The organism is Streptomyces sp. NPDC013187, from assembly GCF_042899705.1.
In the GTDB taxonomy this organism is placed as follows: Bacteria; Actinomycetota; Actinomycetes; order Streptomycetales; family Streptomycetaceae; genus Streptomyces; species Streptomyces hawaiiensis_A.
Genome location: NZ_JBIBAF010000008.1, coordinates 1 through 56357, shown reverse-complemented (window position 1 = coordinate 56357; position 56357 = coordinate 1). Strand labels below are relative to the sequence as shown.

General features: G+C 69.5%; 59 protein-coding genes and 2 pseudogenes (1 of these 61 running past the window's edge). 29 read left to right on the top strand and 32 right to left on the bottom strand.

Annotated features, from left to right (window positions below; genetic code table 11):
• The 7 genes in view from ACFY5B_RS18065 to ACFY5B_RS18035 are tightly spaced (at most 13 nt apart) and all read right to left on the bottom strand, a layout consistent with a single transcriptional unit that may run on beyond the window.
• Positions 1-525, bottom strand: partial view of an NADH-quinone oxidoreductase subunit G gene (locus ACFY5B_RS18065; protein WP_389970030.1) — the beginning only. 1980 nt of this gene lie to the left of the window's left edge; 525 of the gene's 2505 nt are visible here — the first part of the coding sequence; the start codon lies at positions 523-525; its stop codon lies off the left edge, out of view.
• Complete coding sequence (gene nuoF, locus ACFY5B_RS18060) at positions 522-1868, bottom strand: NADH-quinone oxidoreductase subunit NuoF (RefSeq protein WP_033309056.1); 1347 nt, start codon at positions 1866-1868, stop codon at positions 522-524. Before nuoF ends, ACFY5B_RS18065 begins: the two co-directional genes overlap by 4 nt.
• Complete coding sequence (gene nuoE / locus ACFY5B_RS18055) at positions 1868-2728, bottom strand: NADH-quinone oxidoreductase subunit NuoE (protein ID WP_389970028.1); 861 nt, start codon at positions 2726-2728, stop codon at positions 1868-1870. The genes nuoF and nuoE overlap by 1 nt, the downstream gene beginning before the upstream one ends.
• Positions 2725-4047, bottom strand: coding sequence for an NADH-quinone oxidoreductase subunit D (locus ACFY5B_RS18050; RefSeq protein ID WP_388247599.1), 1323 nt, complete (start codon positions 4045-4047; stop codon positions 2725-2727). The genes nuoE and ACFY5B_RS18050 overlap by 4 nt, the downstream gene beginning before the upstream one ends.
• Positions 4044-4784, bottom strand: coding sequence for an NADH-quinone oxidoreductase subunit C (locus ACFY5B_RS18045; protein WP_389970026.1), 741 nt, complete (start codon positions 4782-4784; stop codon positions 4044-4046). The genes ACFY5B_RS18050 and ACFY5B_RS18045 overlap by 4 nt, the downstream gene beginning before the upstream one ends.
• On the bottom strand, positions 4781-5335 hold the full coding sequence (locus tag ACFY5B_RS18040; RefSeq protein ID WP_007383964.1) for an NADH-quinone oxidoreductase subunit B family protein: 555 nt from the start codon (positions 5333-5335) through the stop codon (positions 4781-4783). The genes ACFY5B_RS18045 and ACFY5B_RS18040 overlap by 4 nt, the downstream gene beginning before the upstream one ends.
• 13 nt (positions 5336-5348) lie before the next feature.
• Positions 5349-5708 carry an NADH-quinone oxidoreductase subunit A gene (locus ACFY5B_RS18035; RefSeq protein ID WP_003974383.1) on the bottom strand — a complete coding sequence of 120 codons (360 nt, stop codon included), beginning with the start codon at positions 5706-5708 and terminating at the stop codon, positions 5349-5351.
• Between the two features lie 724 nt (positions 5709-6432).
• Between ACFY5B_RS18035 and ACFY5B_RS18030 the strand changes: the two genes are divergently transcribed.
• Positions 6433-7266, top strand: coding sequence for a C40 family peptidase (locus ACFY5B_RS18030; protein ID WP_344467505.1), 834 nt, complete (start codon positions 6433-6435; stop codon positions 7264-7266).
• Between the two features lie 455 nt (positions 7267-7721).
• A complete protein-coding gene (def, locus tag ACFY5B_RS18025; protein ID WP_389970023.1) occupies positions 7722-8348 on the top strand; it encodes a peptide deformylase in 627 nt (208 codons plus the stop codon).
• Between the two features lie 69 nt (positions 8349-8417).
• Here def and ACFY5B_RS18020 read toward each other — a convergent pair whose 3' ends face one another.
• On the bottom strand, positions 8418-9710 hold the full coding sequence (locus ACFY5B_RS18020; protein ID WP_053669586.1) for a geranylgeranyl reductase family protein: 1293 nt from the start codon (positions 9708-9710) through the stop codon (positions 8418-8420).
• A 99-nt stretch (positions 9711-9809) separates the two neighbouring features.
• Between ACFY5B_RS18020 and ACFY5B_RS18015 the strand changes: the two genes are divergently transcribed.
• Together ACFY5B_RS18015 and ACFY5B_RS18010 are read left to right on the top strand one after the other, a co-directional pair.
• Entirely contained in the window at positions 9810-10334 is a 525-nt protein-coding gene (locus ACFY5B_RS18015) for a GNAT family N-acetyltransferase (RefSeq protein ID WP_389970021.1), read from the top strand.
• A 110-nt stretch (positions 10335-10444) separates the two neighbouring features.
• Positions 10445-10756, top strand: coding sequence for a PASTA domain-containing protein (locus tag ACFY5B_RS18010; protein ID WP_389970019.1), 312 nt, complete (start codon positions 10445-10447; stop codon positions 10754-10756).
• Here ACFY5B_RS18010 and ACFY5B_RS18005 read toward each other — a convergent pair.
• The 4 genes and pseudogenes from ACFY5B_RS18005 to ACFY5B_RS17990 all read right to left on the bottom strand — a co-directional run bounded on the left by ACFY5B_RS18005 (position 10743) and on the right by ACFY5B_RS17990 (position 15108).
• Positions 10743-11438 carry a demethylmenaquinone methyltransferase gene (locus ACFY5B_RS18005; protein ID WP_389970017.1) on the bottom strand — a complete coding sequence of 232 codons (696 nt, stop codon included), beginning with the start codon at positions 11436-11438 and terminating at the stop codon, positions 10743-10745. The genes ACFY5B_RS18010 and ACFY5B_RS18005 overlap by 14 nt on opposite strands.
• Positions 11435-12550, bottom strand: a complete 1116-nt coding sequence (locus tag ACFY5B_RS18000; RefSeq protein WP_389970016.1) for an acyltransferase — start codon at positions 12548-12550, stop codon at positions 11435-11437. The genes ACFY5B_RS18005 and ACFY5B_RS18000 overlap by 4 nt, the downstream gene beginning before the upstream one ends.
• Positions 12550-14785 (bottom strand): annotated as a pseudogene (locus ACFY5B_RS17995) (bifunctional polysaccharide deacetylase/glycosyltransferase family 2 protein). The gene ACFY5B_RS18000 and the pseudogene ACFY5B_RS17995 overlap by 1 nt, the downstream one beginning before the upstream one ends.
• Positions 14782-15108 (bottom strand): hypothetical protein, encoded by a 327-nt coding sequence (locus ACFY5B_RS17990; RefSeq protein ID WP_389970014.1) that lies wholly within the window; start codon positions 15106-15108, stop codon positions 14782-14784. The pseudogene ACFY5B_RS17995 and the gene ACFY5B_RS17990 overlap by 4 nt, the downstream one beginning before the upstream one ends.
• A gap of 291 nt (positions 15109-15399) precedes the next feature.
• On the opposite strand from ACFY5B_RS17990, the gene ACFY5B_RS17985 reads away from it, so the two are divergent.
• A complete protein-coding gene (locus tag ACFY5B_RS17985; protein WP_389970012.1) occupies positions 15400-16419 on the top strand; it encodes a chitinase in 1020 nt (339 codons plus the stop codon).
• 58 nt (positions 16420-16477) lie between these two features.
• Here ACFY5B_RS17985 and ACFY5B_RS17980 read toward each other — a convergent pair whose 3' ends face one another.
• From ACFY5B_RS17980 to ACFY5B_RS17960, 5 genes are all read right to left on the bottom strand, one after another.
• Positions 16478-17275, bottom strand: a complete 798-nt coding sequence (locus ACFY5B_RS17980; protein WP_389970010.1) for a hypothetical protein — start codon at positions 17273-17275, stop codon at positions 16478-16480.
• Positions 17276-17281: 6 nt separating this feature from the next.
• Positions 17282-18481: a cyclic dehypoxanthinyl futalosine synthase gene (gene mqnC, locus ACFY5B_RS17975; RefSeq protein WP_351625624.1), complete on the bottom strand. Its 1200-nt coding sequence runs from the start codon at positions 18479-18481 to the stop codon at positions 17282-17284.
• Between the two features lie 70 nt (positions 18482-18551).
• On the bottom strand, positions 18552-19541 hold the full coding sequence (locus ACFY5B_RS17970) for a CPBP family intramembrane glutamic endopeptidase (protein ID WP_389970008.1): 990 nt from the start codon (positions 19539-19541) through the stop codon (positions 18552-18554).
• Between the two features lie 244 nt (positions 19542-19785).
• Complete coding sequence (locus ACFY5B_RS17965) at positions 19786-20514, bottom strand: prepilin peptidase (RefSeq protein ID WP_389970006.1); 729 nt, start codon at positions 20512-20514, stop codon at positions 19786-19788.
• A complete protein-coding gene (locus ACFY5B_RS17960; protein WP_389970818.1) occupies positions 20511-23393 on the bottom strand; it encodes a BTAD domain-containing putative transcriptional regulator in 2883 nt (960 codons plus the stop codon). The genes ACFY5B_RS17965 and ACFY5B_RS17960 overlap by 4 nt, the downstream gene beginning before the upstream one ends.
• A 434-nt stretch (positions 23394-23827) precedes the next feature.
• Between ACFY5B_RS17960 and ACFY5B_RS17955 the strand changes: the two genes are divergently transcribed.
• The 10 genes from ACFY5B_RS17955 to ACFY5B_RS17910 all read left to right on the top strand — a co-directional run bounded on the left by ACFY5B_RS17955 (position 23828) and on the right by ACFY5B_RS17910 (position 32125).
• Positions 23828-24484, top strand: coding sequence for a hypothetical protein (locus tag ACFY5B_RS17955; RefSeq protein WP_389970005.1), 657 nt, complete (start codon positions 23828-23830; stop codon positions 24482-24484).
• The gene (locus ACFY5B_RS17950; RefSeq protein ID WP_389970003.1) at positions 24484-25560 is read left to right on the top strand and encodes a hypothetical protein; all 1077 of its coding nucleotides are present in this window, start codon (positions 24484-24486) and stop codon (positions 25558-25560) included. Before ACFY5B_RS17955 ends, ACFY5B_RS17950 begins: the two co-directional genes overlap by 1 nt.
• 426 nt (positions 25561-25986) lie before the next feature.
• A complete protein-coding gene (locus ACFY5B_RS17945) occupies positions 25987-26637 on the top strand; it encodes a hypothetical protein (RefSeq protein WP_389970001.1) in 651 nt (216 codons plus the stop codon).
• Entirely contained in the window at positions 26634-27722 is a 1089-nt protein-coding gene (locus tag ACFY5B_RS17940; protein ID WP_389969999.1) for a hypothetical protein, read from the top strand. Before ACFY5B_RS17945 ends, ACFY5B_RS17940 begins: the two co-directional genes overlap by 4 nt.
• 88 nt (positions 27723-27810) lie before the next feature.
• The gene (locus ACFY5B_RS17935) at positions 27811-28491 is read left to right on the top strand and encodes a hypothetical protein (RefSeq protein ID WP_389969997.1); all 681 of its coding nucleotides are present in this window, start codon (positions 27811-27813) and stop codon (positions 28489-28491) included.
• Entirely contained in the window at positions 28467-29159 is a 693-nt protein-coding gene (locus ACFY5B_RS17930; RefSeq protein WP_389969995.1) for a hypothetical protein, read from the top strand. The genes ACFY5B_RS17935 and ACFY5B_RS17930 overlap by 25 nt, the downstream gene beginning before the upstream one ends.
• Before the next feature lie 54 nt (positions 29160-29213).
• The gene (locus tag ACFY5B_RS17925) at positions 29214-29447 is read left to right on the top strand and encodes a hypothetical protein (protein WP_389969993.1); all 234 of its coding nucleotides are present in this window, start codon (positions 29214-29216) and stop codon (positions 29445-29447) included.
• 134 nt (positions 29448-29581) lie between these two features.
• The gene (locus ACFY5B_RS17920) at positions 29582-30292 is read left to right on the top strand and encodes a hypothetical protein (protein WP_389969991.1); all 711 of its coding nucleotides are present in this window, start codon (positions 29582-29584) and stop codon (positions 30290-30292) included.
• Positions 30293-30428: 136 nt separating this feature from the next.
• Positions 30429-31076 carry a hypothetical protein gene (locus tag ACFY5B_RS17915; protein WP_389969989.1) on the top strand — a complete coding sequence of 216 codons (648 nt, stop codon included), beginning with the start codon at positions 30429-30431 and terminating at the stop codon, positions 31074-31076.
• Positions 31073-32125: a hypothetical protein gene (locus ACFY5B_RS17910; RefSeq protein WP_389969987.1), complete on the top strand. Its 1053-nt coding sequence runs from the start codon at positions 31073-31075 to the stop codon at positions 32123-32125. Before ACFY5B_RS17915 ends, ACFY5B_RS17910 begins: the two co-directional genes overlap by 4 nt.
• A gap of 27 nt (positions 32126-32152) precedes the next feature.
• Here the strand turns inward: ACFY5B_RS17910 and ACFY5B_RS17905 are convergent, their stop codons facing one another.
• Positions 32153-32710, bottom strand: a complete 558-nt coding sequence (locus ACFY5B_RS17905) for a hypothetical protein (RefSeq protein ID WP_389969985.1) — start codon at positions 32708-32710, stop codon at positions 32153-32155.
• Positions 32711-32826: 116 nt separating this feature from the next.
• Between ACFY5B_RS17905 and ACFY5B_RS17900 the strand changes: the two genes are divergently transcribed.
• Entirely contained in the window at positions 32827-33189 is a 363-nt protein-coding gene (locus ACFY5B_RS17900) for a hypothetical protein (protein ID WP_389969983.1), read from the top strand.
• 65 nt (positions 33190-33254) lie between these two features.
• Here ACFY5B_RS17900 and ACFY5B_RS17895 read toward each other — a convergent pair whose 3' ends face one another.
• The 11 genes from ACFY5B_RS17895 to ACFY5B_RS17845 form a co-directional block, all read right to left on the bottom strand.
• On the bottom strand, positions 33255-33485 hold the full coding sequence (locus ACFY5B_RS17895; RefSeq protein WP_389969981.1) for a hypothetical protein: 231 nt from the start codon (positions 33483-33485) through the stop codon (positions 33255-33257).
• Positions 33486-33790: 305 nt separating this feature from the next.
• Complete coding sequence (locus tag ACFY5B_RS17890) at positions 33791-34261, bottom strand: pilus assembly protein TadG-related protein (RefSeq protein WP_389969980.1); 471 nt, start codon at positions 34259-34261, stop codon at positions 33791-33793.
• Entirely contained in the window at positions 34258-34686 is a 429-nt protein-coding gene (locus tag ACFY5B_RS17885; protein WP_389969978.1) for a TadE/TadG family type IV pilus assembly protein, read from the bottom strand. Before ACFY5B_RS17885 ends, ACFY5B_RS17890 begins: the two co-directional genes overlap by 4 nt.
• The gene (locus tag ACFY5B_RS17880) at positions 34687-35148 is read right to left on the bottom strand and encodes a TadE family protein (RefSeq protein ID WP_389969976.1); all 462 of its coding nucleotides are present in this window, start codon (positions 35146-35148) and stop codon (positions 34687-34689) included.
• Between the two features lie 47 nt (positions 35149-35195).
• A complete protein-coding gene (locus ACFY5B_RS17875) occupies positions 35196-35447 on the bottom strand; it encodes a hypothetical protein (RefSeq protein WP_031107180.1) in 252 nt (83 codons plus the stop codon).
• Positions 35448-35535: 88 nt separating this feature from the next.
• The gene (locus ACFY5B_RS17870) at positions 35536-36459 is read right to left on the bottom strand and encodes a type II secretion system F family protein (RefSeq protein ID WP_389969974.1); all 924 of its coding nucleotides are present in this window, start codon (positions 36457-36459) and stop codon (positions 35536-35538) included.
• Positions 36459-37409 carry a type II secretion system F family protein gene (locus tag ACFY5B_RS17865; protein ID WP_389970815.1) on the bottom strand — a complete coding sequence of 317 codons (951 nt, stop codon included), beginning with the start codon at positions 37407-37409 and terminating at the stop codon, positions 36459-36461. The genes ACFY5B_RS17870 and ACFY5B_RS17865 overlap by 1 nt, the downstream gene beginning before the upstream one ends.
• A gap of 46 nt (positions 37410-37455) precedes the next feature.
• On the bottom strand, positions 37456-38763 hold the full coding sequence (locus ACFY5B_RS17860) for a CpaF family protein (RefSeq protein WP_389969972.1): 1308 nt from the start codon (positions 38761-38763) through the stop codon (positions 37456-37458).
• Positions 38760-39641: a hypothetical protein gene (locus ACFY5B_RS17855; protein ID WP_389969970.1), complete on the bottom strand. Its 882-nt coding sequence runs from the start codon at positions 39639-39641 to the stop codon at positions 38760-38762. The genes ACFY5B_RS17860 and ACFY5B_RS17855 overlap by 4 nt, the downstream gene beginning before the upstream one ends.
• Before the next feature lie 17 nt (positions 39642-39658).
• Positions 39659-40381, bottom strand: a complete 723-nt coding sequence (locus ACFY5B_RS17850; RefSeq protein ID WP_389969968.1) for a hypothetical protein — start codon at positions 40379-40381, stop codon at positions 39659-39661.
• A gap of 467 nt (positions 40382-40848) precedes the next feature.
• A complete protein-coding gene (locus ACFY5B_RS17845) occupies positions 40849-41247 on the bottom strand; it encodes an SMI1/KNR4 family protein (protein WP_389969966.1) in 399 nt (132 codons plus the stop codon).
• A gap of 204 nt (positions 41248-41451) precedes the next feature.
• Between ACFY5B_RS17845 and ACFY5B_RS17840 the strand changes: the two genes are divergently transcribed.
• The 7 genes from ACFY5B_RS17840 (at position 41452) to ACFY5B_RS17810 (ending at position 48914) form a co-directional block, all read left to right on the top strand.
• Positions 41452-41787 (top strand): hypothetical protein, encoded by a 336-nt coding sequence (locus ACFY5B_RS17840; protein WP_389969964.1) that lies wholly within the window; start codon positions 41452-41454, stop codon positions 41785-41787.
• Positions 41788-41794: 7 nt separating this feature from the next.
• A complete protein-coding gene (locus ACFY5B_RS17835; protein ID WP_389969962.1) occupies positions 41795-42982 on the top strand; it encodes an enoyl-CoA hydratase/isomerase family protein in 1188 nt (395 codons plus the stop codon).
• The gene (locus ACFY5B_RS17830; protein ID WP_389969960.1) at positions 42979-43617 is read left to right on the top strand and encodes a hypothetical protein; all 639 of its coding nucleotides are present in this window, start codon (positions 42979-42981) and stop codon (positions 43615-43617) included. The genes ACFY5B_RS17835 and ACFY5B_RS17830 overlap by 4 nt, the downstream gene beginning before the upstream one ends.
• Entirely contained in the window at positions 43617-44507 is an 891-nt protein-coding gene (locus tag ACFY5B_RS17825; RefSeq protein WP_389969958.1) for a hypothetical protein, read from the top strand. The genes ACFY5B_RS17830 and ACFY5B_RS17825 overlap by 1 nt, the downstream gene beginning before the upstream one ends.
• A 236-nt stretch (positions 44508-44743) precedes the next feature.
• Positions 44744-46690 (top strand): hypothetical protein, encoded by a 1947-nt coding sequence (locus tag ACFY5B_RS17820; protein ID WP_389969956.1) that lies wholly within the window; start codon positions 44744-44746, stop codon positions 46688-46690.
• Between the two features lie 238 nt (positions 46691-46928).
• Entirely contained in the window at positions 46929-48080 is a 1152-nt protein-coding gene (locus tag ACFY5B_RS17815; protein ID WP_389970813.1) for a hypothetical protein, read from the top strand.
• A gap of 123 nt (positions 48081-48203) precedes the next feature.
• Positions 48204-48914, top strand: a complete 711-nt coding sequence (locus ACFY5B_RS17810; RefSeq protein ID WP_389969954.1) for a hypothetical protein — start codon at positions 48204-48206, stop codon at positions 48912-48914.
• 156 nt (positions 48915-49070) lie between these two features.
• Here the strand turns inward: ACFY5B_RS17810 and ACFY5B_RS17805 are convergent, their stop codons facing one another.
• A complete protein-coding gene (locus tag ACFY5B_RS17805) occupies positions 49071-49523 on the bottom strand; it encodes an LCP family protein (protein ID WP_389969952.1) in 453 nt (150 codons plus the stop codon).
• Here ACFY5B_RS17805 and ACFY5B_RS17800 point away from each other — a divergent pair.
• From ACFY5B_RS17800 to ACFY5B_RS17790, 3 genes are all read left to right on the top strand, one after another.
• Complete coding sequence (locus ACFY5B_RS17800; protein ID WP_389969950.1) at positions 49491-49997, top strand: hypothetical protein; 507 nt, start codon at positions 49491-49493, stop codon at positions 49995-49997. The genes ACFY5B_RS17805 and ACFY5B_RS17800 overlap by 33 nt on opposite strands.
• 44 nt (positions 49998-50041) lie before the next feature.
• A complete protein-coding gene (locus tag ACFY5B_RS17795) occupies positions 50042-50365 on the top strand; it encodes a hypothetical protein (protein WP_389969948.1) in 324 nt (107 codons plus the stop codon).
• Between the two features lie 135 nt (positions 50366-50500).
• The gene (locus tag ACFY5B_RS17790; RefSeq protein WP_389969947.1) at positions 50501-51172 is read left to right on the top strand and encodes a hypothetical protein; all 672 of its coding nucleotides are present in this window, start codon (positions 50501-50503) and stop codon (positions 51170-51172) included.
• A 278-nt stretch (positions 51173-51450) separates the two neighbouring features.
• Here the strand turns inward: ACFY5B_RS17790 and ACFY5B_RS17785 are convergent, their stop codons facing one another.
• Positions 51451-51945: a hypothetical protein gene (locus tag ACFY5B_RS17785; protein ID WP_389969945.1), complete on the bottom strand. Its 495-nt coding sequence runs from the start codon at positions 51943-51945 to the stop codon at positions 51451-51453.
• Positions 51946-52655: 710 nt separating this feature from the next.
• Between ACFY5B_RS17785 and ACFY5B_RS17780 the strand changes: the two genes are divergently transcribed.
• The 3 genes from ACFY5B_RS17780 to ACFY5B_RS17770 all read left to right on the top strand — a co-directional run bounded on the left by ACFY5B_RS17780 (position 52656) and on the right by ACFY5B_RS17770 (position 55193).
• Positions 52656-53291, top strand: a complete 636-nt coding sequence (locus ACFY5B_RS17780) for a hypothetical protein (RefSeq protein ID WP_389969943.1) — start codon at positions 52656-52658, stop codon at positions 53289-53291.
• Positions 53288-54322, top strand: a complete 1035-nt coding sequence (locus tag ACFY5B_RS17775; protein WP_389969942.1) for a hypothetical protein — start codon at positions 53288-53290, stop codon at positions 54320-54322. Before ACFY5B_RS17780 ends, ACFY5B_RS17775 begins: the two co-directional genes overlap by 4 nt.
• A 199-nt stretch (positions 54323-54521) precedes the next feature.
• Positions 54522-55193 carry a hypothetical protein gene (locus ACFY5B_RS17770; protein ID WP_389969940.1) on the top strand — a complete coding sequence of 224 codons (672 nt, stop codon included), beginning with the start codon at positions 54522-54524 and terminating at the stop codon, positions 55191-55193.
• Positions 55194-55423: 230 nt separating this feature from the next.
• On the opposite strand, the pseudogene ACFY5B_RS17765 reads toward ACFY5B_RS17770, so the two are convergent.
• Positions 55424-56172 (bottom strand): annotated as a pseudogene (locus ACFY5B_RS17765) (transposase family protein).
• Positions 56173-56357: the final 185 nt, after the last annotated feature.

Below are 56357 nucleotides of genomic sequence, written 5' to 3'. Positions count from 1 at the left end.
GCAGCGGGCGCACAGCACGCACCGCTCGCGGTCCAGCAGCACCTGCGTGGAGATCGGGACGGGCTTCTCGTAGGTCCGCTTGCGGCCCTCGAAGCGGGAGTCGGCGTCGCCGTGCGACATGGCCTGGTTCTGCAGCGGGCACTCGCCGCCCTTGTCGCAGACCGGGCAGTCCAGCGGGTGGTTGATGAGCAGGAGCTCCATCACACCCTTCTGGGCCTTCTCCGCGACCGGGGAGGTGAGGTGGGTCTTCACCACCATCCCGTCGGTGCAGGTGATGGTGCAGGACGCCATCGGCTTGCGCTGGCCCTCGACCTCGACGATGCACTGCCGGCAGGCACCGGCCGGGTCGAGCAGGGGGTGGTCGCAGAACCGGGGGATCTCGATGCCGAGCTGCTCGGCGGCCCGGATGACCAGGGTGCCCTTGGGCACGCTGATCTCGGCGCCGTCGATCGTCAGCGACACGAGGTCCTCCGGCGGGACCGCCGCCTCTCCCCCGCCGGAGGGAGAGCTGGTGGTCACGGTCATGCGTTCACCTCCGTGCGGTCGGCCCAGGCCGTCGACTTGGCCGGGTCGAAGGGACAGCCCCGGCCCGTGATGTGCTGCTCGTACTCCTCGCGGAAGTACTTCAGCGAGGAGAAGATCGGCGAGGCGGCGCCGTCGCCGAGGGCGCAGAACGACTTGCCGTTGATGTTGTCGGCGATGTCGTTCAGCTTGTCGAGGTCGGACATCTGTCCCTTGCCGGCCTCGATGTCGCGCAGCAACTGCACGAGCCAGTAGGTCCCTTCGCGGCAGGGCGTGCACTTGCCGCAGGACTCGTGGGCGTAGAACTCCGTCCAGCGGGTGACGGCACGGACCACGCAGGTCGTCTCGTCGAAGCACTGGAGGGCTTTGGTGCCGAGCATGGAACCCGCGGCGCCCACTCCTTCGTAATCAAGAGGGACGTCGAGGTGCTCGTCGGTGAACATCGGGGTCGAGGAGCCGCCCGGCGTCCAGAACTTGAGGCGGTGCCCGGGGCGCATGCCGCCGCTCATGTCGAGGAGCTGGCGGAGCGTGATCCCGAGCGGCGCCTCGTACTGGCCGGGGCTCGCGACATGGCCGGAGAGGGAGTAGAGCGTGAAGCCGGGCGACTTCTCACTCCCCATCGACCGGAACCATTCCTTGCCCCGCTGCAGGATCGCGGGAACCGACGCGATCGATTCGACGTTGTTCACCACAGTCGGGCACGCATAGAGGCCCGCGACGGCAGGGAAGGGGGGACGAAGCCGCGGCTGGCCCCGGCGGCCTTCGAGCGAGTCCAGCAGTGCGGTCTCCTCACCGCAGATGTACGCGCCCGCGCCCGCGTGCACGGTGATGTCGAGGTCGAGTCCGCTGTCCAGAATGTTCTCGCCGAGGAAGCCGGCCTCGTACGCCTCGCGCACGGCCGAGTGCAACCGCCGCAGCACGGGGACGACTTCACCACGCAGATAGATGAAGGCGTGCGACGACCTGATGGCGTAACACGCGATGATCATGCCCTCGATGAGGCTGTGCGGGTTCGCGAAGAGGAGCGGGATGTCCTTGCACGTCCCCGGCTCCGACTCGTCGGCGTTGACAACAAGATAGTGCGGCTTGCCGTCCCCCTGCGGAATGAACTGCCACTTCATCCCGGTGGGGAATCCCGCGCCGCCGCGTCCGCGCAGACCGGAGTCCTTGACGTACGCGATCAGGTCGTCCGGCGTCATGGCGAGCGCCTTGCGCAGCCCTTCGTAGCCGTCGTGCCGCCGGTAGACGTCCAGCGTCCAGGACTTGTCCTCGTCCCAGAAGGCCGACAGCACCGGTGCGAGCAGCTTCTCGGGGCTCGTGTCTTTCAGCTCGGGTGCCAAGGTCATCACTCCCCCTCCTCGGCGGTGGGCCCGGCCGGGTGGGCAGGGTCGGAGGCCGATGTGTCCTGCGGCGCGTCGTGCGAGCTCAAGTGCTCCGTCGGCGACGGCTCGTGCGGTGCCCCGGTGCGGGCCGCCTCACCGCGGGGGTGCACCACGCGCGCGCCGGAGGCCTCCCCCTTGGCGAGCTTCAGACCGACCAGGGAGGCGGGTCCCGCGCTTCCCCCCGACTCCACGGCACCCTCCCGCTCGTCGGGGAAGCCGGCCAGGACCCGGGCGGTCTCCTTGAAGGTGCACATGCGAGCACCGCGCGTGGGCGTCACCGGCCGACCCGCGCGCAGGTCGTCGACGAGGCTCTTGGCGCTGTCCGGGGTCTGGTTGTCGAAGAACTCCCAGTTGACCATCACGACCGGCGCGAAGTCGCAGGCCGCGTTGCACTCGATGTGCTCCAGGGTGACCTTGCCGTCGCCGGTGGTCTCGCCGTTGCCGACGCCGAGGTGCTCCTGGAGCTCCTCGAAGATCGCGTCCCCGCCCATGACGGCGCACAGGGTGTTGGTGCACACCCCGACCTGGTAGTCACCGCTCGGCTTGCGCCGGTACATGGTGTAGAAGGTGGCGACGGCGGTGACCTCGGCCGTGGTCAGGCCGAGTACGTCCGCGCAGAACCGCATGCCGGTGCGGGTCACGTGCCCTTCCTCCGCCTGCACGAGGTGCAGCAGCGGCAGGAGGGCGGACCGGGAGTCCGGGTAGCGGGCGATGACCTCGCGCGCGTCCGTCTCCAGACGGGCCCGGACGTCGTCCGGGTAGGCGGGTGCGGGCAGTTCGGGCATGCCCAGGCTGACGCCCCGCTCGGAAGACGATGTGGTCACCGGTCGACGCCTCCCATCACGGGGTCGATGGACGCGACGGCGACGATGACGTCGGCGACCTGGCCGCCCTCGCACATCGCCGCCATGGCCTGAAGGTTGGTGAAGGACGGGTCCCGGAAGTGGACCCGGTAGGGACGGGTGCCGCCGTCGGAGACGACATGCACCCCGAGTTCGCCCTTGGGCGACTCGACCGCCGCGTACGCCTGTCCCGGCGGGACGCGGAAGCCCTCGGTGACCAGCTTGAAGTGGTGGATCAGGGCCTCCATGGAGGTGCCCATGATCTTCTTGATGTGGTCGAGGGAGTTGCCGAGCCCGTCGGGGCCCAGGGCGAGCTGCGCGGGCCAGGCGATCTTCTTGTCGGCGACCATGACCGGGCCGGGCTGGAGCCGGTCCAGGCACTGCTCGACGATCCGCAGCGACTGGCGCATCTCCTCCAGCCGGATGAGGAAGCGGCCGTAGGAGTCGCAGGTGTCCGCGGTCGGGATCTCGAAGTCGTACGTCTCGTAACCGCAGTACGGCTGGGCCTTGCGCAGGTCGTGCGGCAGGCCGGTGGAGCGCAGGATCGGGCCCGTCGCGCCGAGGGCCATGCAGCCGGCCAGGTCGAGGTAGCCGACGTCCTGCATGCGGGCCTTGAAGATGGGGTTCCCGGTGGCGAGCTTGTCGTACTCCGGGAGGTTCTTCTTCATCTTCTTCACGAACTCGCGGATCTGGTCCACCGCGCCGGGCGGCAGGTCCTGGGCGAGTCCGCCGGGGCGGATGTACGCGTGGTTCATCCGCAGGCCGGTGATCAGCTCGTAGATATCGAGAATGAGTTCACGATCACGAAAGCCGTAGATCATGATCGTGGTAGCGCCCAGCTCCATGCCGCCGGTGGCGATGCACACCAGGTGGGAGGAGAGCCGGTTCAGCTCCATCAGGAGCACGCGGATGATCGAGGCGCGGTCCGGGATCTGGTCCTCGATGCCGAGGAGCTTCTCGACGCCGAGGCAGTACGCCGTCTCGTTGAAGAACGGCGTGAGGTAGTCCATGCGCGTCACGAACGTGGTGCCCTGCGTCCACGTCCGGTATTCGAGGTTCTTCTCGATGCCGGTGTGCAGATAACCGATTCCGCAGCGGGCTTCGGTGACGGTCTCGCCCTCGATCTCCAGGATCAGCCGGAGCACGCCGTGGGTGGACGGGTGCTGCGGGCCCATGTTGACGACGATGCGCTCGTCGTCGGCGCGGGCCGCGGTCTCGACGACCTCGTCCCAGTCGCCGCCGGTGACCGTGTAGACGGTGCCCTCGGTGGTCTCGCGAGGAGATGCGTGCGAGGTGCTCATGAGTACGACCTCCGCTGGTCCGGAGCCGGGATCTGGGCGCCCTTGTACTCGACGGGGATGCCGCCGAGGGGATAGTCCTTGCGCTGCGGAAAGCCCTGCCAGTCGTCCGGCATCATGATCCGCGTCAGTGCGGGGTGGCCGTCGAAGACGATTCCGAAGAAGTCGTACGTCTCGCGCTCGTGCCAGTCGTTCGTCGGATAGACCTCGAACAGCGACGGGATGTGCGGGTCGCTGTCGGGGGCGCTGACCTCCAGGCGGATCACCCGGTTGTGGGTGATCGAGCGCAGGTGGTAGACGGCGTGCAGCTCGCGGCCCTTGTCGTTCGGGTAGTGCACGCCGCTGACGCCGGTGCACAGCTCGAAGCGCAGGGCCGGGTCGTCGCGCAGGGTGCGGGCGACGAGGACGAGGTGCTCGCGCTCGATGTGGAAGGTCAGCTCGTCCCGGTCGACGACCGTCTTCTCGATGGCGTTGTCCGGGAGCAGGCCCTGCTCCTCCAGGGCGCCCTCCAGCTCGTCGGCGACCTCGTCGAACCACCCGCCGTAGGGGCGGGTCGCCGGTCCCGGGAGCCGGACCGAGCGGACCAGGCCCCCGTAGCCGGTGGTGTCGCCGCCGTTGGCGGCGCCGAACATGCCGCGCTGGACGCGGATCTCCTCGCCGCCCTGGCCGCGCTGACCGGGGAGGTTGGAGGCGCTGAGGTCCTTCTCGGGGTTGGCACCGTTGCCGTTCGCGTCGCTCACCGCAGCAGCCCCTTCATCTCGATGGTGGGCAGTGCCTTGAGCGCCGCTTCCTCCGCCTCACGGGCCGCTTCCTCGGCGTTCACGCCGAGCTTGGAGGACTGGATCTTCTGGTGGAGCTTGAGGATCGCGTCCATCAGCATCTCCGGCCGGGGCGGGCAGCCGGGGAGGTAGATGTCGACCGGCACGATGTGGTCGACGCCCTGGACGATGGCGTAGTTGTTGAACATGCCGCCCGAGGAGGCGCAGACCCCCATGGAGATCACCCACTTGGGGTTCGGCATCTGGTCGTAGACCTGCCGGAGCACCGGCGCCATCTTCTGGCTGACCCGGCCGGCGACGATCATCAGGTCCGCCTGGCGGGGCGAACCGCGGAAGACCTCCATGCCGAAGCGCGCCAGGTCGTAACGGCCGGCGCCGGTGGTCATCATCTCGATGGCGCAGCAGGCGAGGCCGAAGGTGGCGGGGAAGACCGAGGCCTTGCGCACCCATCCCGCGGCCTGCTCGACGGTGGTCAGCAGGAAGCCGCTCGGCAGCTTTTCTTCGAGTCCCATGACGTGTGGCCCCTCAGTCCCATTCCAGGCCGCCGCGCCGCCATACGTACGCGTACGCGACGAAGACGGTGAGCACGAAGAGCAGCATCTCCACGAGCCCGAAGATCCCCAGGGCGTCGAAGGTGACGGCCCAGGGGTAGAGGAAGACGATCTCGATATCGAAAATGATGAAGAGCATCGCCGTCAGGTAGTACTTGATCGGGAAGCGCCCGCCACCGGCCGGCGTGGGGGTCGGCTCGATGCCGCACTCGTAGGCCTCGAGCTTGGCCCGGTTGTACCGCTTGGGCCCGATCAACGTGGCCATGACCACGGAGAAGATCGCAAAGCCTGCCCCGAGGGCTCCCAGTACGAGGATGGGCGCATAGGCGTTCACCGCTCCTCGCTCCTCTCAGTCGGCACTGACTGCTGGCGGATGGCGTCGGACTCACGTCCACCCCACCTGTCCCTCGAACCCCGCCCGCCCCGGCGAAGATCGGGAACATGTGAAGCAGGTCACAAGCCCAACCGCGTGCATCTTATGCCCGACGCTCTGTGATCTGCGACACGGGGTATTACCCAACCTTTGTGATCTCCACCACCTGACGATCGATCATGAAGTCGGATGAGCGGTGATCTTCACACGCGAAGCGTCCGAGTGATCACGAGAGGTGACATTTTGGCTCGTCAATGCAGGCCGGAGGGGGCGTCTCCATATCAAGAGGGTTCTCTTGCATGCAAATTCGCGATGGACTTGATCTCTTGATAGAGGCCCGTTCACACGTCAGGGGGTGCGCGGGGCAAGGTGTGGACGTGTGCACGCGTTCACGATCTTCGCGAGGTCGTGACACGGCCGTGACCTCTGCGCCGGGACGCGATCGACAGGACGGCCGTTCCGTGACCTCCGTCACATTGATGAGAGGTCCATGAGAACGGGGCTTGGCCAATCAACCCAACCGATGGTAGGCGCGGGGCAATTCGGGCGTATTGATCAAACGCAGTGATCACAGGCTGGTCACGGGGCGTCCGCAATGTCCGTTACGGCGTCAATAAAGGGTCTCGTTCGGGGGTTTTGGCGGCCCGATTGAGTAACTGTGGCGCAGCCCACGTTTCTTGAAGATATGAAGGAGCCCCTGGTACCGGTTATTCCCATGTCCCACACCGCTCACATACGCAGCCACCGGAAACCCCGCCGCAGCGCGACCTCTTCGATCGCCCTGCGCGCCGGCGTTGCCGGTGGCGTTCTCAGCATGGCAGCGGCGGGTGCGTCGGCTTCGGCGAACGCCGCCGAGCCGGTGACGCAGACCATCGAACTGCCCACCCTGACGGCCGATATGTCCGCTCAGGTCGCCCAGTCCGCCGCCGCCACCCAGCAGGCCGCGGCGAACTACGAGCTGCGCGCCGAGCGTGACGCCGCCGCAGCCAAGGCCGCGACGGAGGCCAAGAAGGACCTCGCCGAGGCGAAGAAGAAGGCGGAGGCCAAGAAGAAGGCCGCCGAGGCCGCCCGCAAGGCCGCCGCCGAGCGCGCCAACCGCAGCACCGAGCGCGCCACCCTCTCCGCGTCCGCGTCCGCCTCCACGTCCGTGTCGGCGCCCGCCAGCGGCAGCGTCGCGACGGTCATCGCGTTCCTCAAGGCCCAGGTGGGCGACGCCTACGTCATGGGCGCCACCGGCCCCAACGCCTGGGACTGCTCTTCCCTCGTGCAGGCCGCGTACAAGCAGGTTGGTGTGGACCTGCCGCGCGTCTCGCAGGACCAGTCGATGGCCGGCACGGACGTCCCGCTCTCCAGCATCCAGGTCGGCGACATCCTGTACTGGGGCGGCAAGGGCTCCGCGTACCACGTGGGTGTCTACATCGGGAACGGCCAGTACCTGGACGCGGCCAACCCGTCCAAGGGCGTCGTCATCCAGGACCTGTCCGGCTACCCGGCGTCGGGAGCGGTGCGCGTCCTCTGACGCCGCACGCCGTCCGGAACCTCCGCGCATACGGGCTCGAGGGCCGTTGCCACTCCAAGGCGACGGCCCTCCCGGCCTGTCCGGGGCCCTCGGGCTCCCGGATCCCTCACCCCGCCTCCCGAGGCGCTCCAGGGGCCCTCAGGGCCCTTCTGGAGGCCACTCGGCACCACGGACCGCCCCTGCGCTTCCGTCACGCTGACATCGTGCGCCCGAATTGTCCCAGCCTGGCAGGGTGTTGACGGCCAGCCGTACGCTGCGGCGGCACCTTCGCTCCCCTGACGGGCCGAAAGTCCCGTACGCCCCGGAACGAACCGCCCCGATGGCCGCGTGTGGCCGGACTGCTCCTGGGACCGGCCCCGGGTGTTCTGCTGTCATGAGTCCCGCAGGGCGGGGGTGCTCCCGCCGCCGGAGCCCGCCCTCCCGCCACCACGGCACTCATCAGAGGGAGACAACAGATGCCGAGCGTCTTCGTACAGGGACGGCCCGTCGACTCCTACCCGCGGCTTGCGCCCGGGGCCCGGAAGGGGAAGGTCCGGCGCATCACCGAGGCCGGCGAGGAGGTTTTGCACAAGCCGTGCCGGGATGTCACCGAGTTCGGTCCCGACCTCGCCGCGCTCATCGACGACATGTTCCTGACCATGTACGTCGCGGACGGGGCCGGGCTCGCGGCGAACCAGGTCGGGGTCGATCTGCGGGTGTTCGTGTACGACTGCCCGGACGACGACGGGGCTCGGCACGTCGGGCACCTCGTCAACCCGGTCCTGGAGCCGCTCGACGCCTCACGCAGGAGGCTCCTCGACGAAGCGGAGGGCTGTCTCTCGGTACCGGGCGCCACGATGGAGGTGCCGCGTCCGGACCGGGCCGTGGTGCGCGGGTTCGACCGGGAAGGCGAGCCGCTCGTGATCGAGGGCACCGGCTACTTCGCCCGCTGCCTCGCGCACGAGACCGACCACTGCGACGGACGGCTCTACCTGGACCGGCTCTCCGCACGGGAACGGAAGGCCGCGCTGCGGCAGGCGGCGGCCCGGCGGGACGAGGTACTCGCACGCCGGGCCGCCGACATCGCGGCGTTGAACGCCTGACGGCAGACCGGGGCCCCGCGGCCACCCGTGCCCGCACACGCGGGCCGGGTGCGCGCGGTGTCCGTTCGTTCAGGCCTTCGGGGCAACCCTGCTCAGCCCGTTGATGATGCGGTCCATCGCGTCGCCGCCCGTGGGGTCGGTGAGGTTCGCGAGGAGCTTCAGCGTGAACTTCATCAGCATCGGGTGCGTCAGACCGCGCTGGGCCGCGATCTGCATGACCTTCGGGTTGCCGATGAGCTTCACGAAGGCGCGGCCGAGCGTGTAGTAGCCGCCGTAGGTGTCCTTCAGGACGCGCGGGTAGCGCTGGAGGGCCAGTTCGCGGCTCGCCGGCGTCGGCCGGGCGTGGGCCTGGACGATGACGTCGGCGGCGATCTGGCCGGACTCCATGGCGTAGGCGATGCCCTCGCCGTTGAAGGGGTTGACCAGGCCGCCGGCGTCACCGACGAGCAGCAGGCCCTTGGTGTAGTGCGGTTGGCGGTTGAAGGCCATCGGCAGGGCGGCGCCCCGGATCGGGCCGGTCATGTTGTCCGGCGTGTAGCCCCAGTCCTCCGGCATGGACGCGCACCAGGCCTTCAGGACCTCGCGCCAGTCCAGCTCCTTGAAGGAGTCGGAGGTGTTGAGCACGCCCAGGCCGACGTTCGAGGTGCCGTCGCCCATGCCGAAGATCCAGCCGTAGCCGGGCAGCAGGCGGTCCTCGGCGCCGCGGCGGTCCCACAGCTCCAGCCAGGACTCGAGGTAGTCGTCCTCGTGGCGCGGGCTGGTGAAGTACGTGCGCACCGCCACGCCCATCGGCCGGTCCTCACGGCGGTGCAGCCCCATCGCCAGGGACAGCCGGGTGGAGTTGCCGTCGGCGGCGACGACGAGAGGCGCGTGGAAGGTGACCTCGCGCTTCTCCTCACCGAGCTTGGCGTGCACCCCCGTGATGCGGCCCGTGCGGTCGTCGACGATCGGCGCGCCCACGTTGCACCGCTCGAAGAGCCGGGCTCCGGCCTTCTGGGCCTGCCGGGCGAGCTGCTCGTCGAAGTCGTCGCGCTTGCGGACGAGGCCGTAGTCGGGGAAGGAGGCGAGATCCGGCCAGTCGAGCTGGAGCCGCACCCCGCCGCCGATGATGCGCAGGCCCTTGTTGCGCAGCCAGCCGGCTTCCTCCGAGATGTCGATGCCCATGGCCACCAGCTGCTTGACGGCACGCGGGGTGAGGCCGTCGCCGCAGACCTTCTCGCGCGGGAAGGCGGTCTTCTCCAGCAGGAGGACGTCCAGCCCCGCCTTGGCGAGGTGGTAGGCGGTGGTGGAGCCCGCCGGCCCCGCGCCCACGACGATCACATCGGCGGTGTTCTCCGAGAGGGGCTCGGTCACGACACTCACGAGCGGGATCTCCCCAAGGTTCGGAATTGATGTGCCGACCGGCACGGGACATGGGCAGTCTATGCAGCGGCATTCATCACCCGGCTGAAGGGCTGCCCCGTGAACCGAGTTCTCCCCGCCGTGCGGCTGCGAGTCCCCACCCACGAGGACGCATTCGTCTGGCACCGGATCTTCGACGACCCGGACGTCATGGAGTTCCAGGGCGGCAGGACCTCGGAACTCTCGGTCTACGAGGAGCTCACCGCCCGCCAGCGCCGGCACGACGCCGAGCTCGGCTTCTGCCTGTGGACCGTGCTCGACGAGTCGGGGCGGGTCATCGGCTTCACCGGCGCCCAGCCGTGGGAGCGCGGCTGGGGCCCGGCCGGCGAGATCGAGATCGGCTGGCGGCTGGGCCGGGAGCACTGGGGCCGGGGCTATGTGACGGCGGCAGCGCGGCAGACTCTGGACCGGGTGCGGGCGGCCGGCGTGCCGGGCGTGGTCGCGATGGTCGACGCCCGCAACAGCCGCTCCATCGCCGTGACGCGGCGACTCGGGATGCGCCTCAGCGAGACGTTCACGACTCCGGCAGCGCGGCGGACGGGGCACTGCTACCGGCTCGACCTCCCCGCCGTTGACGCCGCGTAGTCGACTGTCACAGCAGGCCACCTGTCGCTTCCGGGCGGTACGGGGCGGGAGTTACCCTTCCGGTACCGCTGGGGGTGACATCTGTGCACATAACCCGCAAGGCGCCCGATGTGCGCGTACCGCGTCTGGTCGGCCTGATGGCCGTGGACGCGCGGGAGACGGCCCGGGCGCAGGGTCTCCTCCTCACCACGCCGGACCGGCCCGAGCCCCCGCTCCCCGTCGTCGACTACGTCGTACGCCAGTACCCGCGGCCCGGTGCCGAGGTGCCGCGGGAGTCGATGGTCTACGTGTGGTTCGACTTCGGCCCCGGTGAGGGCGGTGGGGGTGTGCACGAACCGCGCATCCCGCGTCCGCCCCGGGGCGGCCTCCAGCGCGAACTGGACGAGCCGGGCGATACCCACATGGCCCTCAGCCCGCCTTGAAGCCCCGGTGCAGGGCGACGATCCCGCCGCTCAGGTTGCGCCAGGCCACTCGCGACCAGCCGGCCTTGCCCAGCCGCTCGGCCAGCGTGGGCTGGTCGGGCCAGGCGCGGATGGACTCGGCGAGGTAGACGTAGGCGTCGGGGCTGGAGGACACGGCCCGGGCGACCGGCGGCAGGGCGCGCATCAGGTACTCGGTGTAGACCGTGCGGAACGGCGCCCACGTCGGGTGCGAGAACTCGCAGATCACGATCCGCCCGCCCGGCCGGGTCACCCGGAGCATCTCGCGCAGGCCCGCGTCCGTGTCCTGCACGTTGCGCAGCCCGAAGGAGATGGTGACGGCGTCGAAAGTGTCGTCCTTGAAGGGGAGCCGCGTCGCGTCGCCGGCGGTGTACGGCAGCCAGGGCCGGCGCTGCTTGCCGACCTGGAGCATGCCCTGGGAGAAGTCGCACGGCACGACGTAGGCACCGGTCTGCGCGAAGGGCAGCGAGGACGTTCCCGTGCCCGCGGCCAGGTCGAGGATCTTCTGCGCGGGGCGGGCGTCGACCGCCTTGGCGACCTCCTTGCGCCATCGCCGGTCCTGGCCGAGGGACAGCACGTCGTTGGTCAGGTCGTACCGTTCCGCCACGTCGTCGAACATCGAGGCGACTTCGTGCGGCTGCTTGTCCAGGGATGCGCGGGTCACGGGCCCATTCTTGCAGCACCCCCTCCGGGCAGGAGCCGCGGCCGCTTGCGTGCCGCCACGTCCTCCACCCAGCCGCACAGCAGCACGAACACCGCGATCAGCACCCAGCCCACGCCGAACAGGAACCACTGGCTGTCCAGCGGCAGGTACACCTCGAAGGCGGGCACGTCCCAGAACCGGTCGATCAGCGGTACGGCGAGGATCAGCGCGATCTCGTGCCAGAGGTAGATCGTCACCGCCCGCGCGTTGAAGACGGTCACGAGCCGGTCCAGCCGCCGCAACCGGACCAGGTGCGCGAAGTCGGTCCCGAAGCGGGCCTTGGCGTACATCAGCAGTGTCACGAAGCCCGCGGACCAGAAGGCCTGCGCGAGCGGGTTCTCGTCGAGGTCGTACGTGCCGTACTCGGCCTGGTGCGTGAAGGCGTACCAGCCGCCGGACGCGAGGGCGGCCAGCGCGAGCGGGAGCACCGCGGTGGGCTTGAGCCGCGCCAGGACGCCCTCCCGGTGCGCGAAGCCGAGGAGCCAGCAGCACAGGAACGTCGCCAGATCCGTGAGCGCGCTGCCGAGCCGGTCGTCCGGCGGCTGCCACACGAACCGGAAGGCCAGGGCCGGCACGAGGGACGCGAGCAGCACCGGGACGGGAGCGAGCCGGAAGACCCGCAGCAGGAGCGGGGAGAGCAGCACGAACCACAGGTAGGTGCGCAGGTACCAGAGGATCTCCCAGGCCTGCTCGCCCCAGGCGCTGCCCGGCGGGTCGCCGAGCGGCACGACCCAGTAGACGATCTGCCACCCGGGCATCCAGCCGCGCACCAGCATCGCGGTGACCACGAAGACGCCCCAGAACCAGAAGGGCGGCAGCAGCCGGCGCACCCGGCTCCTGATCACCGTGGGCGCGGGGCGCTGGAGGGAGCGCGCCATGAGCGTGCCGGCCAGGCCGAACATCACCCCCATGGAGGGGAAGACCAGTCCGGCCCAGGCCCACCCGAAGGTGTGGTACGCCACGACCCGCACGAGGGCGACGGCCCGCAGGGTGTCGAAGTAGCGGTCCCGGCCGGTGGGCGCCGGAGACACGGGGGCCGCCGCCAGGGCGGCCCCCTTGCTGTGCGCCCCCATCAGCTCGCCCCCGCCGGGGTGCCGACCTCGCCGGTCCGCTTCAGCTTCTGCCAGCGCAGCCGGCCGCCGGTGAGGGCGGTGACGCAGGAGTGGATGAGGACGAGGTACATCATCTGGCGGTAGGCCAGCTGCTGGAGCGGCATCATCAGCAGGTAGCGGTACTTCTCGCCATCGAGATGGAAGGCGTAGGCCGCGCAGACCAGTTGGACGCCGAGCACCGCGAGCCATGCCAGCAGCGCCGCCCCGAAGTCGATGAAGACCATGGAGTACGCGGTGAACACGTCGATGAGCGGGGCGAACACCGGGGTGACGATCTGGAAGAGCACCACCAGCGGCATGCCGACCCGTCCGAAACGCCCCGAAGGCCCTTGGTCCGTCAAGGACTTGCGGTGCTTCCACAACGCCTGCATGGTGCCGTACGACCAGCGGTAGCGCTGGGACCACAGCTGCTTGAGGGAGCCCGGCGCCTCGGTCCAGGCGCGGGCGTGCTCCTCGTAGACGACCCGCCACCCGGCCCTGTGCATGGCGATGGTGATGTCGGTGTCCTCCGCGAGGGTGTCCTCGCTCATGCCGCCCACCTGGAGCACCGCCTCGCGGCGGAACGCCCCGATCGCGCCGGGGATGGTGGGCATGCAGCGCAGCAGGTCGTACATGCGGCGGTCGAGGTTGAAGCCCATCACGTACTCGATGTGCTGCCAGGCGCCGATGACCGTGTCGCGGTTGCCGACCTTGGCGTTGCCCGCGACGGCGCCGACCTCGGGGTCGGCGAAGGGCTGGACGAGGTGCCGTACGGTGTCCGGCTCGAAGACGGTGTCGCCGTCCATCATCACGACGATGTCGTGCCGGGCGCTGCGGACCCCGTGGTTGAGGGCGGCCGGCTTGCCCGCGTTCTCCTGGCGGATGACCCGGACGTTGGTCATGCCGAGTGCGAGGGCGGCCTCGCGCGCGATCTCCGACGTGCCGTCGGTGGAACCGTCGTCCACGACGATGATCTCGATGGGATGGGTGCTGCGCGCGAGGGAGTCGAGGGTGTTGGCGATGCACTCCTTCTCGTTGTACGCGGGGACGATCACGGTCACCGGCCGGGTGACCTCCGGCCCCCAGCTGAACCGGCGCCGGTTGCGCAGGCGGTGGTGGCGGCGGGCGAGGAGGAGCATCATCCCGAAGCGGCCCATGACGGCGACGCCGACGACCACGAGGCCGACGGCGAGCGCCGGGACGGCCCACTCGGCGACGGCGACGGCCGCGACCAGGGCCTTGCCCTCGTAGAGGATCGCACCGGTGGCCTCGCGGTGGGCGGCCTGGAGACGGGACCCGCCGGCCCCCGGGGCCGCTCCCGCAGGCGCCTGCTGTTGCCGCCGCTTCTCCAGGGCGCCGCTGATGGTGGTGAAGGTGTACCCCTTCGCCCGCATCTTCTCGATGTACTCGGGCAGCGCCTTGATCGTCTGCGAGCGCTCGCCGCCCGCGTCGTGGAAGAGGACGGAGGCGCCCTTGTTCTTCTTCGGCGTGGCCCACTGGACGATCTTCTTCACGCCCGGCCGTTTCCAGTCGTCGCTGTCGGTGTCGACGAAGACGCTGGTGTAGCCGTCCTGGCCGAGCTTTTTGTAGACGGGCCAGCTGTAGTTGTCGATGGCGTCGGTCTCGGAGGAGTACGGCGCCCGGAACAGGGTGGTCGTGATGCCGGCCGCGCCCGCGAGCGCCAGCTGGGTCTGCTCCATCTCGCGCCGGACGCGGGCGTCGCTCTGGTACGACAGGTCGACGTGCGTGAAGGTGTGGATTCCGACCTCGTGGCCCTGCTCGACCATGTCCCGCACGACGCCCGGGTAGCGCGACACCATCGATCCCACCAGGAAGAACGTGGCGGGCACGTCGTACTTCTCCAGGATCGACAGGACCTGGGGCGTCCAGGTCGGGTTGGGGCCGTCGTCGAAGGTCAGCGCGATGGTCTTGTCGGGGACGGAGACGGTCGTGGCCTGTCCGCCGCGGAAGGTGACGATCGGCCCGCCTTCGAGGACGTCGTCGGGTACGTCGCCGGCACTGGCCCCGGTGCGCACCCGCTGGTCGCCGCCGACCTCGGCGCGCAGATAGCCGTCGAGGAGCATCACGCAGACCAGGGCGAGCAGGAGCAGCAGGGCGAGGACGACGCGCGGCCGATGCAGCGCGGCGGCCTTGCCGGCGGCCCGCTCCATCCGGGAGGGCGCGGCGCCGGCCGCGGGAGGGGGTGGTCGTGGTCATGGTGCGCCCCGTCGGTTGGCGCCGTTGGACGCGGACGGGGAGGGCGTCGAAGACGACGGGGTGCCGCTCACGGCTCCCCGGGCCGGAGCCGACGGGACGCCGCTGGGCCGGGCCCCCGGGTCACCGGGGCCCCCGAAACCGCCCTGTGGTCCGCCGCCGGGCTCCGCACCCGCGAACGGCAGCAACTGCGACGGTGTCAGGGACGTCCCCCAGCCCATGAAGGCCGCGCCGAGAACGGCCGCGTACCCGAGGCAGACGACCCCCGTCAGGAGGCCGATCCGGCGCAGCAGCCTGGCTCGGCGACCGGACGTGTCAACGAACACGGGACCTTCGGGAGACCCGTTGCCGCGTTTGCGGCGGCGACCGCGAGAGGCGCGCTTTTCGATGGCAGGCTCGGAATGCATTTCCCGGACAGTAGAGTGCCTTTATGTGCCCTAAACTCGGGTTTTCATGTGAGAGACCCATGAGAAACGGCCCAGGCTGTCTTTTCTCTGAGGGTTTTCGGGAACGCCCGCGGAACGCGTCATGAGCACCGACCATCGTGAGACGTTTGCGGCCGGGAAACGTATGAGTCCTTAACCCCTGGCATGTCACGAGAACGGGAGCGCACTGTCATGAGGAGATTTCGGAGGCCGGCCGCGGGGCTCGGATGTCTGATCACCCTGGCCGCCGCCGCGGGCTGTTCGGGCCAGGACGGCCCGGCCCGCTCGGCACCCTCCGTGACGGCTGCGCCCGGCACCTCGGCCCCTTCCGGGAGCGGCACCGCGTACGCCCCGTACGTCAGTGCCGGGGAAGCCGCCGCCACCGACTCGGCCGGTTCCCCCACGACGTACAACCTGGCGTTCGTCATAGCCGACGGCGACGACTGCGTCCCGCGGTGGGACGGCACGCACGCCGTCGGCGACGCGGGGGTCGCCTCCCGTATCGCGAAACTCAAGGAGGGCGGCGGCCGGGTCCGGGTCTCCTTCGGCGGCGCCTCCGGCAGGGAACTCGCGGCGACCTGTGACAGCGCGCCGGAACTGGCAGCGGCCTACGGCAAGGCGCTCGACGCGGCCGGTACGACCCTGGCCGACTTCGACATCGAGGGTGACGAGCTGGGCGACTCCGCCTCCACCGCCCTGCGTTCGAAGGCGATCGTGCGGTTGCAGAAGGAACGGCCCGGCCTGGAGGTCTCGTTCACCCTGCCGGTGATGCCCTCGGGTCTCGGCAAGGCCGGCCTGGCACTCCTGGCCTCCGCCAACGACCACGCTGTGCAGGTCTCCACCGTCAACCTCATGACGATGAACTACGGCTCGACGTACGACGGTGACATGGGCGGCTACGCCCTCACGGCCGCCGAGGCCGCGCACGCCCAGCTGCGGAAGATCTTCAAGACCTCGGACGCGACCGCCTGGCGGGGCATGGCGCTCACCTCGATGATCGGCGTCAACGATGTCGAGGGCGAGACGTTCACGCTCGCGGACGCAGCCGAGGTCCGCGCGTTCGCCGAGGAGAAGGGAATCGCCTGGGTGTCGATGTGGTCGACGGCCCGGGACCGGCAGTGTGCGGACGGCACGGAGTCGGCGAAGGCGGCGACCGACTGCAGCGGGGTGGCACAGAAACCGGGGGCGTTCGGGCGGGCGTTCGCGGGCTGACCCGGCCGGGCCGACCCGGCCCCGGGGTCAGCGGGCCCGGTACACCAGGCGGCCGGGGTCAGCGGGCCCGGTACACCAGGCGGCCGGCCAGCACGGTCGCCACGCAGGTCACCGCGCCGCGCTCGCGCAGGGCCGTCTCGTCGGGCACGTCGAACACGGCCAGGTCGGCCCGGCCACCGACGGACAGCGGGGCGTGGACCGTGCCGCGCAGGTCGTAGCCCTCCGCGAACGGGTCGAGGTCGGGGCGCTCACCGAGGAGCATGCCGGGAGCCCCCGTGGTCCCCACGACGGTCAGCCCGGACCGGGCGACGGCCGTGGCCACCAGCGGATCGCGGAAACGGGCCCCGGGCGAGGCGACGGCCGTCGTGCCGTACCGCAGCATCCGCTGCACCCCGCGCCGTACGCTGCCCGACCAGCGGGTCTCGGTGAGGTCGCCCAGGGCGGCCAACTTCTCGCCCCACAGGGGCTCTTCGCCCAGCTCGTCGGCTTCGCGCGGGTCGGGGTGGTAGCAGTGGCGCAGCAGCCACAGCGGGTGCCACTGGCGCAGACCGGGGGTGAGCACGCCCGGCCAGCGCCGCACCCGGGCTCCCGGTGCCTCTTCGGCGAGCTCCTCGTACGGCCCGACAGCCGTGATCCGGTCGCCGTCCACCAGGACGGCTCCGTCCGCGACGGATGCGTCCGTGCCGGGTGCGTCCGTGGCGGGTGCGTCCGTGCCGGATGCGTCCGTGCCGGATGCGTCCGTGCCGGGTGCGTCCGTGCCGGATGCGTCCGTGGCGGGTGCGTCCGTGCCCAGTGCATCCGTGCCGGGTGCCGCGCCCGCCGGGAGGACCAGCGGGGCGGCGTGGATCGTCAGCACGGTGGGTCAGTTGGGGGCCAGCAGCTTCAGCTCGGGGTGAGCCGTGCCGCCCGCGATGGCCGTGGAGGAGATGTGCGAGACCACGCGGTCGTCGACCGGGTCGTTCGCCGGGTCGTCGTGGACGACGAGGTGCTCGTAGGTCGTGGCACGCTGGGCGGGCACCCGGCCCGCCTTCCGGATCAGATCGATGATCTCCATCCGGTTGGACCGGTGCTTGGCACCGGCCGACGACACCACGTTCTCCTCCAGCATGATCGAGCCGAGGTCGTCGGCGCCGTAGTGCAGGGAGAGCTGGCCGACCTCCTTGCCGGTGGTCAGCCACGAGCCCTGGATGTGGGCGATGTTGTCCATGAACAGCCGCGCGATGGCGATCATCCGCAGGTACTCGAAGAGCGTCGCCTGCGTGCGGCCCTTCAGGTGGTTGTTCTCCGGCTGGTAGGTGTACGGGATGAAGGCGCGGAAGCCGCCCGTACGGTCCTGGACGTCCCGGATCATCCGCAGGTGCTCGATGCGCTCGGCGTTGGTCTCGCCGGTGCCCATCAGCATGGTGGAGGTGGATTCCACGCCCAGGTTGTGGGCGATCTCCATGATCTCCAGCCAGCGCTCGCCGGACTCCTTCAGCGGGGCGATGGCCTTGCGGGGCCGCTCGGGCAGCAGCTCGGCACCTGCACCGGCGAAGGAGTCGAGGCCGGCGGCGTGGATGCGCTGGATGGCCTCTTCGACGGACACCTTGGAGATCCGGGCCATGTGCTCGACCTCGGACGCCCCCAGGCTGTGGATGACCAGCTGCGGGAAAGCGTCCTTGATCGCCTTGAAGTGCTTCTCGTAGTACTCGACGCCGTAGTCCGGGTGGTGTCCGCCCTGGAACATGATCTGCGTGCCGCCCAGCTCGACGGTCTCCGCGCACCTGCGCAGGATGTCGTCCAGGTCCCGCGTCCAGCCCTTGGCGGTGTCCTTGGGGGCGGCGTAGAACGCGCAGAAGCGGCACGCCGTGACGCAGACGTTCGTGTAGTTGATGTTGCGCTCGATGATGTACGTCGCGATGTGCTCGGTCCCGGCGTACCGGCGGCGGCGTACGGCGTCGGCGGCGGCGCCCAGGGCGTGCAGCGGGGCGTCCCGGTACAGCACGAGCGCCTCGTCCGGGGTGATCCGCCCACCGGCGGCTGCACGGTCGAGGATGGGCTGAAGGTCGGCCTTCTCGGTCACCGGGCGTCCCTTTCGTAAGGGTTGTGGACGGACCAGCCCAGCGTACGCCAGCGCCTCGGTGGGCTGGACGTCAGGCCGTGCGGGCGGAGTGGGGGTAGGGGGCGGGCGGGGTGCTCGGTGCCGAGAGGCGCTGCGGCTCGCGCCGCCGGGCGAGCCACAGCACGAGCGCGGCGTAGAGCAGGTCGGTGACCATGGCGGTGAGGGCCAGCGGCCAGGGCGCGTCGGCCGCCGTCTCGTCCGACGACAGTCCGCCGACGACCGCGGCGGAGACGCCGAAGGCCAGCAGGTTGTTCAGCACGTGCAGGGCGATGGCCGCTTCGAGTCCGCCGGTGCGGATCGTGAGCAGTCCCGCCACGAGACCGTTCAGCAGCAGCCCGAGGAACCCCCACCGGGTGCCCCAGCCGTGGGCCGCGGCGAACAGCACGGCCTGCGGGATCACGGCGAGCCATGGGGAGCGCACGAACGCTCCGACCGCCTGCAGCAGCCAGCCGCGGAAGACGTATTCCTCGGCCGCGGCCTGCAGCGGGACGAGGAGGACCAGGACGGCCAGCGCCGCGAGGAAGGAGCGCCAGCCCACCCAGGTGTCGGACTCGTCCGAGCCGTCCGGCAGGAAGAAGGCGATCACTGTGAGCAGGAGGATGGGCGGCAGCCCGGCCAGCAGACACCACCCGAGCCAGCCGATCCGCAGCCGTCCGGTGACCGACGTGACGGTCCCGGCGGCCCGTCTCGCCGGCCACAGCGTGGCCAGCAGCACCAGGGGCAGGGCTATCGCGAGGGACACGAGATCCATCGCGGTGTTCCCGAGCGGCCCTAAGTCGGCACCTCCATCGGGTAGTTCGGGAGCACCGAGCGCCGTGCCGAGCCCGATGGAGACGGCCAGCAGCACGAGCAGAATCACGAAGTAGGCGAGGGCCAACAACACCGTGCCGACCAGCGGCCGCCACCAGCGGTGACGACCTGTCGTGCGGTCCAGGCGGTGGTACGGGTGAGGGGCGGGGTCCGGGAACGGGCCGACGGGGGGCGCGGTCGGGTAGGCGGGGTAGGGCGACGCGTTTGTCATGATCAGCATCATGACAGCGCCGGTTGCGTGGATCACACGCATTCGGTGAGGGTCACGCGCCGTGCACGGCATGCCGGAGACCGTGTCCGCGCCGGGCGCCGGTTCAGGCCGTGTACGCGTCGGGCGCCGGTTCAGGCCGTGTACGCGTCGGGCGCCGGTTCAGGCCGTGTTCGCGCCGGGCGTCGGTGTCAGGCCGTGTACGCGTCGGGCGCGGGTTCAGGCCGTGTTCGCGTCGGGCGCCGGTTCAGGCCGTGTACGCGCCCACCAAAAGGCCCAGGAACGCGCCCGTGATCAGGAACGGGCCGAAGGGGATGGCTGTCTTGCGGGTGGCTCGACGGGTGATCACCAGGGCGGCGCCGTACAGCGCGCCCAGGAGGAAACCGGCGAACGTGCCGAGCATGACCGTCGGCCAGCCGTACCAGCCGAGGGCCGCGCCGGTGCCGAGGGCGAGCTTGACGTCGCCGAAGCCCATGCCGGCGGGGTTGATGAGGAACAGGACGAAGTAGCCGCCGCCCAGGGCGAGGGAGCCGAGCAGGGCGGTCGTCCAGTGGCCCGCGTGTTCGGGGACGAGGGCGGTGAGGCCGAGCAGGGTCAGAGCGGCCGCGGCGAACGGGAGGGTGAGCGGGTCGGGCAGGCGCCGTACCCGGAAGTCGACGACCGTGAGCAGCACGCCGACCGGGGCGAGCAGCAGCCAGACCCCCAGCTCGGGGCGGGTGCCGGTCGCTGCGGCGAGGACCGCGCAGACCAGGGCGGTGGCGATCGTGAGGGGCGTCGTACGCGGTCCGTATCCGGACTCCGCACACTCCCGGCATACCGCCCGCCCCAGCCAGCCCTCGACGGCGTGCCCGCCGGGGCACTCCTCCCGCCACGACTCCCCCGACGGCGTCGAGAACCGGTAGGCCGCGCGCGGCAGCAACCCGCCCGCCGCCGCACCCCACAGCGCGGCGACGAGGACCAGCAGCCCGGTGCTCATCCCACCGCGGCGATCGCGTCACGCCACGTCGGCAGCAGCTCGTCGAGCAGCGCCTCGGTGCGCGGCGGCAGCCCACGGGCGCCGCTACGGCCGATGAGGTCGGTGGCGAGTCCGGTCAGCCGCTCCGTGTCACCGGTGGCGTGGGTGGCGCGCAGCAGCTCGTGCCACAGGCGCTCGTCGGCCGGAGCGGTGCGCAGGGCCGCGTTGAGCGCCTCGATGGCCTTCTCCGCGCGGTCCTTCTCCATGTGGAACTCGCACAGCGCGAGCCCCGTGTCCGCGACGAGCAGCGGCAACTGGGCGTCCACGATCTCGTGGGAGAGCCACTGGTAACGGCCCTCCGGCCGGTCGGCGAGCAGCGGCCCGCGCACCAGCACCAGCGCGTCGGTGAGCAGCCGCCCGCGCACGGCCCGGCTGTCGACGCCCCGGCCCTGCGTGGCCTCGTGGTACAGGGACCGCAGCACGTCCAGGTCGGAGACGACCGTCTTGGCGAGCGTGAGCCGGCCGGAGCCGTCGGTGGCGAGGCGGGGCGTGCCGTCGGGGTCGGTACCGAGCCAGTCGCGCAGCCGGTCGAGCAGCGCGCCGCGCACGTCGTCGGTGACACCGCGCGGCCACAGCGCCGAGGACAGAACGCGCGGGTGAACGCCCTCGCGGTGCAGGAGCAGCAGGGCGAGCGCCTCGTGCAGCAGCGCGCTGCGCTCCCCGTCCGGATTGTCCAGCCCGATGATCTCGTACGGCCCCACGAGCCGGGCGTACACGGCCGGACGCCCCTGCTCGCTGATGTCGACGAGGAACGGCGGGGCGGTCGCGGGCCCGTCGCTCTCGCGCTCCGGGTCGGCCTCGACGAACAGCTCGACGACGGCCCGTTGTTGGGCGACGGGCAGCAACTGGGCGTCGAGTTCGAGCCCGAGGAGGGGCGCGAGCAGCTTGCCCTGACCGGTGATCTCCATCTCCCAGGCGGCGCCCGGCAGATCGCCGGTCTCGGTGCCGACGAAGTAGCCGATGCCGAGACGGCCAGCGTCGGCGGCGAGTTCGGCGAGCTTGACGGCGTCCTCGGCGGACGGCTGGGCGGCGAGCAGGACCAGGTGCGGGGCCCAACGGGTGTGCTGGGCGGGCCCGGTGCGCCCGGTGAGGACGGAGTCGTGCCCGGCGGCGCCCAGCGCTCCGCGCCGCTGCCGCGTCTCGGCCTCCATGGTCTCGACGAGGGCCTCGACGTCCTCCAGGTGCCGGATCCGGTTCGGGGCGAGGGGCGTGAGGTCTTCGCCGAAGCCGACGAGCGTGATGGTCATGCGGTCCGACCAGCCGTTGGTCGCCAACTCGGCGGCCACGGACGCGAAGACGGCGGCCCGGTCGGCCTCCCGGCCGCTCAGCGAGACGATGCCGGGCACGGCCTCCAGGTTGAGCAGCAGCCGCGAGTCGTCCATGGTGCCGAGGCTGACGAGGCCGGGGTAGGGCGCGGCCGTGTCGACGTCCTCGTAACGCTCGGCGTCGGCGCGGGAGAGCATCCAGAACGTCTGGTCCTGCCCCTGCTGCCAGGGGGCCGGGGGCTTTCCGGCGGGCTGGGCGAGCTGGAGGTGCAGGTCGCCGTTGCTGAGCCAGGCCGCGTACACGACCGGCAGCGCGCGCGACTCCTCGGCGAGGGAGGCGGCGAGACCGCGCAGGCTCCGGTCGAGCAGCCGTACGCCCTCGGGGTCGGCGCCGACGAGCAGCGCGTCCTGGACGTCCTGTGCGTCGCCGCTCGGCGTGGGCGGCTCCATGCCGCGCCGTCCGCCGGTGGATCCGAACGCCGACTGCCACAGGGCCTGCCGGCGGCGCCGCCCCAGGGCGCCGAGGAGACCGGCGGCGAGGAGGGGCGCGGTGAGGAGGGCTTCGGGCAGGCCGAAGGAGCTGTCGGACTCGGCGCCGACGGAGGTGGCCTGCTGGTGCCCGGTGTCGTGGTGGGCGGGCCGCTGCTGGTCGGGGACGGACACCTGGGTGGCGCCGCCACCTGCGTGCTCGTGTCCGCCGCCCTGGGCACCTGCGCCTTGCGCATGGTCGCCCGTCCGGGCGTAGTCGCTGATCTGCTGCTGCACTTCGGGCGACACGTCGGGTGCCTCGTCGGGCATCTCGACGAGGTCGCCGCCGCGGGCGTCGCCCGGCATCTCCATGATCCAGCCGGGCCGGATGAGGCTGGCCTCGGAGAGCTTGGACCCGTCCGGCTGCACGCGGTCCTTGTTGAGCTCGAAGATCTCCTTGTAACGACGCCCATCACCGAGGTGCCGTTGGGCTATCTCCCAGAGGGAGTCGTGGTGACGGCCCTCGGGCGGCTGGATCCGGTAGAACTTCGTGTCGCCCTGCTTGGCGGTGCTGCCGCCGGCGTCGGCGTGGGCGGCGGCGTGCGAAGCCTGTTCGGCGAGGGCGGCCGCGGCGCCGGAGGCCTGCTCCTGCTGCTGGGCGAAGATGCCCGGGGTGGCCTGGGCGGCTGCGACGGTCGGCTTCTGGTTGGCGTCGTAGCTGTTCCCGAGCTGCGACAGCCCCGGCGTGAAGCTGGCGGCGGTGGCGCCGACGAGCAGCAGGGCGGCGACGAGCTGACGTGCGAGCAACTGACTCGGTCCGGCGCCGGGCACCCGCCCCGGCACGCCGACACCCGACAGCGCGGCCTTCATCTCCACGAGCACGCACGCCGTGAACTGCGCCCACGCCAGCCACACGATGACGGTGAGGATGTTCAGGAACGTGTGAACGGTGATCTCTTGCTGCAGCCAGTCGAGACTGGGCACCCCGTTCGGCAGCGGCCACCCGATCTGCGTGGCCAGCGCGCCCGGGACGCCGAGGAGCAGCACGGCCAGGGCGACGAAGGCGAAGAACGCCTTGACGATGTCCCCGAACGACCGCCGCCGCATCCTCACCGGCTGCGGGGTCCGGTTCCTGGGGGCGGCCGTGGCTCCCGTCGGTCCCGTCGTACTTCCGGACGTACTTCCCGTCGAGCTTGACGAGCTTGAGGTGCGGCGTCGCGGCATGGCGGGTGTCCTGGGGTCGTGTGTGGAGTGGGGTGGGGCTGGGGAGTGGGGTGAGGGTGTGCTGAGCCTACAGAGATCTTATGGACTCTTATTGAGGTCGTCGAAGGGCAGCCGTAAGGAACCTCACTGGCGTCCGATTTGCCCTTGTGGCCGCGGGCGTCGAACCCGCGGCCGAACTTGACGATCAACCTTCTTCGCGAGTGCCACTCGCACCCCTCACACTCTCCACACAATCGCCCATGGTGGGCGGAGGACCCAACACGCCCTCCTGATAGCTTCGTTCTCAGTTGCACACGTCGAACTTCGGGGGAGAAGCCGTGGCCCGCCGCGCTCTGACCACCACAGCCACCGCGTTCGCCGCGGCGGCGGCACTGCTGCTGACCGCGTGCGGCGGGAGCGGCGACGACAAGTCGTCGGACGACATCAAGGGGGCGAGTGACGGGTCGAGCCGCCCGTCGGCGTCCGCGTCCGGCCCCGCCGGGGACGACCGCCCGGACGTCAGCGTGCCGAAGGACCTGAAGCTGGTCTTCGACTTCGACAAGCCGTCCGACGCGAAGCAGGCAGCGGCACTGTCCGACGCCGAGAATTACGTCCGTGCGCTGAAGCACGGCATCGCGGCGCAGGATCCCGACGACCCGGCGTACCGGTTCTACTCGGGCGCGCAGGCAACGCAGTACGCCAAGTCGCAGATCGAGGCGTGGGTGAAGGGCGGGTGGACCGTCTACGGGACGGACAAGTACTACGACGAGGATGTCGCCGCCATGAGCGACGGCAAGGGCGTCGTCGTCTCGTTCTGCAGGAACCAGGCCAAGTCCTACAGCAAGGACATCAAGACCGGGAAGGTCCACTACACGGAGGAAAGCGCCGATAGCTACCAGAAGTTCAGGCTTCTGATGGTGCCCCCGTCCGCCGACTCCGCAGTCTGGAGGACCGTGACAATCGAGGTGCTCGGGAAGGCACAGGAATGCCGGTGATGGCGTCGCTGCGCCGAGCGATGTGCTTGGGTGCGGCTGTCGGCGTGGCGACGGCGCTGGCGACCACCGGGGTCGCCCAGGCGAACGACCTCCCCGGGAACACGACCGCTCCCGCACCGCCTCCTGCGACGGGCAACGCGAGCAACCAGGAACTCTCCGCTGCCGTATCCCGCATCAAGGTCACGCAGACGAGTGGCCCCACCGGCGGCAAGCGGGGCACTCTGTCCTCCACCGACGTCAACTGGGAGCCCCCGCCCTGTTGGTACGAACCCGCCATGACGCCGGAGCAGTTGAAGAAGTTCTCGGAGACGGGCCTGGCCCTGGGCCAGGTCAGCCCCCACGCGTCCTGGGGTGGTCAGAAGCTGTGGACGGATCACTACCGGGACGGCAAGGACGCCTACAACTACGAGGACGGGTCCCTCATCACCCGCAAGGGCTATGACAACTACAACCTCGGCGAGGACGGCTACTTCTGGCGCGGAGTGGCCACCGACCTCGAGGACCCGGACTCGTACGGCTGCGAACGCGTCATGTTCTGGCAGGACGCCGGCGAGATCCCCGACGTACCGAACGCCCCCACGGCCCGAACCCTCGCCGAATACGCATACAACAAGGTCAAGGTCCCCGACACCGAGATCGAGTTGAGGCCGACGACCAAGTCCACGGTCAACCTGCCCACCTGGGTCTGGCTCGACAAGGGCACCTTCAAGGACGTCAAGGTCCGCGCCGCTCTGCCGAACACGGGCCTGTGGGCGGAGACGACGGCCAAGCCGGTCGCCCTCCACCTGGACCCGGGCACCGAGGACGCCGAGGTCTTCCCCGCCTCCGGCGACTGCGCGATCCACGACGACGGCTCCATCGGCACGCCCTACACCAAGGCCAACGCCGACAAAACGCCCCCGTGCGGCATCCGCTACCTCCGCGCGACCGACGGCACGCCGTACCAACTCTCCGCCAGCGTCACCTGGCAGATCACCTGGCAAGGCTCCGACGGCACCGACGGCGACCTCCCCGACGGCACCTTCGAAACCACCCAGGACATGAACGTCCAGGAGATCCAGTCGATCAACCGCTGAGCGACTCCAGCGGAACCAGGCAGGAAGGCATGCTCGAAGAACCCGTGCGTTAAACCGGGTCGAGTTCGCGAGTGGTACAGCCGCCCCGTTGGCGAGGCGCCGTTCCTTCCGCGACGTCGAACGAAGGGACATCGACGTGGACTTGCCCGGCTGACCGGCACAACGGCCGTTCAAGGTCCAAGGGTTCCTCGGGCAGTCCCCGGAGGAGCGAGGAAAGGTGGAGGAGCGTGAGTACGCGGCCGACGACTTCCCCGTCATCTGGGCGGGCGTGCGCCGCCACCCGGTCGTGAGCTGCACCGTTCGCAACTGCCACGCCACACTCCTCACCTCCCCCACACAATCCACCACTGCCTCTCATGGAGCCATGACCGGCCCCTGATAGCTTCGTTCCCTAGCGTGTACACCGAAACAACGGGGAGATCAACAGTGGCCCGCCGCGCACTGACCACCACTGTCGCAGCGTTCGCCACGACGGCGGCGCTGCTTCTGACCGCCTGTGGCGGGGGCGACGACTCGGCGTCGGACGACATCAAGGGCGCGGGCACCGGAAAAGACGCCCCTTCGGCTTCCCCGTCTGCTGCCTCGGGCCGGCCTGACGTGAGTCTGCCGAATGACCTCGAGGTCGAGTTCGACGTCGCGAAGCCGTCCGACACGCGCCACGCGGCAGCTCTGGAGAGCGCGCAGAACTACATCCTGGCTCTCGACCACGGCATCACGACCCAGAACCCGGACGACCCGGCCTACCGGTTCTATTCACTGGGTAGTGCCACCAAGTACGCGAAGTCGCAGATCCAGGCATGGGTTGACGACGACTGGACCGCGACAGGATCCGACCGCTACTACCGGGGCAGGACCGACGACGTCGGCACGTCGAAGGGCGTCCTGGTCACGATGTGCCGAGATCAGAGCAAGTTCTACGGCAAGAACGTGAAGACGAAGAAGATCCGGTACACGAAGGAAAGCCTCAACGACTTCCAGCAGTTCCGCCTTCTGATGAAGTCGCCACAGGGATCCCAGAAGGTATGGAAGGTACTGCAGATTGAGGTGCAAGGGCGCGTGGAGGACTGCCGTCGATGAGTCACCTGCGACGCTCTCTGACCTGGTCCACCGCACTGACGGTGGCCGCCGTGCTGGGATGCGGAAGCACAGCGTACGCAGCGGGGCCGGAAGACAACACGAACGTGCCACCGGCCGACAAGAAGAGCGGCGGCGGTACCGACGGCAAGGGAGGCCTGTCGGCTTCCGTCTCCAACATCAAAATCACGTACCCGAGTGGTGGTGACGGCGGTGGCAAAGAAGGCAACCTCGGCACGGTCGACCCCAACTGGAAGCCGCCGGCCTGCTGGTACGAGCCCGCGTTCAGCCCGGAAGAGTTGAAGAGGTTCGTGGACACGGACGGCGGCGGCGACGTGGGCATCCACGAGTCGTGGATCGGCAAGGGCCTGTGGACCGACCACTACCGGGACGGCAAGCCTGCGGACAACTTCGATCTGCACGCGCCGACGAACAGCTCCGCCGAGGGCTACAAGGACTACAACCTCGGCAAGGACGGCTACTTCTGGCGAGGTGTCGCTCCCGACCCCGACGACCCGGACACCTGGGACTGCGGCCGCATCATGTTCTGGGTCGACGCCGGCGGAATCCCGGACGACCCGAACGCTCCCACCCCGAAGACCCTCGCCGAATACGCCTACAACAAGGTCAAGGTCCCCGACACCGAGATCGAGCTGAAGCCGGCGGCCAAATCCACGGTCAACCTGCCCACTTGGGTCTGGCTCGACAAGGGCACCTTCAAGGACGTCAAGGTCCGCGCCGCTCTGCCGAACACGGGCCTGTGGGCGGAGACCACCGCCAAGCCGGTCGCCCTCCACCTGGACCCGGGCACCGAGGACGCCGAAGTCTTCCCCGCCTCCGGCGACTGCGCGATCGACGACGACGGCTCCATCGGCACGCCCTACGCCAAGGGCAACGCCGACAAAACGCCCCCGTGCGGCATCCGCTACCTCCGCGCGACCGACGGCGCCCCCTACCAGCTCTCCGCCAGCGTCACCTGGAAGATCACCTGGGAAGGCTCCGACGGCACCGACGGCGACCTCCCCGACGGCACCTTCGAGACCACCCAGGACATGAACGTCCAGGAGATCCAGTCGGTCAACCGCTGACCCGGCAGCTGCCGGTCACGGACCGACGACCGCGTTCGCAACCGCCACGCCATACCTGACGACGATCGGACAATGGAGAGATGCGCCTGTGACTCGCCGCGCTCTGAAGACGACACCCGCCGTGCTCACTGTGGCAGCGGCCCTGCTGCTCACCGCCTGCGGCGGGGGTGGCGACGGCTCGTCGGACGGCATCGAGGGAGCGGGCAAGGTCGCAGGCAGCCCTTCCGGATCGCCCTCGGGCCCGGCCTCGACGGATACCGAGCGGCCTGATGTGAGTGTCCCGAAGGACCTGGATCTGGTCTTCGATTTCGAGAAGCCATCGGACCGGGACAGCGCTGCAGCCCTGGAGGACGCCGCCAACTACATCCGCGCACTGAACCACGGCATCACGAAGCAGGACGCGGCCGATCCGGCCTTCCAGTTCTACTCGTCGGGCCAGGCCGCCCGGTACGCGCACTCGCAGATCAAGGAGTACGTGGACGGCGGTTGGACACTTACGGGCACGGACCGGTACTACGACGCCGAAATCAGCGCTCACGACGAGACCGAGAAGATCAAGACGGTCAGCGTCACCTTCTGTGAGGACCAGTCCAAGGTCTTCGGCAGGGAAGTCACGAGCAAGAAGGTCCACCGTACGAAGGAAAGTCCGGCCAGCTACCAGAAGTTCACTCTTCTCATGGCCTCCGTGAAGGACAACCCGGTGTGGCGTGCCCAGCGGGTCACCGTCGAGGGGAAGGCAGCGGCATGCGTCCGATCGGCGGCGATGTGACACCGACGGGGGGATCGATCGTGGTCCGCGGCGCACTGACCACCACTGCCGCAGCGTTCGCCATGGCGTCGGCGTTGCTTCTGACCGCCTGTGGCGGGGGCGACGACTCGCCGTCGGACGACATCAACGGCTCGGGCAACAGCTCGCGTACACCGACGGCCGCGGAATCGTCCGCGACGCCCGGCGTGAAGCGCCCGGTCATCACACTCCCCAGCAGCTTCCAGCTGACCTTCGAGCAGTGGACGAGCAGCGACCCGGTGGAGCAGGCGGTACTCAACGACGGCAAGGAGGAACTCCGGGCCGGCTACGCGGCGATCACCGCGAACGATCCCGACAGCGGAGCCATCGCCTTCTACGACACCGAGGGCGTCCGCCGACAGACCAAGCAGTGGGTCAAGTCCTACACGGACAAGGACCTCACCGTCGTCGGCAAGCTGCCCGCCTTCGACCCCAAGATCGTCATGGCCGGCAACGGCAAGGGGGCGGCGCTCACCTACTGCACGGACGAGACCGACGCGAAGACCAGAAACCGCAAGACCGGCACGGTCGAGGGGAACCCGGCAGGCACCGACCCCTACGTCCGCTACTCGCTCTCTCTGGTGAAGAACGAGCAGGGCGTGTGGCAGAACTCGTCGGTGCGCGGTGAAAGAGGAAAGTGCTCCAGGTGAGGGCGCCGCACCGAGCATGACCCATACGCACGCCGAACCGGGGAGAAACAAACCGTGCCTCGCCCTCTGACCGCAACCGCCTCCGCGCTGACCATGGCGGTGGCGGTTCCGCTCACCACGTGCCGCGGGAGCGGCGACCCGTCGTCGGACTCCGTCAAGGGAGCGGGTGCGGAGCACATTCCGTCCGCGACCGACCCGCATGTGGCCTACGTCGTCACGCTGCAGAAGAGCGAGCAGGGCGTGTGGCGGACCGTGTCCACAGCATCCGACAGGGGCGGTTGCTCCTGATGACCCGGCATCGACGGATCCCGAGACCGGTCGTCCCTACGGCTTCGACGGCCGCTCTCTCCTCCTCGTCGGCTCACGCCATCGACGTAGGAAACGACATCAAGCCGGCCGACGAGACCAAGGAAACGTAGGGCATGAGTGAGGAACGCGAGCGCTATCGGGTCGAGTTCGCGAGTGGCACCGCCGCCTCCGTGGCCGAGCGGCGCTCCTATCGTGATCTCGAACGCAACGACATCGAGCGGGACTTGCCAGGATGGCCGACCCGACCGGCCTTCGGAGCCCGAGGGTTCTTCGGCAAGCTCGGCGTGCACGTGCTGTCCGCCACCACCGGGCTCTTGATGCTGCCGCTCTACATCCTTGCCGACGCCCTCGGCAGTCCGGCGGCGCCGGAGGAGCGGGGAAAGCTGGAGGACCGCGAGAACGAGGTCGACGACTTCCCCGTCATGTGGGCCGGGGTGGGCGGGACGGCACGCACGCTGCCCTGGCAGCTCGACCCCTCCCGGCGTTCGTGGCGCACCGTGACCGATATCGAACTGGCCGAGCCGGATGGGCTGATACGCATCCTGTCGTACGAGGACACCGCGCGGGGCAGCCGGTTCCTTTCCTGGGGCGGTGGCGAGAAGACGCCGGGATCCGAGGCCGTCCTCTGGTCGGTTCCTCGTGAGGAGATCGCCGACGCGGAGATCAGGCGGTTCAGCAAGGCCGAGTCCGACTTCACGGTCTTCTTCCGGGATGGTTCGTGGGCCCGGCTGACGAGTTCGCCGTCCGGTGCCCGGAGGATCGTCGCCCTGCTCAGCCGAAATCCCCTCGACGCAGACAGCGGCCTCACTGCTCCACAGGCGTGAAACACACTGTTCGCAACCGCTACGCCACACTCCTCACCTTCCCCACACAATCCCCCACTGCCTCTCATGGAGCCATGACCCGCCCCTGATAGCTTCGTTCCCTGTCGCGTACACCGAAACAACGGGGAGATCAACAGTGGCCCGCCGCGCACTGACCACGACTGCCGCAGCGTTCGCCATGGCGTCGGCGCTGCTTCTGACCGCCTGTGGCGGGGGTGACGACTCGGCGTCGGACGACATCAAGGGCGCGGGCAACGGCTCGCCCAGCCCGGCGGCCTCGCAGTCGTCCGCGACGCCCGGCGTGAAGCGCCCGGTCATCAAGCTCCCCAGCAGCTTCCAGCTGACCTTCGAGAACTGGACGAGCAGCGATCCGGTGGAGCAGGCGGTGCTCAACGACGGCAGGGAACAGCTGCGGGCAGGGTACGAGGCGATCATCGAGAACGATCCCGACAGCAAGGACCGTGCCTTCTACGACACGAAGAACGGCTTCCTGCAGAGCCGGCAGTGGATCAGGACCTACACGGACAAGAACCTCACCGTCATCGGCAAGTTGCCCGTCTTCGATCCCAAGGTCACCCTCTCCAAGGACAAGGCGGCGGCGTCCCTCTCCTACTGCACCGATGAGAGCAAGGCCTCCACGAGGAACCGCAAGACCGGTGAGGTCAAGGGCAACCCGGCGGGTACCGACCCCGAGGTCTTCTACATGATCTCCATGGGCAAGAACGCCCAGGGGGTGTGGCAGGCAGTGTCCGCCCGTTCGGAGAGGGGCGGCTGCGCACAGTGAGGTCTTCACACGCCTCCCGTCACCTCACGCTCCTCTCGCTCACCGTCGCCCTCCTGGCACCCGTGCCGGCCGTCGCCCTCGGCGGCGAGGACAGTTACGGCGGCGGGGCCAAGAACAACGAGATATCCGCTTCCGCCTCGCACTCCCGCATCAAGGTCACCCAGACCAGCGGCCCCACCGGCGGCAAGCAGGGCACCGTCTCATCGACGGACGTGAACTGGAAGCCCCCGCCGTGCTGGTACGAGCCTGTCTTCACCCCTGAGCAGCTGAAGAACTTCTCCGAGAACGACGGCAACGGTGACGCCGGTCTGCGCGACGGCTGGTACGGATCGAAGCTCTGGACCGACCACTTCCGGGACGAGAAGGACGCCACCACCATCTTCACGAAGCCGGCGACCGTGAAGGGGTACAAGAACTACAACCTCGGCAAGAAGGGCTACTTCTGGCGAGGAGTCGCGCCGAACGTGACCGGACTCGACGACACGTCCTTGTGCAGCCGGCTGATGTTCTGGCAGGACGCGGGCGAGATCCCCGACGTGCCGAAAGCCCCCACCCCGAAGATCCTCGCGGAGTACGCCTACGACAAGGTCAAGGTCCCCGAGACCGAGGTGGAGCTGAAACCGGCGGCCAGGTCGACGGTGAACCTCCCGACCTGGGCGTGGCTGGACAGGGGCACGTTCAAGGACGTCAAGGTCCGCGCGGAACTCCCCGGCACGGGCCTGTGGGCGGAGACCACCGCCAAGCCGGTCGCCCTCCACCTGGACCCGGGCACCGAGGACGCCGAGGTCTTCCCCGCCTCCGGCGACTGCGCGATCGACGACGACGGCTCCATCGGCACGCCCTACACCAAGGCCAACGCCGACAAAACGCCCCCGTGCGGCATCCGCTACCTCCGCGCGACCGACGGCGCCCCCTACCAACTCTCCGCCAGCGTCACCTGGAAGATCACCTGGCAAGGCTCCGACGGCACCGACGGCGACCTCCCCGACGGCACCTTCGAAGCCACCCAGGACATGAACGTCCAGGAGATCCAGTCGGTCAACCGCTGACGCCCCGACCTCTCGTGCCCGTGATCGTCAGGCGCTGGCCGTAAGGGCTTCGAGCGCCCGGTCGTAGGAGCGGAACGCCGCTTTGCCCCGCTCAGGCGTGGCCGCGTCGGGGCGGAGGATGCCGGGAAGGTGACCAACCCGCCACATCCTGAAGACCAGGGCCGGGGCACTCCGCTCCGTCGCGTCCGCGATGCCGGCCACGACCGTCAGCGCTTCGGCGATCCTGGCCGCTCCCTGGCGGACGTCCCCGCCGGCCACCACCGCAGCGGTGACGAGGGCCTGCAAGAAGGACGTCAGCTGCACGTCGGCTGCCATGTGGCACATGCGGCGCACGATGTCCGGCTGCTCGAGATCCTCGAGCCGCGCGGGAATCCCCTCGATCGCCCCCGACCACAGCAGCAGGGCTGCTGCCGTCACCTCGTGCTCGCGCACGTAGCCCAGTTCTTCTGCGATGCGCATGGTGGCCGGTGAGAAGCCGCCGATGTCACGGACGAGGTCGAGCAGTCGGTCGACCTCGCCGCGACGACCGCTCACCAGCTCACCGACGGAGGCGGCACCGACACTCCATGTGCCGGTCGCCGACACTCCGTCCGCTCCACCACCGTTCGGCCGTCCCCGTGCAAGGCACAACCGTGCGACGGGAAGATCCGACGGGGTACGGTTCCTCCGAGATCAGAGCGTCGGACGTTGGGGGCTGCCGCATGGGCAAGGGCAAGAGCGACCTCGCGCTTCCGCTGACCGAGTTGGAGAGCTACGGGCGTCGACTGCGGTCCATCAAGACCCGGCTGAATCACACCAAGAAGCTCTTCGAGTCGTACAAGGACGACATCGGCGACGGCAGCGTCAATGACGCGCTCGACGATTTCGAGTCCAACTGGGAAGACGGGCGCGAGGACATCACGCAGCAGCTGGACGCGCTGGCGAGCATGTCCGATGCCGTGGTGCGCGAGTTCAAGAAGCTGGACGACGAACTCGCCAAGAAGGTGAACGACGCCATGAAGACCGAGGACAAGCGGGGCGGTAAGGGCGGTAGAGCCGGTAAGGGCGACGAAGGCGGCGAGTGACGCCGTCGGAGAGACGCACGAAAAGGCCCCGGGTCCGAAGATCCGGGGCCTTTTCCATGCGTTCGTCAGTGAGCGACGGCCGCGTTGAGGTGCAGGTCCGCCGCGATGCCCTGCGGCGAGACGGAGAGGCCCACGCCACCGCCGACGCCGGTGGTGAGGCCCGCGGCCGTGGTCTCGACGTAGAGACCGGCAGCGGCGCCGGCACCCGCGGAGGCACCGCCCGCCTGGCCGCCGGCGATGGTGTCCAGCTCGGCGTCGGACATCTGGGCGGTCTCGATCTGCGGGGTGAAGGCCATGAGGGGCGGTTCCCTTCGTTTCATTCATTTCAATTGCTCGAGCGTGACCGATCAAAGCACGCCGAAGTAGGGGCAGCCAGTCGGTGGCCAGTCCGTGGGAGGGAAAGCGGACGGAAAGCAACCGGCGAATTCACGGGTGTGACCATACGGTCACCGGCAGCCTCGCGACCTTCACACCTTCTGCCGTTTCGCGATACAGGAATGCAGTCCGCGGCGCGGAAAACGGTCCGGGCCCGGCTGCTTCCCCGCCGCATCCCGACCTCACAGTGAACGGTGTGCAGATCCACGGGATGTTCGGGACCGGCTCAGCCGACCTCGTTCTCCGCGACCGCCTGCCCGTGGACCACCACGTCACCGCCGTAGAACATGCCCGTGAAAACCGGGGAGTACGTGAGCTGCACCTCGACCTCGACCTGCTCGGCGTTCGCCACCACGCAGTGGGTCGCGCCGATGTCCGCGCCCGTCATGTCCATCTCGCGGGCGAACGCCTTCACGCGGGCGTTGCAGTTCTCGAAGTTGATGGGGGCGGGGCCGCCCTCGTTCTCGTACAGTGCGTCGCGGTCGATGTCCTGGGCCGCGTAACGGGCGGCCTGTTCGGCGATGTCGGCGGCGCGTTCGCGCTTGGAGATGGACAGCCCGCCGTCGATGACGAACGCGGAGAGGGAGAGGAAGACGAGCGTGAAGATGATGACCGCTCCCGCGCCGGAGCCACGGTCGTCCAGACGTGCGCCACGGGCCGCCCACCAGGACGACCAGGAGGACCGAAGGTGTCTCACGCCGACCTCCGGAACGGGTCGAGGGGGGAGCTGAAGCTAGACGACAGGGTCGTCGGGACGTCGAGGCCGAGCATGGCGAGGCCCCGCACCTGGCAGCTCACCTCGACGGTGAAGATGGTGTCCGGTTCGAAGCCCTGGCTGGTCTGCGTGACGGACACCGGGCCCGAGCAGACGTCCGCGAGGTTCGCCTCCGCGGCCTTCTTGGCCTCGGCCATGGCCGTCGCGTGGTCCTTCTGGATCGAACCGGCGCGGGCCGCGTCCCTGGCGGCGCCGTCGAGTGCTCCGCGGCCGTCCACGAGCTGGCCGAAGGCCACCAGGACCAGGATGAACAGGATCATCACCGGGGCGAGCATCACGACCTCGACGGTGGACAGGCCGCTGTCGTCCGCTGTCCGGCGGCGCTTCGGGACAGGAGGGACGGACATTCAGTTCCCCTCTTCCTGGACGAAACGCTCCACCGGCCCCGCCGACTGGGCGTGCACCGTCAGGTCCAGCCCGGGAAACACCGTCGGGACCCGGGCCGCGATCTCCACGCCCACCGTGTTCTGCTCGGGCTGGAGCATCGTCACGTTCGGGGACAGCACCAACTGCGGGCCCAGCTGCTGGATGTAGCTGTCCACCACGTCCCGTGCCTCGCCCCGCCACGCGCCCGGCTGCTCGTCGGCCGTGGCGCGGGCCTTGCGGGCTCCGGCCTGAGCCGCCGCCTGGGCGACGTGGTCCGCGAAGAAGTACAGGGCGAACTGCACGGTCGCGAAGATCATGAAGAACAGGACCGGAGTGAGCAGCACGAACTCGATCGCGGTCATGCCTGAATCGCCGCGTGCGGCCGCACGTTCCCGTGCGGCCCGCACCCAGCGGCGTGCCCGTCTGCCCACATCTGCCGGCATCCCGTGAACCCCGTTGCTCCTGATGCTTTTGACGCTCCCGAGGGCGATCAGCAGGTCTTGCCCGCGTCCGCACCCTTGATGCAGTCGCCGACCTTGTTGGCGCCCTCGCTCAGCGCGGCGTTGATGATGGCGGCCACGACACCCACGATCGCCACGACCACCGCGGAGATGATGACCCACTCCACCGCGGAGGCACCGCGGTCCAGCTCGCCCGAGCGGGCCCGCTCGGTGCGCGCCTGGAGGAAGGTGACGAGGAAGTCCACAGCGGGGATGCCGGTGTGGAAGGTGCGTCCGTTCATGACGTCTTGTCCTTTCGAAATCAGGTCACGGAGTTCTGGAGTTGTGAAGGTCGCTCACTGCGAGCTCACCGCAAGGCTCATGCACGGCTCACTGCACCTGGAACACCCGCATCGCCGCCGGAAAGATCAGGAACACCAGGAACCCGGCGCACAGCAGCAGCTGGGCGACGAGCATCGACTGGGACTTCTCGCCCGCACTGCCCTCGATCTCGGCGAGTTCGCGGTGCCGCATGGTCTCGGCGCGGGAGGCGAGGGACTCGCGGACCTTGGCGCCGTCGTCCGCGACCAGGGCCAGGGAGGCGGAGAGGTCCTTCAGCTCCTCCACGCCGATCTCCTCGCCGAGCGCGCCGAGCGCCTGCCACTGGCTGACGCCGGTGATGCGGGCGTCGGACAGGGCGTTGCGGATGCGCTGGTTGGCCCAGCCGTCGGACACCTCGGCAGCGGCCATCAGGGCCTCGGGCAGACCGCGACCGCCGGCGAGGCTCATCGACACCAGGTCGAGGTAGGCGCCGATCACGCGCCGCAGGTCGCGCCGCTTCTCGGCCGCGTCCCGGCGTACCTCCAGGTCGGGCAGGAAGAAGAAGACGACCGCGAAGAGCAGGGCCAGCCAGACCGGGATGATCGGGCTGCGGCCGAAGCCCAGCGTGTAGACGATGGCGAACAGGAACGGGCCGAAGAACAGACCGGCCACACCCAGCAGCACCTTCGTCGCCAGGAACTTCTCCCAGCTGCGGTCCAGCACCGCGAGGTCCGCGCGCAGCGAGCGCTGCTCCCAGCCCTGCTGGAGGTAGAACTCCGAGACGCGCAGGCCGACTTCGGCCCGCAGCGCGCCCAGGCGGCCCTTCTCCCGCTCCACGCGGGCCGACTCGTAGGCCGAGCCGCGGGCGCGCATCGCGTCGATCCGCGCGACCTGCGAGATCGCGCTGCGCTTGCTGGGCATGAGGGCGCGCACGAGGGCGTAGATGCCCAGGCCGAGGACGGCGCCGACGACGAGCGGCATCGTGAGGTCCATCAGCGCGCCCCCTCTTCCTGCGGCAGCCGCTGCTGGGACTGCGCCCCCGACGGCGTCCTCGGGCGGACGAACTGGACGGAGGCCTCGTCGCGGACGAGGAAGCGCTCGGGCGTCTCGATCGTGGACAGCTTGCGCAGCCACCAGAAGCCGAGCGCGAACAGGCCGCAGACACAGGCAAGGACGAGCTGGCCGACGGCCGTTCCGTACGGCTCCACGAAGTCGCGGTTGAAGATCGACAGGCCGAGGACGAAGGCGATGGAGACCGCGACGACGATCTGCACCGACCTGCGGGTCGAGGCGCGCTGGGCCATGACCCGCTGGCGCATGTCGACCTCCTCGCGGGCCGACTTGGCCAGGGCGCCCAGCACTTGGCGCAGACCCGGGCCGCGCAGGCGGGCGTTGAGGATGAGGGCCGCGACGATGATGTCGGCGGAGCCGTCGTCGATCTCGTCGGCGAGCTGCTGGAGCGCCTCGGGCAGCGGGGTGCGGGCGCGCAGCCGGTCGACGAGGGCGTCGAGGTGGGGGCGCAGGACGGGGGCCGCGGCGCGGGCGGAGGCCGGGATGGCCTGCTCCAGGCCCACGGCGCCGGCGATGGTGTCGCGCAGGGACTCCGTCCAGGAGGCCAGGGCCTCCACGCGGCGCATGGCGGCCCGTTCCTCACCGGCTCCGCCGAACAGGCGGTCCCAGAAGAAGACGAGGACGCCGGCCGCGATGCCCGCGACGGCCCAGCGGGTGAGGACGAGGACGACCAGGCCGACGATGGCGGCGAGCGAGCCGCGCTGCCCGGCGAAGCGGATCAGTTCGCTCGCCCGCTCGGCGGCCTTCTGCTTCTCGTGGTCGGGCTTGACGGGCAGTCCGCGGATGGCGATGAGGAGCAGGGCGAGCCCGCCGCCGACGGCGACGCCGCTCCCGATCGAGTACAGGACGGTGGTGGAGAACAGGCCGCCCATGGAGCCGAGCGAGCCGATTGCCGCGAGGTTCGTGGTCATTCCCGGCTCACCCCCAGGTCCCGGACGGCCGGTAGCCGTGTGCCATCAGTTCCTCCAGGCAGGCTATGGGGGCGTGCGGCACGATCCGGCCGTCGGGGGCCTCCGCGAACACCTCGCTGGACAGCACGCGTCCGTCGACGCCGTTGACCTCGCGGACGGAGGTGACCATGCGCTGGAGGCGGCCGCCGTTGCCGTAGTTGTTGCGCCGCTGGATGAAGACGACGAAGTTGACCGCGCCCGCGATCAGCATCTGGCTGGCCTCGATGGGCAGCCGTTCCGTGGCCTGCAGCGCGTAGGTGGAGATACGGTTGAAGACCTCGTGCGAGCTGTTGGCGTGGATCGTGGACAGGGAGCCGTCGTTGCCCTGCGACATCGCGTTGAGCATGGTGACGATCTCGTCGCCGAGGACCTCACCGACGATGACGCGGGAGGGGTTCATACGCAGCGAGCGCCGTACCAGCTCCGCCATCGAAATGGTGCCCTGGCCCTCGGAGTTGGGCAAGCGCTCCTCGAAGGCGACGACGTTGGGGTGCAGGTCGGGGAAGGTGTCGAGGCCGAGCTCCAGGGCCCGTTCGACGGTGATGAGGCGCTCGTGCGGCGGGATCTCGTTGGCGAGGGCGCGCAGGAGCGTGGTCTTGCCGGCGTTGGTGGCCCCGGCGATCATGATGTTCTTGCGGGCACGGACCGCGCAGGCCATGAAGTGGGCGACCTCGGGCGACAGGGTGCCGTTGCCGACGAGGTCGGAAATGAAGACCTTGCCCATGCGCGCGCGGCGGATGGACAGGGCGGGGCGCCGGGTGACGTCCATGACGGCCGACAGACGCGACCCGTCGGGCAGGCGCAGGTCGAGCTGCGGGTTGGCGGAGTCGAAAGGGCGGGAGGACAGACCCGAGTAGGCGCCCAGTACCTGGATGAGCTCGATGAGCTCCTCGTCGGTCTCGGCGACGGGGTCGCCCTGCACCTCACGGCCGTCGGCGTAGCCGATGAACACCTGGTCGCAGCCGTTGATGTCGATGTTCTCGACCTCGGGATTGTCCAGCAGCGGCTGGAGCCGGCCGACGCCGAACAGCGCGGCGTGCACGGCGGCCGCGTACTGCTCCTCGGTCTCGGCGTCCAGCGGCGTACGGCCCGCGTTGATCTCGGCGCGGGCGTACTCCTCCAGGATCTGGGCTATGACGGCGCGGGCGTACTGCCGCTCGTCCTCCGTGGACATCGGGGTGACGCCCGCGGCCTGGTCCTGCCGGCGCTGCTCGGCGATGCGGTCGCCGGCGTCCTGGCGGAACCGCTTGACCAACTGGTGGTCGACAGCGGTCATGCGCCGGCCCCCGCGTGGCCCTGCATCTGGCCCGGGGCGTGCGGGGCGTGGTGGGCCTGGTCGGCCTGGGCGGAGGCGGCCCAGGCGGCGCCGTACTGCTGGTAGAGGTCGGCGGCGACCTTGCGGGCCGAGCGGATCAGCAGCGACTTGTCGAGGCGGCCGCGCTTGCGGCCGGCCAGCATGTCGGCGCCGGCCGGGTCGTCGGCGATGGTGCCGACCACGCGGGCGCCCGTCTGGGCGTGCACGAGCATGTCGTTGACCTGCGAGGCGAGCTTGCCGGCCGTGCCGGTGTCGGCGATCAGGACGACACCGATCATCGGGATGCCGAGGCTCGCGGCGCCACGCGATCCACCGTGCAGCTTGGTCGCGAGGGCGGCGGCGCGGTCACGGACACGGGCGATGGCCTCCGGCTCGGTGCGCGAGACGAGCAGCACGAGCGCGGCGTGCGGGAACAGTTCGACGGCCGGGGTGTCGCCGCTGATGCGTCCGCAGTCCGCGATGACGTCGGCGGCGGCGTGCGGGGAGTCGGCGAGGGAGCTGAAGGCGTGCCCGAGCGTCGGCCACAACCCCGCGAGTCCGGCGGCCTGTTCGGCGATCCCGAGCCCGACGAGGACTTCGAGCCCGCCGCTCAGCGGCTGTACGTGGTCCCAGAGCTGGTCGGGCACGAGGCCGCGGCGGGCCGTGGCGGCGATGGACAGCATGCCGGTGTTGGGGTTGAGCGGTCCGCCGTGCGCGGCGGCACTGCGGTAGACGAGGTCACCGCCCGCCGGGTCCGCCTCGGCGAGCAGGACACGCCGCGGCCAGACCGCCGCGAGGGCGACGGCCGCGGTGGTGACGCCGGGGGAACCCTTGTCGGCGGCGAGAGCGATGAGCGCCATGGGGTGGGTGCCGCCTTCTAGTTGCCGGGGACGTGCACGATGGCGACTTCGTTCGCGGCCGCCGCAGAGGCGAGCGCGGCCGCGTCGGCCTGGTCGACGAGGACGGTGATCGAGAGGTTGCCCGTGCTCACGGTGGCATCGTCGTCCGCCTCGACGGTGTTCACGCGCGCGTCGTCGACGAGGGCGCCGCCGGAGGAGGAGGTGCCGCTCGAACCGCTGTTGCTGTCGGAGCTGTTCGAACCGGAGCCGGTGGAGCCGACGCGGTAGGCGGAGACGACGTCGCCGGCCTTGATGTCCGCGGGGTACGTGCCCTCCTTGAGCGCGAGGCCGACGGAGGCCTTGCCCGCGGGCAGGCTGGCCTTCTTGGCGAACATCTGACCCATCACGACCGTGTCGGAGTAGATCGTGGACTTGGCCTTGAGGGTCTTCAGCGTGGCCAGCTGGTCCCACGTGACGTAGTTGATGCTGTCGTCGGCGGCGACCATCACCGAGGTCACGTTGTCACCGACGGACTCCCCGGCCTGGATCTCCTTCGTCACCTTGACGACCTCGACCCGGTTACCGACCTGCAGCACGAGCATCGTCACACCCAGTGCACCCACCAGGATCAGCAGCACCGCGAGCGCGGCCAGTGCCGGTTTGCGCTCGCGAGGCGGGGTGGGAAGCCGGTCGCCGACCGACGGCTGAGCCGGAGCGGCAGAACGACCTGCGCCCGCCCCCGTACGCTCTTGGATCTTCACGCAACCGCTCCCCGTACACCCAAGAAGATGCCTGTCATGTACCTTCAAATTCGGACACTTCACCCGCGTCGGCCCGCACGGAAAGGTACGGGACGGGCCGGACGTACTCGCCCGACCTGGGCGAATAGCCAGCACTGGGGGTGAGTGTCAAGCCATCGCACCGTATCAGCCGCACATAAGCCCCTCAAGACGCGTCCGGCCCCACGGGCCGCAGGGTGCGGCCTGTTATCCATCTGCAACGCCCCGCCCGCTCAACCCGGCCGGAACCAGCCCCACATGACGTCAGCACCTGTGCGCGAGCGAATCGCCACGAGCCCCAACAGGTTTCGTCCACGGGCTGGTTCGTCACCTGTCGGCCATCAGGCCTGCACGATTCACTCACGAAGCCGGGGGCGGTGCACCGCATGGTCTTGCCTTCGTGAGGGTGACGCTTCTGGTGAGACGCAGAACGCGAAGCCGGGCTGAAGCTACCGATACCAGTCCTCTCCCCCGCTCTCCAGCGCCCTGCGCACATAGCCGGCGAGGTCCGCTGCCACGAGACCGCGTTCGTCCGTCTCGTGGTCCCAGACATGGACCCCGGCCTGTACGGAGGCCTGCACGAGCGCGAACTGGTCTCCCCCGCCGTTGTCGCCGATGAACAGCAGAGAGTCGAACGGTCGGTAGAGCGAGCGGATCTCGGGGTCGTTCCGGAGGGTCCGGTTGTTCTCCAGAATCTGTTCAGCGGGCCAGACGACGGCCTCGCCGTACGGGCCCTCGATGCCGTCCGTCTCCAGGAGCAGGGCGCTCAGGTCGGGCGGCAGGAGGTGACCGAGGGACTGCTCGACCCGGTGGAGGACGGCAGGGTCCGCCGGAGGGCGCGACGGCACTGCTCCGGACTCCTCGATCAGGCCACGCCACATATCGGCCCGCACTCCCTCCGCCTCACCGCCGCGCCCCACCCCCAAGCTCCGGCAAACCCTCCCCCATCTCCCCCTCAAGCAACGCCCATCCTTCCACCAGCAGCGGTCACGCGCCGTGAACCGCTGCCTAAGATCGCGAACGCCCCACCACCGGACCGCCGGGAACGCGACGTGAGTGATCTGCGGCTCGAGGACACCGTCTTCGAGGACCTGAAGCGAACCTTCTCGACGATCTCCGACCGTATGGACGGCGCCCGGCGGACGTTGCGCGGTACCGACGGGTCGGTCGTCGGAGCCCCCCGGCTCGTCGACGACGTGCACGACTTCGCCGACGACTGGGCCTACGGCATCAAACAGCTCGGCAAGCACACCCAGAACGCCGTCAAGATGATCAACAAGATCGGCGAGACCTTCGACAAGCTGGACCTGGAGCTCGCCGAGTCGATGAAGGCGTCCAAGACGTCCAAGGCCCCCAAGGCTTCCAAGACCGCCGGGAAGGGGCGCTGAAACGCCCATGGGACGTCCCTCCTTCCCCCACATAGGCTGGGACCCCACCCCCGGCGACGTCGAGCAGACCCGTGAGCTGGCCAAGCGGATCGGCGGCCTGGCGAGTGAACTCGGCACCGCCGTGAGGGAACTGGAGCGCATCGAGTGCGGCGCCTGGAAGGGCAAGACCGCCGTCGCGTTCAGTGAGCACATCGCCACCGACGTCACGCCTCTGATCAGGAAGAGCTACGAGTCCTTCGACAAGGCCTCCCGCGCCCTGCACCGCTGGGCCGGCCAGCTCGACGGCTTTCAGGACGAGGCCGACCGGCTGGAGAAGGAGGCCGGGGAGAAACTCGACGCGCAGGCGGACGCCCAGGAGGGGACCGAGGCTTACGGGCAGGCGTCCGGTGACGTGAACGGGGTCATCCAGAAGGTGCACGGCCTGGAGGAGCGGTACCGGCACGCCGCCGGTCTCGTCGGCCGGGACCTCGACAAGGCCGCCGGCATCGCCCCCGACGAGCCCGGTTTCTGGGACAAGCTGGGGCACGGCATCACCGACGCGTGGGACGCCACCGGGGAGTGGTTCAAGGACCACGCCGACCTCATCAAGACCATCGGCGACGTGCTGAGCCTGGCCAGCGGCGTCCTCGGCATGCTCGCCATCATCACCGCCCCCTTCGAACCCCTCGGCGCGATCTTCGCCGCCGGCGCGATGATCACCAGCGGCGCGGCCCTTCTCAGCCACGCCGTCGCCAAGGCCGCCGGCGCGGACGTCTCCTGGACCGAGATCGGCTTCGACGCCCTGGGCATCCTGCCGGGGGTGAAGGGTCTGACGGGCAGTGCCGAGCTGGCCAAGGGGGTCAGCGCGACCGCGCGGGCCGCGGAGCTCGGCGAGGGCTACCGCGGAGTCACCAGCGTCGGCAGGTCGTTCGTGCTCTTCGGGCCGTTGAAGGCCGCGCCCGTGGTGAAGCTGGGCGAGGGCGGCAGCCGTCTGACACTGGCCGTCGAGAGCGGGCTGCAGAACGTCCGCAAGGGGCAGGTCCTCGGCACCCAGGGCATCAACACCATCGCCTCGAAGCTGCCGTTCATCAAGGGCGAGGAGGCCATAGCCCCGATGAGCCGGGCGGGACGCGCACTCGACGCCTCGATCAAGGGCGGCCTCAACGCCCTGAAGCTGCACACCATCGCCACGCACGACTTCGGGGCCCACGCATGACCGCCCTGACCGTGGCCGACGCCACCCTGCCGCCCTTGGCGTTCCGCCTTCCCACCGGCATCCACGCCATCGAGGTCTCCCTCGACCCGGAGGAACGCGCCGACGCGGCACGGCGCCTGGTCCGGGACCTCTTTCCACAGGGCGAGGAGCCGCTGTGGAACGCCATAGGCTCCCTCTACAGCGCCATGGCCGACGAACTGCTGGCCGACGGGGTCGCGTTCTTCGGGATCGGGCTCTACGAGATCGAGGACGGCGGCGGTATCGCCCACTGCGCCCTCACCATCGCCGTCCACGAGCGCGGGGACGCGGACCCCGACGTCGTCGCCGAGGGCACGAGGGCCGCGCTGCTGGGTGATCCGTTGCGTGAGGTGTCCTGGCTCGACCTGCCGTGCGGCCCGGCCGTCTGCGGGATCACCTTCCGGAAGCTCGTCGTGGACGGCGCGTACACGACGTCCGGCAGGGACGAGGACCTGGTCATGGGGCAGATCCAGGTGCACATTCCGTTCCCCACGGCCCCTTACACCGCCGTGCTCACGCTCGACACCGCGTCGGTGGCGCAGTGGGAGGAGTTCTCGCACGCCCTGGCGGACATCATCGGGTCGGTGGAATTCCCGCGGAGAGAAGTGGCGCACTGATGGACTGGTACCCCAGCGCGGACGAGGATCTGCTGCTCCGGACGTCGGCCCGGTTCGCCGCCGGTCTGGCGGCCCCGGTCGCCGGATGCCGCTGGTTCCGCGACCCGCAGCGCGGCGACATCCAGGGCGAACTCCCGCACTGGCCCCCCGGCCCGGTCCACACCCCGCGCGGCACGGGCGACCGGGCCGCGCGCCGCACCGGCCGGGCGCTGGCCTTCGGGATCCCTCTCATCGCCAACCTCGTCGCCAACATCGGTGGCGCCGCGGGCAGCCCCTTCGGCAGCGTGCCCACCACCGGCAAACCCGAGGAACGGGAGAACGAGGTCGACGACTTCCCCGTCATGTGGGCGGCCCCCGGCGCCCTCGCCCGCACCGTCCCCTGGCAACTCGACCCGGACCGCCGCCCCGAGGGCTACACCACCGACCTGGTGCTGACCAGCCGCCGCCTGCTCTTCCTGGGCACTCGCACGGGCACGATCGCCAAGGCCGACGTCCTGGCGGAGTACCCGCGGGACGCCGTCGCGGGCGCCCGGCGGATGCGCTTCAGCGAGGTCGAGGCGGATGTCAGGCTGACCTTCGCCGACGGCTCCTGGATCCGCCTGTTCACCGGCAACCCCGACAGCGCCGAGCGCCTGGCGGAGCTCCTGGCAGGGACCGCCGACACCATCGGGGAGAGCGACCTCACCCCCGGCCAGCGCGACCGCGTCACCCGTTTCCTCGCCGACCTCCCGGCCGACGCCCGGCCCCCCACCTTCCGGCGCCTCCCGAGCGGCGTCGTCCTGGCCGAGGCCCGTGTCCCGTCGAAGGCGGGCGAGGACCTCCACGAGACCCACGGCATCCTGATGGGCCCCTCCGGCGAACCGGCCAAGCCGCAACCGGGCGACCTGTAGCACTCGCGAAGCCCCGAGTAGAGTGCGGCGCGGACAGCGATCGGACGCGCGGGGGCTCACCGGTGAGAGCAGTCAGGACGAACAACGCCTGCACAGCACGGACATGGGCGCGGAGCACGGGCCGCGCACGCGTGCTCCGGCTGCTCCTCGCGCTCTGTTCGCTGACAGCTCTCTTCGCAACCGCCACCCCCGCCGCCCCCGCCGCCCCGGCACGCGCCGTGAACACCGTGGATGCCGTGGACGCCGTGGATGCCGTGGACGCCGTGGACGCCGTGGACGCCCCCACCCAGGCCGCCTACCTCGCTGACCGCCTCCGCGAGAATCCGGTCTACGTCACCGACCAACTCCCCCGGGAGGTCCTGCGGTCCAGCGCCCCCGATTTCGCCAGGCTGGCGAAGAAGACCGGCGTCCCGACCTACGTCCTGGTCCTGCCCATGTGGGGTGGGACGGACGGCAAGCAGCTGCTCGGCGCGGTGCACGACCGGCTCGGGCGCGACGGGCTGTACGTGCTGATCGAGGGGACGGATGTCACGCAGGCCACGGCCTACGGGGTGCAGGCCCCCGCCGAGGCTGCCGTGACCGTCGCCCTCTACGAACTCCCGTCCGACGCGGGACCGTTGCGGAGCTTCGAGCGTTTCGCCGACGTCATCGCCCAGGGCGGCCCGAAGGCCACGGCGAGGGCGGAGGCGGCACGCGAGAAGTACCGGGACGACCAGCCCGCCGAGATGTACATCGGCCCGTCCGACCGCCGCAACCAGTCGTTCCTCACGGGCATCCTGCTCACCGGCGTCCCGCTGTCGATCGTGCTCACGGCCGGGTACGTGCGGCGTCGCCGTCGGCGTTCCGGGGCCGGGCGGCGCGTCCCCCGGTGGATCGTGCCCGCCGCGGCCGTCCTTACCGCCGCCGCGATCGCCCTCACCACCCCCGTCGTCTTCGACCAGACCAGGTCGAGCGCGGCGGAACCCCCCAGCCCCGCGGACCTGTCGGCCCGGGTGGAGCGGGTCGCGGCCGGGCTGAAGCAAGACCCGGTCTACCCCGATCCGGAGAGCCCGCGCGTCCTCGACACCCGGCAACTGGACCGGCTGCACGAGCGGATTCGGGACTTCCGACGCTCCGAGGGCGGCGGCCCGGTGTACGTCTCCGTCGTACCCCAGACGCCGGAGAGCGAATCGGCCGGTGACAGCTGGCTGTTCACGGCGGCCGTGCACGCCAAGGTGGGCGAGGACGGGGTGTACATCGTCGCCGACCCGGACGACGGCACGATCGACGTTTACAACTACGGACTGCGCCTGGACTCCAGCCGCCTGTCCTTCGACCTGCCGGACTCTGTCTCGTTGGGTGACAGCAGCACGGACGAGGCCGACGACCACCGCCTCGGCGAGCGTCTCGACACGCTGATGACCTTCCTCGACAAGGCCCCGCGCACCGACCGGCCGCAGTCCGAGCCCGCCCCGCCCGCCGCCCCGAACGCCGAGGCCGAGGACTCCCTCCCGCCCCTGTTCTCCACCGACTTCTGGCCCGGCCTGTTCGTGGGAGCCGTCCTGGCCCTGCTGCTGTCGGGTGCCGTGGCCGGGGCGACGTGGATCGTCCGGCGTCTGCTGCGGCGGTCCTCCCCCGCGCCCGAGCCCTCCGACCGCCTGCCCCTCACCTCCCCGGCCGAACCGTCGACCTCCTACCTCCGACGCACCGCGTACGCCGAACTCAGCGCCCTTCGCGGCGAGTTCACCGGCCATGAGGAAAGCGGCCGCGCCTGGGACCACCTGGACGCCGCGATGCTCCTGGTCGACGGCGACCCCGACCGCGCGCGGCAAGCAGGGACGGACCCCGCGACCCTGGTCGCCGTCATCGTGCTCGCCCGGGCGGGCCGGGCCGCCCTCACCGGTGAGGCAGCGGACCTGTGCTGCGGGGTCAACCCGCTGCACGGCCCCGCAGCCCACCGCCGCCACGTCCGCGTCTCGGCCGAGGGCAACGCCCGCCGCCTGCTTCCCGTCTGCGAGCCCTGCCGCGACACGGCCGTCGCCGAACCGGGCGGTATCCCGGCCCGGTTGCTGAAGCTGCCCGGCCCCTCCCTCGGCAGCACCCGCCTCCCCTATTACGAGGCGACCGACGGCCCGCTGACCGCCGTACCCCACGGAATCGCCCGGCTCGTCGACAAGGTGAGGGAGACCGCAGGTGTCCACTGAGGTGAAGCGCGTGTTCACCGCCCTCGCGGCACTGCTGCTGGCGGCCCTGACCGCCACCGGCACCGCCACCGCCGCGGACGGCGACACCCCTAGGGCCTGTCGTTTGGATCATGCCGGCGTCGCGGGTCGTGGCACGCACATCTGCCGCGTTGTCGTCGGTTGTCAACGCTCCGCGTTGACGCCCTCCTCCGCCTTGCATCTGCACGCACCACGCCCCGCTCGGGTCGGCCGAGAGGCGCTGTCACTCTCGGCCGACCTGATCCAAACGACAGGCCCTAGCACCGGGCAGCGCATCGCGAACGCTCTGCGCACCTCCCCCGTCTACGTCGACGAGGCCTATGCCGATGCCGTACCGCCGTCCCGGCAACGGCAACTGGCGGACCGCATCAACCGCACGGGCCTGCCCATCAAGGTCGTGCTCACCCCGCTCACCAAGGGCGACGCCTTCGACGGCGACTCCGATCTCCTGGCCGGGACGGTCCGCGACCGGCTCCCGGAACGGCGCGACCTCGTCCTCATCACGTCGGACGGCGACTTCCCCGACTCCCTCCGGGGCTACGAGTGGCCCGCCGACACCCATCAGACGCGCAAGGCCGTGGCAGCAGCCGGCTTCCTGGACGAGACGCGGGACGCGGGGCTGGCGGCCCTGACCGCGAAGGCCGTGGACCTGGTGGCGGAGGGCAAGGGCGAGCAGCGCTACGAGGAGGCGACCAAGGACCTGGCGTCTCCACGGGACCGGGCCGAGCGGGCGTCGGACGGCACGGGCGGGTGGCTGTGGCCGGTCATCGGCGTACCGGCCCTGGCCCTGACCGTTCTCGTGGCCCGCGTCGCCCTGCTCCGTTCCCGGCGGACCTCCCCGGCCGTCCCCCAGCTGGTGTTCGCGGCGGCCCGCGCGGCCGACGAGGCGCGGGTGCGGCGCCGTGCGGAGGCGGAGGTGCTGGCGCTGGGCGAGGCGGCCCGGGCCGCCGACGTGGCCACGACACCCGGCCTCCAGCAGGCCCTCGACGCGTACGCCGCGGCCGGCACGGTCCTCGACGGGGCCCGGGGCCTGCCGGACCTGGCGGGCGCCCTGGCCCTGGCGCAGGAGGGCCGCGACGCCCTGGCCGGCTCGCCCGGCCTTCCCCTCTGCTTCTTCAACCCCCTGCACGGCCGCGCGGCCCTCCGCACCGGCTGGCGTCCGCTCGGCCACCGGGACCGGCTCGACGTGGCGGTGTGCCAGCAGTGCGCTGACGCGCTGCGGGACCGCCGCGCCCCGGAGGTGCTCCCCGACACGGACGAGGAGGGCCGTAGGGTGCCCTACTTCGAGGTCCCGGCCGGACGGAGCACGTGGGCGGCGTCCGGGTACGGTTCGCTGATGTCCCCGTCGGCCGGGCTCGCCAGGGCCCGTTGACCGGCCGGGCGACCGGCCGGCCCTCGTGTCGTCACACCCTTGCCATCGCTCCCCCCCATGAGCCCCCCCCCCCGGGGCCGCCACACCATGATCTCCGCTCGAATCAGCACCGAGGAGCCCCCTTTGAAGCGCGCCGCCCTGGCCGTCGTCTCCGCCCTGGCCCTGACCTCCGCACTGACCGCCTGCTCGGGCGGCGAGGACACGCCCTCCGGTGGGAGGACGACAACAACACCGAAGGCCAAGCAGATCACTCCGGAACAGCGGCTGGCGAAGGCCATCGTGACGAAGGACGACCTGCCCGGATACAACGTGGACGAGTTGGACGCCGAGTACGCCTTCGCCACCTCCTCCGACCAGGTCACGGTCGACAGGCCCGGTTGCGCCCCGCTGGCCCTCGCGATGAATCAACTCCCGCTCGGTGAGCCCCAGGCCGCCCTCACACGCAGTGCCGGGGCGGGCTACGGCAAGGAGAGCACTTACATCACACTCGCCTCTTACGAGCCGGCGGCCGAGGCCGGGTCGTTGCTGGCCGGGCTGGCGAAGGCCGTATCGGGGTGCGGCGGCGGGTTCACCGCGAAGGCGGGCAAGAACAGCACGGTCTACGACTCGGTCACCGCCGAGAAGGGGACGGCGCCCGGTGCCGTGGCCTTCCGCGCGACGACGCCGTTCCGGGGTATCACCCACACGGTGCGCACCCAGGTCGTCCGCGACGGTGACGTGCTCGCCGTCTACTTCTCGGTGAACGGCTTCGCCATCGCCGACAGCAGGCGGTCCAGCGACGCCAGGATTCCCGCGGAGGTGGTGAAGGCGCAGGACGGCAAGCTCGCGAAGTGAGCCGGGGGCCGGGGGCCGGGACGCATACCCAGCCGGGCGGCCCGGCCGCCTTTCGCCGATCAGCCGCCCGGCGGCCGGTCCTCGCGCAGGGCGTCGAACAGGGCGCGGGCCCGCCGGTCGTCCCACTTCACCGCGCTGCCCTTAGGGGTGCGCAGGTCAGGGTCGGCCACGGGCACGCTGAGCTGCCGGCCCCCGCTGCCCCGTCGCCTTGCGCATGGCCTCGAACAGCGCCATGAGGTCGGGCAGTTCCGTGCCGTCGTCGACGATGAGCGTGTCGAGTCCGGCCCGCAGGGTCGGAAAGGACTTGGACGGGTCGGCGAGGGTGGAGGGCGTGGCCGCCTTGCGGGCGAGGGCGGCGAGGAATCTCTGCTGGTTGCGGGTGCGGCCCAGGTCCCCCTGGGCCTCCTGCTTGCGCTGCCGTACGAAGGCCAGCGCCTCGGCGCCGTCGAGGGTCTGGCAGCCGGCGGGCAGGTTCGCTCCGGAGTCCTTGTCCCGCACGGGCCGGCCCAGACACAGGTCGACGCCGCCGACGGCGTCCACCACCCCCACGAACCCGGCGAAGCCGATCTCCGCGTAGTGGTCGACACGCACCCCGGTGTTGCGTTCCACGGTCCGCACCAGCAGGTCGGGACCGGAGGAGCGTCCCTGGTCCTGGCCCTCCTGCTGACGTCGTCGTCCCCGGAACTGTTCGAGAGGACCCGAGCCGAGGACGAAGCCTTCATCTTCGTCTGGGCCCTGATCGCCCTCCCCGTGGCCGGCCTGCTCCACACACCACACGCCCTGGTACGCCGGGCGCGGATCAGCGCGGGCTGGACGCTGATCGCCGGGTACTGGCTGTACGTCGTGCTGATGGCGGCGCTCGCCTGGCAGGTGCAGGGCTTCTTCCCCGCCCAGGGCGTTCCCGGCAAGAACGGAGGTCTGTTCGGCGCGGCGATCTTGCTGGTGATCGGCACGCCGCTCTTCGCCGTCGGCTCGGGAGCTGTGTTCCGAGAGGAACCCGACGCCACCACGCCCCGCCTCCGAGAGTACATCGCGGCGGTCACGATCCTCTGCTGCACGCTGACCGGCCTCGTCGCGGCCTGACGTTCGGCTTCAACTTCGCCCTCCCCCGCAACGGCTTCCCGGCCATGTCCCTGCCGGGCGGGGCGCTGTGGTGCCTCCTGGCGGGAGCGGCCCTGGGCATGCGTGCCGGTGCGCTGCTCACGGGTTCGGCGAACAGCAGGCGCACGATGACCGGCGACGCGAAGTCCTTCGCCCGCGCGTCGACGGCCATGCTGGGATGCTGCCTGTGCGTCTCCCAACTGGGTTGGTTTCTGCCGACGTGGGCGATGGTGGCAGTCGGAGTCCCGGCGCCGTTCGTGTTGTTCGTGGTGGCGGCGCGCTTCGAAGGGCGACTCGGGCGCTGGGTCCAGCTGAGGCAGATCGAGCTGCCGCGGAGAGCACTGTACTGACGCACACCGGCTCGCACCGGAACGACCTGTGCATCCGGCAATGCCCGTTCCTGGGAAGTTCGCGCTGGTGAAACCAGCAAGCTCACCGATACCGTCAGCGCTCTTGACTAGAGTTCTGTCTCACGGGGAGTAACTGTGAAGTGCCGCTCATTGCCCGTTGCTGCCGCGTCGATGGCGACGGCAGCACTGCTGTTGACGGCCTGCGGCAGCGGGGACGACAAGTCCGGCGACAAGGACAAGATCGCAGGCACCGGCCAGACGGCGGAGTCCACGAAGGAGTCTGCTGATCCCTCGGCGGTACCGGCGGAGAACAAGCCGGACGGCGTAGACGTGTCTCTGCCCAGCGGCATGAACCTGGTTTTCGACTGGGACAAGCCGAAGGACAAGAACGAAGCGGCGGCGATGGATGATGCCGCGAACTTCCTCCGCGCCATTTACCGGGGCGTTGCCAAGCGCACGACCAAGGACGCGGCCGTCACCACCTACTCCACCGGCGAAGGGCGCCACTACGCCGAGGTGCAGATCAACGAATGGATCAAGGGCGGCTGGACCGCCGAAGGCACACGACGCCACTACGACTTCACCACACGCTCGGCCCCCAACGGCAAGTCCGTTGAGGTCGCGTTCTGCGCGGACACCGGGAAGTTCTACGGCAAGGAAGTCAAGACGGGGAAGGTCCTGAAGACCAGGCCGAGCCTTAAGGACTTCGGCTACTACAAGATCGTCATGGTCAAGGTGCCGACAAGCGAAAGCCTGTGGCAGACCTCCGAAGTGTTCGTCGAGACGAGCGCGGAGAAGTGCCGGTGAGCCTTTTTACACTCCTCGACCCTCGGTTCGGCACTGCTGCCGTGCACCTTGCGGCGAGTGCCCTCTTGCTCACGGCGCCCGACGCCGCGCGGAACCCTTGGACTTCGGCATGAGGGGTGGCAAAACAGGAGACGGGCGACAACATCGAGAACGACGGCAAGGGGCGGTGAAGCCCCGCCGCCTCATGCTGACGGGGCGCTACGAGTGGCTGCAACGTCGGTGAAGTACCGGCAGATCGATGGGCCGAAGGCAGCGATGTTCTGAGCACCTCCGTCCACTCACCCAGGGACGTATTCCCTGTCCCACCGGCTCTGCCGCACACCTCCCCAGGTGCCCATCACGACGGCGAGGACGAAGAGAACCGCCAGGAAGGCCGCGTTGGAACTCTGCTCCACATCGCTGGTCGGACTGGCAACTCCTGCGGGGTCGTACCGGACACGCAGCTTGTCGCCCGCCTCCACCGAGTCTCTGCACCCTTCGCCTTCCGCGAGCGAGGGTGAGATCGCACGACCGCCGACGGCACGCAGGTCACAGTAGTTGGTCTTGGCACTGTCCTTGCGCACGACCACGACGTCGGCCCACTCACCCCGCCCCGCCAGGGCAACCTGATCACCGCCGTCGTTACCGAATACGCCCAGCGCCACCCCCGCGACGACGGGAACGACGAGTTGCCAGGCGACTTTCCGCTGCCTGCGCGGAACTCTCCGCAACATCAGCAGTGGCACGAGAACCGATGCCAGCGGCAGCACGATCCAGGCAAGGAGCAGGGCCACCCCACGAACCGGGCTCCACAACGGCACGACAGGGCTGAGCCAGGAGAGTCCCAGCGAACCGCCGGCACACAGGGAGCTGAACGCCGCCCATCGGGCCAAGTCGGTCTGCCACCAAGCGCCTTGAACACTTCGTCTGGTCCGCAGAAACCCCTCAGACATGCACTCCACCACGCGCGCGGTTCACGGCCTCGGCCTCCGATACGGTCACGTCTGCTCGGACATGGACAGCCCCGTCCGGCCGCTACGATCGGCCTCTGGATCGGCCAAGTCAATCAACGTCACCTTCAAGGTGCCCTCAGGGCCCCAGCCGGCGTCCCCCGAGGCAACCTCCAGGCCGACCCCTCGATGAAGCCGCCCTCCACCCGCACGGTAGGCGGGGCCCGACACTACCAAGCTCATGATCGGCGGGCGGAACGGCCGAGCTTGTGCCGTTCACGTCGAAATGCCTACCTAGCGGCTGCCTGACATGCAGCGCGCTAGGCGATAGCAAAACGAAATCTCGGAGGAGCTGCGGTCCGAGACAGTGAACCTGCGTCCTCGAACGCCTCCCGCCTGAGCAGGGCACAGCCTCACATCAGCAGGCCTCATTTGCCCCAATTACCCATTTCTTACCCGAGTTCGCTCTGGTGAAAACAGCAACTTCCCCGATAGCTTCAGTGCACTCAACTGATCTCATGTCTCACGGGGAGTTCACTGTGAAGCGCCGCTCTATGCCCGTTGCTGTCGCGCTCGCTGCGTCCACAGCCCTACTGCTCACCGCGTGCGGCAGCAGCGACTCGGGCTCCAAGGACAACGACAAGATCGCGGGCTCCGACACCGGCTCCCAGGAGGCGACTTCGAGCCCCAGCACGTCGGAATCCGCCGAACGGCCCGACATCAAGCTGACCGGCGGTGTGGACGACGTCTTCGAGGGCTGGGAGACGGGCAACGCCAAGAAGGATGCGGTACTGGCGGACGCCGCGCGAGCACAGACCGCGATCAACGACGCCATCCTCAAGGGCAAGACGGACACCCCCGGCCTCACCTTCTACTACCAAGGTGAGGCCCTCACGACGTCCGTGAAGTGGGTTCAGAAGTGGGTGAAAGCGGGACTGACCTACACGGGCACCACCCGGTACTACAACCCCAAGATCGAGTTGTTCGACGACACGTCGGCAGGAGTCTCCTTCTGCGCCGATGAGACCAAGGCATACAACAAGGACCGGAAGTCAGGAACGGTCGACAGGTCCCCGGCCTCGGACGATTCCTACGTGCTGTACAACACCCGCCTGGAGAAGACCTCGCAGGGAGTGTGGCAGACGACCAGCGGGACGTCAGTGCGCGGGAGCAAGGGATGCGTTCAGTGACCAAGGTCGGTTCCGCTGCCACAGTAGGCACGCTCGTGATCGCCTGCGCACTTCTGACGACCAGCACAGCCTTCGCCAAGGATCCCGGCGGATCTCAGTTCGACGTCTCGGGGAGTAACGAGACGGACAGTGGTCAGACTCTCGAGTCGCGCATCATCTTCCGTGGATCTACCGGTGGCACTGGAGCGAAGGAAACCGGACAGTTCACGCCCGTCGGCGACTGGACGCCACCGGCTTGCTGGTACGAGCCGAAGTGGAGTCCCGCCGAATTTTCCAAAGAATTTCAGAAAGAGTGGAACATCCCGCACGCTAGTGGTGTGGGAGAGGCATATGCCTTGTCCAAGGACTACTACATCAACGGGGAACCATACAAGGACTTCAACAAGTCCGAAACGGGCAAGGGTATGTGGTGGGACGCCGTTCGGGACAAGAGCCGAGAGGAATCGGGAGACCCGGCAGCCTTTGCTTGCGACACGAAGACATTCTGGGTCGAGAACGGCGAAACTCCTACGGTGGAGAACGCCGTAACCCCAAAGATTCTCGCCGATCTCGCCTACAGCCGAATCAAAGTGCCCGACACCGAGGTAACCCTCGCCCCTGCGAACACCACCAAGGTCAACCTCCCCACTTGGGCCTGGCTCGACAGGGCCAAGTTCCAGGACGTCTCAGTCACCGCCTCACTCGACGTCGGCGGTGTGAACCTTCAGGCCACGACCACCGCCAAGCCCATCGCGCTCAAGCTGGAGCCAGGAACATCGGATGCTGAGGTCTACCCCTCCTCAGGGGAGTGCACCTTCAACGACGACGGTTCAATCGGTGAACCGTACGCAAAGGGAAAAGCCGACCAGACTCCGCCCTGCGGAATCAGGTACCTGCGTTCCTCCGGTGACGGCTCGTTCAAACTGCGAGCGACCATCACGTGGGAGGTGTCCTGGACTGGGACGGGCGGCGCCGGCGGGGACCTCCCCAATGGGACCTTCGGAACTGAGCAGAACGTAACCGTCCAGGAGATCCAAGCCGTCAACAGGTGAGAGCCAAGCTTCAGCGGCATTCACCAGCCCGGCCAGAGATCCAAGCATGGCGAGCGGCTCAGATCTCAAGGTGAACGTCGGGACCAGCCCCACACACTCCGGACCGCCCTGGTTCAAGCGGAGTTCGCACTGGCGACCGGAAGCCGCACCGGTACCGTCAGTGGGCATACTGATCTTTTGTCTCTCACGGGGAGTCACTGTGAAGCGCCGCTCATTGCCCGTTGCTGCCGCGTCGGTGGCGACGGCAGCACTGCTGTTGACGGCCTGCGGCAGCGGAGACGACAAGTCCGCCGACAACGACAAGATCGTCGGCGCCGACCAGGCGGCGAAAAAGCCGAAGGAATCGGCATCCGCCTCGGGAGCACCGACGGAGGACAAGCCGGACGGCGTGGACGTGTCCCTGCCCAGCGACATGGACCTGGTCTTCGACTGGGAGAAGCCGAAGGACAAGAACGAAGCGGCTGCGATGGATGATGCCGCGAACTTCATCCGGGCCATCTACCGAGGCGTCAACAAGCGCACGACCAAGGACGCCTCGCTGGTCGCGTACTCGACAGGCGATGGAACGAAGTACGCGAGGACACAGATCAACGCCCGGCTGGACGGCGGCTGGACGGCACAGGGCACGCGACGCCACTACCGGGCCGCCACCCGGTCCGCACCGAACGGCAATTCGGTCGAAGTTACCTTCTGTGTGGATTCGAGCAAGTTCTACAGCAGGGAAGTCAAGACCAACAAGGTCCTCAAGACCGAGCCCAGCATTGCGGGCTTCGACTACTTCAAGATCGTTATGACCAAGTTGCCTACGGGGACCGATCTGTGGCAGGCGTCCAAGGTCTTCGTTGAGACGAAGGCGTCGAAGTGTCGGTGAGCCAATCACACCGTAGACCCCTCGGCACCAGTACTCCGGACGACGCACACTGCGGCGTCCGGGCTCATCCCCCCATAGGAATGATCAGGACACAAAAGGCGTTCCGAGAGTCCCTTACGCGCAGTTGCTCCGGCACTCGCTGAAGTTCGCTCTGTCGAAACCAGCAACCTCATCGGTACCGTCAGTGCTCTTGACTGCACTTCTGTCTCACGGGGAGTCACTGAGGTCTTTCAGCGTTGCCGCTCCAGAGTGAGCACCGCCGCGGAGATTGACGACATTCGATTCGGACTGCACCGGGACTTGCGGAAGATCCGCCAGGACTTCAGTCGTGCGACGCCACGTTCGACCGGTGCCCTGCCGTGGCCAGCGCTCGGCTGATGGTTTGCTGGGTCGGGGTGAGGTCACGGCCCGGCGGGCGTCTGAGGGGTGTTGTCACCCATGGGCCAGCTCCCATGTAGGCGCGGTCGGCGAGGATCGGGACGCCCTGGCGTTCACAGATCCGGATGATCCGGTGGGCGCGGGCCGCAGTGAGATCGTGCGCGCGGCCGGGCATCGTCGGCGAGATCCACAGCAGCCGTCCGGCGGGGTCGGTCACCACCTGCACGTTCACCCCGTGTCGGCGGTGCTTGTGGGAGTAGTCGGCCCGGCTGTCGCCGACCCGGTCGCACTCGGCAAGGGTGCCGTCGAGCAGGACGTAGTCCGGGTCCGTCTCGCGCAGAGCACGCAGCAGGCCGGGAGCCCGGTCGGCGAGCAGGTCAACGACGGCTGTCGTGTAGGCGTGGGCGGTGCCGACGGAGATGCCGAACCCGGCAGCGAGCTGGGCGATGGTGTCGTGCCGGCGCAGGTACACCAGGCCGACCAGGGCACGCTGGTGCGGTGGGAGCTTGCAGCGGCGGTCACCCTCGCGGGTGACGATGAGCATGGTGACCCACTCGACCAGGGCGTGAGGCAGGTCGAGTGCGGCAGAGTACGGAACCAACGCGGCTCCTGTGCTTGTGAGTTGAGACTTCGAACACCTCCCTCAACGGCACGGGAGCCTCGCGCGTTGCGCAAGGGCTCACTGACACCAAAGTCGCTCCGACAATCGGCCGCCGACGCGGGCATGACGATCACCACGCGAGTGGTGAAGACTGGATAGATGCGACCTCACGCCCCAGGCGGACT

What these genes read in the sequence shown, in the direction of transcription:
- nuoF (WP_033309056.1), bottom strand. Translation starts at nt 1,868, where the DNA reads ATGACCTTGGCACCCGAGCTGAAAGACACGAGCCCCGAGAAGCTGCTC.
- ACFY5B_RS18050 (WP_388247599.1), bottom strand. Translation starts at nt 4,047, where the DNA reads ATGAGCACCTCGCACGCATCTCCTCGCGAGACCACCGAGGGCACCGTC.
- ACFY5B_RS18040 (WP_007383964.1), bottom strand. Translation starts at nt 5,335, where the DNA reads ATGGGACTCGAAGAAAAGCTGCCGAGCGGCTTCCTGCTGACCACCGTC.
- ACFY5B_RS18030 (WP_344467505.1), top strand. Translation starts at nt 6,433, where the DNA reads ATGAAGGAGCCCCTGGTACCGGTTATTCCCATGTCCCACACCGCTCAC.
- def (WP_389970023.1), top strand. Translation starts at nt 7,722, where the DNA reads ATGCCGAGCGTCTTCGTACAGGGACGGCCCGTCGACTCCTACCCGCGG.
- ACFY5B_RS18000 (WP_389970016.1), bottom strand. Translation starts at nt 12,550, where the DNA reads ATGGGGGCGCACAGCAAGGGGGCCGCCCTGGCGGCGGCCCCCGTGTCT.
- ACFY5B_RS17985 (WP_389970012.1), top strand. Translation starts at nt 15,400, where the DNA reads ATGAGGAGATTTCGGAGGCCGGCCGCGGGGCTCGGATGTCTGATCACC.
- ACFY5B_RS17970 (WP_389970008.1), bottom strand. Translation starts at nt 19,541, where the DNA reads ATGACAAACGCGTCGCCCTACCCCGCCTACCCGACCGCGCCCCCCGTC.
- ACFY5B_RS17965 (WP_389970006.1), bottom strand. Translation starts at nt 20,514, where the DNA reads ATGAGCACCGGGCTGCTGGTCCTCGTCGCCGCGCTGTGGGGTGCGGCG.
- ACFY5B_RS17960 (WP_389970818.1), bottom strand. Translation starts at nt 23,393, where the DNA reads ATGCGGCGGCGGTCGTTCGGGGACATCGTCAAGGCGTTCTTCGCCTTC.
- ACFY5B_RS17950 (WP_389970003.1), top strand. Translation starts at nt 24,484, where the DNA reads ATGGCGTCGCTGCGCCGAGCGATGTGCTTGGGTGCGGCTGTCGGCGTG.
- ACFY5B_RS17940 (WP_389969999.1), top strand. Translation starts at nt 26,634, where the DNA reads ATGAGTCACCTGCGACGCTCTCTGACCTGGTCCACCGCACTGACGGTG.
- ACFY5B_RS17930 (WP_389969995.1), top strand. Translation starts at nt 28,467, where the DNA reads ATGCGTCCGATCGGCGGCGATGTGACACCGACGGGGGGATCGATCGTG.
- ACFY5B_RS17920 (WP_389969991.1), top strand. Translation starts at nt 29,582, where the DNA reads ATGAGTGAGGAACGCGAGCGCTATCGGGTCGAGTTCGCGAGTGGCACC.
- ACFY5B_RS17900 (WP_389969983.1), top strand. Translation starts at nt 32,827, where the DNA reads ATGGGCAAGGGCAAGAGCGACCTCGCGCTTCCGCTGACCGAGTTGGAG.
- ACFY5B_RS17895 (WP_389969981.1), bottom strand. Translation starts at nt 33,485, where the DNA reads ATGGCCTTCACCCCGCAGATCGAGACCGCCCAGATGTCCGACGCCGAG.
- ACFY5B_RS17885 (WP_389969978.1), bottom strand. Translation starts at nt 34,686, where the DNA reads ATGTCCGTCCCTCCTGTCCCGAAGCGCCGCCGGACAGCGGACGACAGC.
- ACFY5B_RS17880 (WP_389969976.1), bottom strand. Translation starts at nt 35,148, where the DNA reads ATGCCGGCAGATGTGGGCAGACGGGCACGCCGCTGGGTGCGGGCCGCA.
- ACFY5B_RS17875 (WP_031107180.1), bottom strand. Translation starts at nt 35,447, where the DNA reads ATGAACGGACGCACCTTCCACACCGGCATCCCCGCTGTGGACTTCCTC.
- ACFY5B_RS17870 (WP_389969974.1), bottom strand. Translation starts at nt 36,459, where the DNA reads ATGGACCTCACGATGCCGCTCGTCGTCGGCGCCGTCCTCGGCCTGGGC.
- ACFY5B_RS17865 (WP_389970815.1), bottom strand. Translation starts at nt 37,409, where the DNA reads ATGGGCGGCCTGTTCTCCACCACCGTCCTGTACTCGATCGGGAGCGGC.
- ACFY5B_RS17860 (WP_389969972.1), bottom strand. Translation starts at nt 38,763, where the DNA reads ATGACCGCTGTCGACCACCAGTTGGTCAAGCGGTTCCGCCAGGACGCC.
- ACFY5B_RS17855 (WP_389969970.1), bottom strand. Translation starts at nt 39,641, where the DNA reads ATGGCGCTCATCGCTCTCGCCGCCGACAAGGGTTCCCCCGGCGTCACC.
- ACFY5B_RS17835 (WP_389969962.1), top strand. Translation starts at nt 41,795, where the DNA reads ATGGGACGTCCCTCCTTCCCCCACATAGGCTGGGACCCCACCCCCGGC.
- ACFY5B_RS17830 (WP_389969960.1), top strand. Translation starts at nt 42,979, where the DNA reads ATGACCGCCCTGACCGTGGCCGACGCCACCCTGCCGCCCTTGGCGTTC.
- ACFY5B_RS17825 (WP_389969958.1), top strand. Translation starts at nt 43,617, where the DNA reads ATGGACTGGTACCCCAGCGCGGACGAGGATCTGCTGCTCCGGACGTCG.
- ACFY5B_RS17795 (WP_389969948.1), top strand. Translation starts at nt 50,042, where the DNA reads ATGTCCCTGCCGGGCGGGGCGCTGTGGTGCCTCCTGGCGGGAGCGGCC.
- ACFY5B_RS17780 (WP_389969943.1), top strand. Translation starts at nt 52,656, where the DNA reads ATGCCCGTTGCTGTCGCGCTCGCTGCGTCCACAGCCCTACTGCTCACC.